The organism is Streptomyces physcomitrii, assembly GCF_012273655.1.
Taxonomy (GTDB): Bacteria; Actinomycetota; Actinomycetes; order Streptomycetales; family Streptomycetaceae; genus Streptomyces; species Streptomyces physcomitrii.
On sequence record NZ_JAAWWP010000023.1, the window covers coordinates 1 to 57,671 of the forward strand.

Sequence of the window (57,671 nt, forward strand, 5' to 3'; positions counted from 1 at the left end):
TCATCGACTGGACCGAGACAGGAGCGTCCCCGCCCACCGCCACGGTACCCACCTGGATCTGGCGGCTCTTACGCCGCTCAGCCAGCCTGGTCGGAACGGACGGAATACCGAGAGAAACCGCGGTCATCAGAGCGAAGTCCTTTCCGGGGCCCCGGAGGCGGTCACCGGGCTGCGGCGCTGACGCCAGTCGAGGATCTCCGCGGTGACGGCGCCGGGCGTCAGTCCGCAGTCCTCAAGAACCTGGGCACGCGAACCGTGGTCCAGGAATGCGCGGGGGATGCCGAAGGTGCGCACCGGGGTGTCGATCCCGGCGTCACCGAGGGCCTGGGCGAAGGCGGAGCCCACCCCGCCGGTGCGCCCGCTGTCCTCCAGGGTCACCACCCGGTCGAAGTAGGCGGCGGCCTCCACCAGCGTGGGGTTGACCGGGGCGACCCAGCGCGGGTCGACCACGGTGGCGCCGATGCCGGACTCGGCCAGCCGCTCGGCGACGTCCAGGGCGAGCCGGGCCATCGGGCCGACCGAGACGATCAGCACATCGCGGCCGGGCGCGTTGTGCAGCACGTCGAAGCCCTCGGTGCTGTCCAGGGCGGGGATGTCCTCGCCGCTGGAGCCCTTGGGGAAGCGCAGCACCGTCGGGCCCTCCTCCCAGGCCACCGCCTCGCGGAGGAGTTCGCGCAGCCGGGTGCCGTCGCGGGGCGCGGCGATCCGGGTGTTGGGCACCGCCTGGAAGAGGGTCAGGTCCCACATGCCGTTGTGGCTCGCCCCGTCGTCGCCGGTGATCCCGGCGCGGTCCATCACCAGGGTGACCGGCGCGGAGTGCAGCGCGATGTCGGTGATCATCTGGTCGATCAGGCGGTTGCCGAAGGTCGCGTAGACGGCGAGCACCGGGTGCAGCCCGCCGAGCGCGAGGCCCGCCGCGGAGGCGGCGGCGTGCTGCTCGGCGATGCCGACGTCGATGGTGCGCTCGGGGAACTCCCGCAGGAAGTCCAGGAGTCCGACCGGCTCCGGCATGGCCGCGGTCAGCGCGACCACGTTCTCGCGCTCGGCGCCGATGCGCACCATCTCCTCGGAGAACACCGAGGTCCAGGAGGGCGCGGCCGGGGCCTTCGCCGCCGCGCCCGGGGCCACCGCCTTGGGCGCCGCGCGGACCACATGGCAGCGGTCGAGGTCGTTGGTCTCGGCGGGCCGCCAGCCGCGGCCCTTCTCGGTGACCACATGGACGAGCACCGGCCCGCCGAGGCCGGTGGCCCGGGTGAGGGCCTCCTCCAGGGCGGCCGTGTCGTGCCCGTCGACCGGGCCGAGGTAGCCGAAGCCGAACTCCTCGAAGACGTTGCCGCCCGCCGGGTGGTGGCCCGCGCCCGCCGCGCGCAGCCTGGTCAGGTGCGCGGCGAGCCCGCCGACGGTCGGCGCGTAGGAGCGCTCGTTGTCGTTGAGCACCACGATCACCGGACGCCGCGGGGCGCCGCCCAGGTTGTTCAGCGCCTCCCAGGCGAGGCCCCCGGTGAGGGCGCCGTCACCGATGACGGCGACCACCGCGCGGTCGCTCTCGCCGGTCAGCTCGCGGGCCCGGGCGAGGCCGTCCGCGTAGCTGAGGGCGGTGGAGGCGTGCGAGTTCTCGATCACGTCGTGCGGGGACTCGGCGCGCGAGGCGTAGCCGGAGATCCCGCCGCGCAGCCGCAGCCCGTCGAAGGCCGCGTGCCGCCCGGTCAGCAGCTTCTGTACGTACGTCTGGTGGCCGATGTCCCAGAGCAGGGTGTCCTTGGGCGAGTCGAAGACCCGGTGCAGGGCGATCGTCAGCTCGACCACGCCGAGGTTCGGGCCGAGGTGCCCGCCGACCCGGGTGACGGTGTCGATCATCACCTCGCGGATCTCGGCCGCCAGTTCGGCGAGCTGGGGCCGGCTGAGCTCCCGCAGGTCGCCGGGTTGTGTGATCTCCTCCAGTAGTGCCATGGCTGAGCTCCCTAACTCCGGGGGGTTTTCGGATGGTTCACTGACGTCCGAGGCCCGGCTCGCCGGCCTCGGCGGACGGCGGCGCGAAACTGATCTGCGAACCGGTCCGCAGCCCCGCCTCGGGACCGGTGAGCGTCCAGGCGGTGTGGATCAGGATGTTGTAGTGGTTGGGGAAGTGGCAGGCGTCGTAGCCGAGGACGATGCCGAGCGGTTCGCCGTCGAGCAGCACCACATCGCCCCGGTCGATGACCCCGGCCTGGGAGATCTCCACGAAGCCGAGGAAGCCGACCCGGTCGATGCGGGCGCCCTCCTCGGTCTCCACGTGGTCGGTGGTGACCAGTTCGTGCAGCTCGCCCCGGCGTACGCAGCGGGAGGCGAAGCCCTCCAGGCGCATGCCGCGGTCCTCGCGCCGGTGCCGGAGGACCTTGACCACCTCGGAGCGTACGGTCCGCTTCTCGCCGTTCTCCGGGTTGGGCGCGAGCAGCGGGGCCGCCGCCGTGCCGTTGACCGTCCTGTTCACGCTGCGTCTCCCTCGCGGTAGGCGGCCTCGACCAGCTCCAGCATCGCGAGCCCGGGGCGGGTGACATCGGCCCCGTCGCGCACCGCGGCGGTGAACTCCGCCAGGACGCCCACGTATTCGTGCTTGAGCGAGCTCTTGAACTCGTGGTGCCCGGCGAGCATGTCGGCCCGCCGCTCGGTGCCGTCCTTGAGGCGGACGGTGACGTCCTTGGCCTCGCCGTGCGGGTAGGACCAGTCCAGCTCCACGGTCGCGGGCACCCCGTCGGCGGAGCGCAGCCGGACCACGGCCTGGCGGTCGACGCCCGCCTCGTCGCGGACCACCTCGGCGGACTCGACGGTGAGTTCGCCGAGGAAGAGCCGGGCCACGTCGAAGGCGTTGGGCCCGTTGTCGGCGACGCAGCCGCCGCCGCAGCGCTCGGGGTCCAGGTACCAGCGGTCCTGGCCGACGTGCTCCTCGATCTTCTCCAGATAGCGCACCGTCAGCTGCTCCACGGCGGCGTCCTCGGCGAGGCCCTCGCGCAGGGCGAGGACGTTGTCGTTGTAGCGGCGGTGGAAGGCGGTGAAGAGCACCGTGCCCCGGGCGCGGGCGAGTTCGGTGAGCGCGCGGCCCTCTTCGAGGCGCAGGGTGAGCGGCTTCTCCACGCAGACGGCGACGCCCGCCTCCAGGGCGTCCCGGCAGACGCCCTCGTGCGCGTCGTTGGGGACGTTGACCACGATCGCGTCGAGCCGGGCCTCGGCGAGCATCCGCCGGTGGTCGTCGTAGCAGGGCAGGCCCGCGGCGCGGTGCGGGGCGAGCGCCTCCTCGCGCAGGTCGCAGACGGCGACCAGCTCGGTGCCGGGCAGCCGGGGGAAGGCGTCGAGGTAGAACCGGGAGATGACCCCGAGTCCCACCACGCCGATCCGCAGGGGTTCCATGTCCGTGTCCTCCAGGGTGGATCAGGTCGTTCGGCGGGCGAGTGCCCGGCCCGAGAGCCGGCGGCCGGGCGCGGCCGGGCTCAGTCGTCCAGGGCGGCCGGGGCGGTGAGTCCGCGTTCGGCGGCCACCTGCCGCAGCTCCTCGTACAGGGCGGCGGAGAGCGGCACTCCGGACTTCTCGTACTCCGTGGCGCGTTCGCCCTCGAACCAGCCGGGGTAGCGCACCGGCCGGTCCTCGCGGACCGCGGGGGAGCCGGTGAGCGCGTCGAAGAGCCCGGCGGCCTGCGCCTCGAACTCGTCCTTGCGGCGCAGCTCCGCCGGGGCGATCACCAGTACGGTGAAGCCGATGTTGTCGTCCTGGCCGCTGGGGCTGCCGCTGCCGGACCAGGCCTCGGGCTCCGGGCCGAGTCCGGCGCCCGGCAGCATCGCGCCGAGGGTCTCCACGAGCAGGCCGAGTCCGTAGCCCTTGAAGGCACCGGTCTCCGGGTCGCCGCCGAGCCACTTCAGATAGCCGTCGCCGCGGTCGAGGGCGTCCGGGTCGGTGACGGGCCGTCCCTCGGCGTCCTCCAGCCAGCCCTCCGGGATGTCCTTGCCGGCCCTGGCGGCGCCGCGGACCCGGCCGGTGGGCACCACGGTGGTGCTCATGTCGAGGACGAACGGCGGCCGGGGCCCGGCCGGGGTGGCGAAGGCCAGCGGGTTGGTGCCGAGCATCGCGGCCCGGCCGCCGGGCGGCCGGATGATGCGCTGCTGACCGCAGTTGGAGACGAGCAGGCAGATCATGCCGCGGTCGGCGGCCCGCTTGGCGTGCGCGCCCGCGCAGCCGAGATGGGTGGCGCCGCGTACGGTCACCAGGCCGACCCCGTACTCCAGGGCGCGCCCGGCGGCCAGGTCCACGGCCTCGCTCGCCGCCCACAGGCCGAGCGCCTTGTGCGAGTCGAGCAGGACGGCGGCGCCCTGGTCGGCGAGGACCTCGGGCTCGGCGGCCGGGTCGCAGCGGCCGTCCGCGAAGAGCTTCAGGTACAGGCGGGTGAGGTTGGTCAGGCCGTGCGAGGTGACCCCGGTCAGGTCGCCGTGGACCAGGGCCCGGGCGGCGGTGGTGGCCCGGTCCTGAGGCAGGCCGTGGTGGCGGAAGACGGCGGCGGTGAAGTCGAGCAGCGCGTCGAGGCCGACACGGACCTCGGCGGCGTGGGCGGGCTCGGTGGTGCCGGCGTCTGGTGCGGTCGTCATCGTTCAGTTCCCCTGGTCCAGCCGGTTGCGTGCGAAGGTGGTGAGCAGGCGGGTGAGTGCGGCGGCGTAGCGGTCGAGTTCCGCCAGGTCGGCGAACTCCCCTTCCGCGTGGGCCTGGTTGGCGCCGAGGTCGCCGGGTCCGAAGACCACGGTCGAGGTGCCGGGGCGCTCGGCCAGCCAGATGGCGTCGCAGGTGAAGGCGGGCTCCTCGGGCGGCCAGGGGTCGAGCCCGGCGCCGTCGAGCAGCAGCTCCTCGGCCCAGGCGTCCTCGCCGCCGAGCGCGGGCAGTCCGCGCTTGAGCCACTCCAGCGTGGTGATCGACGCGGCCTCGCGGGCGGTCAGGGCGAGCAGCGGCTGCCCGGCGAAGCGGGAGTGGAACTCCTCCAGGCCGGTGCGCACCGCCTCGGCGAGGGCGCGCTCCATGGCCTCGCCGCTCGCCGGGGAGCCGTAGGAGAGGTTGAGCAGCAACCGCCCTGTTCCGTAGACCTTGTTGTGCAGGTCGCCGGTGTGCAGTCCGGCGACGCAGACCTGGCCGTCGGTGGCCTGCGGCGGCAGCACGGTGGCGAGGTGCTGGGCCAGGAAGCCGAGGAGCACGGTCGCGTTGTGGCCGGCGCCGGGCGCGTCGTCGATGCCGTCGCGGCCCTCGACGCGCAGCCGCGCGGTCATGGAGGCGGTCGCCCGGGGCAGCACCCGGCAGCCGGTGGGCTCGCAGAAGACGTTGAGGCGGCCGAGGTATCCCTGCTCGGCGAGGACCTTGGTGCCGAAGACGCCCATCGCGCCGCCCTCCTCACCGGAGACGAGCTGGATCAGCACGCCCACCTCGGTGCCGAGTCCGGGCACGCTCTCCAGCGCGGCGCGCAGCCCCGCGAGCAGCGCGACGGCGGGGCCCTTGGCGTCGATGGCGCCGCGGCCGTGGAAGCGGCGGCCGTCGAAGGAGGGCGGGCCGCCGCCCGCGACGGTGTCCAGGTGGACGTTGAACATCACGGTGGCCGCGGGCGGGAGCGCGTCCGGACCGAGGCGCAGCACCATATTGGGCTGTGAGTCGAGGAAGCCGGGCACCGTGCGCACCGCCTCGCGCACCACCAGCGGGACCTGCTCGCCGGTCAGCGCCCCGGGTCCGGCGGCGGCGTGGTGCACGACCCGGAAGCCGAGCCCGGCCGCCGCCTCGGCGTAGACGCGCTGGGCCTCCCAGAGGTCGACCGGCTCCCGGCCGCCGGTCTCCAGGGGCCCGGCGGTGCGCAGGGCGAGCAGCCGCAGCAGGAGTTCCCGGTCCGCCTCGCCGAGCAGGGCGGGCGTGAGGCCGGTGGCGGGCAGGTCGGAGGTGCGGCTCATCCGGGCCTCACCGCCGAGCGCCCCCTGCCCGCCGGTTCATGGGTCCGCCGGGGGCTCATGTCGCGACCCCGGCGGTGTCCGCCGCGCCGAGCGCGCCGACCAGCGCCTCAAGGCGCCGTCCGTACGCCACGAACTGGTCCACATAGTCCCCGGAGGGGTCCGACCAGCCCTCGTGCGGGCGGATGTTGAGGTGCGGCTCGATGGAGACGGTGCCGCGGTAGCCCCGGTCGAACAGGTACCGCAGCGAGTCGGCGACCCGGCAGCGCCCGTCGCCGGGCAGCGAGTAGAACTGCGTCTCGGTGTCGCCGGTGCCGTCCTTGATGTGCACGTGCTCGACGTACGGGGCGATGTACGGGAGCAGTTCGTGCGCCTCGTAGCCGTAGGCGATGCCGTTGCCGACGTCGAAGAGCAGCCGCAGCGCGGGGCCCCCGGCCTCGACAAGGCGCAGCATGCGCGCCGGGTCGCTGGCGGCCCAGCCCGCGCAGTTCTCGTGCACCAGGACCAGGCCCGCCCGCTCGGCGCGGGCCGCGAGCTGCTCCATCCGGCCGAGCACCTCGTACTCCCAATCGGCCTGCGAGAGACCGTCGTTGGGGTACGACATGATCCGTACGAAGCGGGTGCCGAGGGCGGCGCAGCGCTCGGCGAGGCGGTCGAGTTCGGCGAGGTCGTCCTCGAAGGGGCTTCGGACGGTGCGCGCCCAGTTGCCGATCCGGGAGTCGACGCAGGAGACACCGAGCCCGGCCGCGGCCAGGCGGCCCGACACGGCCTTGAAGGCGGCGTCGTCCAGGTCGGCGAGGGCGGTGCCGTCGACGGAGCGCAGCTCCACGCTGTCCCAGCCGAGCCGGGTGACGGCGGCGATCTGGCGGTCGATGCCGGGGGCGGCCTCGTCCCCGATGCCGCTGAGGCGGATGCGGTCAGCCCTCATGGGAGGCTCCGTTCCCGAGTGCGGTGGTGGCGCCGGTCAGCGGTGGTGCGCTGTCCGTCTCCGGCAGCGAAGCGGACGCCGTCAGGCGGGCGTCCTGCAGGAGTTGGACGACGCGGCGGGCGATCGCGTAGTCGTCCGAGGTGCGGTCGGCCCCGGTGGCGTAGTCCCGGTAGGCGCCCTCGATGTACCGGGTCAGCGCGTCGTCGAAGAGCAGCCGGGGCGTGGCGGCGGCCGCCGCGCCGGTGCCCTCCTGCACGGTGAGGCTGGCGTGGTGGTCCACGTCGCTGATCGGGTAGTGGCCCTCGGCCTGGCCCGCGTCGAAGCGCAGCCCGATCCGGCGCTCGCGGATGGGCGAGGTGAGGTCGGAGTGGAACTCGGTGATCACACCGCCCTGGTGACGCAGTGTCAGCCGGGCGGCGCCCATCCGCGGGATGACCTGCTCGCCGATGCGCATGTCGGTCACGCTGGCGGCGACCACCCGGGCGTCCCCGGCGAGGCGCAGGGCGACCCCGATGGAGTGCGGCAGCTCCACGTCGAAGGCGGTGCCGTGGTCGTGCGAGCGCAGGGTGCGCGACCAGCGGGGCTTGGACTGGGTGAAGGACAGCGAGCGCAGCGCGCCGAGGCTCCCGCGGCGTACCTGCGCGGTCAGTTCGTGGGTGAGCGCGCTGGCCAGCCAGGGGGAGACCACCCGCAGCCGCAGCCCGCGCACCCGGGCGAGGGTGTCGATGGCGTCGAGCCCGGTCACGCCGACCGTCATCGGCTTCTCGACGATGATCCGGGTGTAGCCGAGGTCGGCCAGCTCGCGCAGGATGTCGAAGCGGCCGATCGGCGGGGTGCACAGGTGGACGACCGTCTCGGCCGGGTCCGCCAGCGTGGCGGCGTGCTCCAGCGACCGCGCCGCCACCAGGCCCTCGGCGCGGGCGCGCTCCGAGATGTCCTGGACGTCCCAGACCACGGGCTGTCCGGGCGCCCACAGATCGGCGGTGTCCGGCCGGTCGCGCAGCTTGCGCAGGACCTGCCAGTGCAGGCCGAGGCCGGCTCGGCCGCCGCCGACGATGAACGTGTTCAGCATTCCCGTTCCTTAGCTCCTGGGGAGATCTGGCGGCTTCGCCAGCGGACGCGGTAGGGGCTCAGTGGTCGCGGAAGGCCACTTCCTCCGCCATCAGGGCGAGTTCCTGCTTCCACTCCTCGGGCAGCGGGGCGGTGGCGAGCGCGCCCTTGGCCTCGGCGACCAACTCCTCGATGCGGCGCTCGACCTCCTCGCGGACGCCGTTGCCGTTCAGCGCCTCGGCGAGGGCGGCGGCGTCCCACTCGGCGGCGCGCACCAGCTCGCCCACCGAGGCGTCGCGCAGCGCGGCCAGGCTGACCAGGAGGGTCATCTTGTGCTGGCCCGCGTCGGCGCCGACCGGCTTGCCGACGGTGTCCTTGTCGCCGTAGGTGTCGATGAGGTCGTCGCGCAGCTGGAAGGCCTCGCCGAGCGCGGTGCCGTACGCCTCGAAAGCGGCGGCGGCGGAGGCGTCCCCGGCAAGGGCGGCGCCCAGTTCGAGCGGGCGGTGGATGCTGTAGCGGCCGGACTTGGCGTTGGCGATGTAGCGGGCCAGCTTCGGGTCCGGGACCGACTCGGCGGCCACGGTGACGTCCAGGTGCTGGCCGACGATCATCTCGCTGGTCATCCGGCTCCACACCTGCCGGGCCCGGGCGGGCAGCTCCTGGGTGAGCTGCGCCGCGTAGGAGAAGGCGAGGTCCCCGGCGAGGATGGCGATGCCCTCGCCGTAGCGGCGGGGCTCGCCCTGCCAGCCGGAGGCCTGGTGCCGCGCGGTGTGCTGCACGTGCACGGTGGGGATGCCGCGCCGCAGGTCCGAGTCGTCGATGACGTCGTCGTGGATGAGCGCGAAGGCGTGCAGCAGCTCCACGGCGGCGGCGGCGTCCGCCACCCGGCTGTCACCGGGGTCGCCGCCCGCGGAGAGGAAGCCCGCGGCGCAGAAGGCGGGGCGCAGCCGCTTGCCGCCGGCGCGCACCAGCTCCCGGATGGCGTCGACGGGGACGGCGGCACGCGGGTCGACGGCCGACCATTCGGCGTGCTCGGCGCCGAGCAGGTCCACGAGCCGCTGTTCGGCGCGGTCGAGGACCTCGGCGCGGGACTCGGCGGCGAGCCCACCCGGGCGCTCGATGGCCGCTGCGGCGGGTGAGACGGTCATCAGCGTTCTCCTGTGATCGGCGGGACGGCTGGTCCCGCGGGGCGAGGGCGCTCCCCGCGCCGGGGAACGCTGCTTCGGTCCAAGCGGACGGGGGTCGTACGCGGGGTCATGCGGAGGGGCGCGCCTGCCCGAGACCCGAGGGCAGCTGGAAGACGACGTCCTCCTTGGCGGTGGTCGCGAGTTCCAGACCGCCGTAGCCCAACTCCTCCAGGCGGGTGAGGAGTTGCTCGATCAGGATCTCCGGTGCGCTGGCGCCCGCGCTCACGCCGACCGCGTCCACCCCGGTCAGCCAGTCGGTGTCCAGCTCCGTGACGTCTGGCACCAGATGGGCGGCGGTGCCCTCCAGCCGGGCCACCTCCACCATGCGCACCGAGTTGCTGGAGTTGCGCGAGCCGACGATGAGCACCAGGTCGCTGCGCCGGGCGATCTCCTTGACGGCGATCTGCCGGTTGGTGCTCGCGTAGCAGATGTCGCCGTCGGCCGGGCTCTGCAGATCCTCGAAGCGGTCCTTGAGTTCGGCGATCACCCCGGCGGTCTCGTCCTGCGAGAGCGTGGTCTGGGTGAGCACCGCCACCGGGGTGTCCCGCGGCAGGTCGAGCTCCCGGGCGCTCTCCGCGCTCTCCACGATGACCGTACGGTCGGGGGCCTCGCCGTAGGTGCCCTCGACCTCCTCGTGGTCGGCGTGGCCCACCAGGAGCAGGGTGCGGCCGTCGCGGGCGTAGCGCCGGGCCTCCTGGTGCACCTTGGAGACCAGCGGGCAGGTGGCGTCGATGGTGGTGAGTTCGCGCGCCTGCGCATTGCCACGGACCTCGGGGGAGACCCCGTGCGCGGAGAACACGCAGACCGCCCCCGGTGGAATATCCTCCTCCGAATCCACGAAGATCGCGCCCTGCCGCTTCAGCACCGCCACCACGTAGTGGTTGTGCACGATTTCTTTTCGCACGTATACCGGAGCGCCGTGCACTTCCAACGCTTTCTCGACGATTGCTATCGCCCGGCGCACCCCCGCGCAGAAACCGCGTGGTTCGGCGAGGATCACTTTCTTTTCGGTCACGACTGGAAACTCCTGTCGGTCCGTGGGATTGGGGATCACCGTCGGGCACGCGTCCGAGACAAGTCAAGGTTTCCTGATTGGCAATAACCGAGCATCCGGCTAATAGGCAGTGTTCTGCGCGCAGTTGCCCGTTCCTGCCCCGCCGATTGCCAATGGCTTGTCGGGTCATTGCTATCGAACGCCGCCCGAGCCCCCGTCTACCTTCGGTCCGAGCATCAGCGCCGAGAGGACTGGAGTGAGATGGCCAGCAAGGCGACAACCGCTACGGACACCGCCGTGGACGCCGTTCCCTTCTTCACCCAAGCGGAGTCCTTCGAGCGGCAGTGGCCGCGGCTCAGCGCCCATCTGGACGAGATATGCGAGTCGGGCGTCTACAGCAACGGGCCGAAGACCGCCGAACTCGAAGCCGCCCTGGGCCGCTACACCGGAGCCCGGCACGCGATCGCGGTGGGCAACGGCACCGACGCCCTGGTCCTGCTGCTGCGCGCCGCGGGCATCGGGCCGGGCGACGAGGTCATCGTGCCCGCGTTCAGCTTCTTCGCCTCCGCCAGCTCGGTGGCCCTGGTGGGCGCGGTCCCGGTCTTCGCCGACATCGACCCGCTCACCTACGCCCTGGACCCGGCCGGTCTGGAAGCGCTGATCACCCCGCGCACCAAGGCGATCATGCCGGTCCACCTGTTCTGCCAGCCCGCCGACATGGCCGCCGTCGCCGAGGTCGCCGAACGCCACGGGCTGCTCGTCCTGGAGGACAGCGCCGAGGGCATCGGCATGCGCCTCGGCGGCCGGCACACCGGTCTGCTCGGCGCGGGCGGAGTGCTCTCCTTCTTCCCGACCAAGACCCTGGGCGCCCTGGGCGACGCGGGCATGGTCCTCACCGACGACGACCGACTGGCCGACACGGTACGGCGGTTGCGCGACCACGGCCGCCCCGCCACCGCCCGCGCGGCCGCGCCGCCCGGACCCCGCCCCGACCCGGTGGGCCGCGCCGAGCGCGCCCTCCAGGGCGAACTGGTCGGCACCAACAGCAAGATGGACGAGATCCAGGCCGCCACGCTGCTCACCAAGCTGACCACCCTGGACGAGGACATCCGCCGCCGCGCCCTGCTCGCCGACGCCTACAGCCGCCGCCTGCGTGGCATCCCCGGGGTGCGCAGACTCCCGAGCGTCGTCCAGCACGAGGCCGAGGTCGACCCGGTCTTCTACGTCTACCTGATCGAGGCCGACCGCCGGGACGCCCTGGTCGCCCACCTCACCGCGGCGGGCATCGGCACCGAGACGTACTACCCGCTGCCGCTGCACCGGCAGCCCTGCTTCGCCCATCTCGGCCACCAGCAGGGGGACTTCCCCCGTGCCGAGGCGGCCAGCCACCGCACCGTCGCGCTGCCGCTCTACCCCGAACTCACCCTGACGCAGCTGGGCGGGGTGTGCGAAGCCATCCGCTCCTTCTTCACCGGGAGTACGTCATGACGACCGAGACCACCTCGCGCACCCCGGCCCTCGCCGACGTCCCCTACGCCGACGCCCGCCTCGGCGAGCGCGACCGGGAGCTGCTGCGCGCCACGCTCCACGAGGTCGGCACCGACCCCGAGCAGAAGTTCATCCTCGGCCGCCGCACCGCCGCCCTGGAGCAGGCCCTCGCCGAACAGGCGGGCGCCCGGCACGCGGTGGCCTGCGGCAGCGGCACCCTCGCCCTGGCCCTCGCGCTGCGCGCCGTCGGCGTGGTCGCCGGTGACGAGGTGATCGTCCCGGCCTTCGGCGCCGAGCCGCTGGCCGCGACCGTGCTGAGCATCGGCGCCGTACCGGTCTTCGCCGACGTCGACCCGCTGACCATGACCATCGACCCGGTGGACGCGGAGAGCCGGGTCACCGAGGTCACCCGCGCCGTCGTCCCGGCCCACCTCTTCACCACCATGGCCGACATGCCCGCCATCCGGGCCCTCGCCCGGCGGCACGGGCTCGCGGTGGTCGAGGACGCGGCGGTGGCGCAGGGCGCGAAGCTCGCCGGGCAGGCGGCCGGCACCTGGGGCGACGCGGGGCTGTACTCCTTCTTCCCGGTCAAGCCCTTCGGGATGCCCGGCGAGGGCGCCGTCGTCGTCACCGACAAGCCCGAGATCTCGGACGCGGTACGGCAGTTGCGCAACCACGGCCAGGACGGCGTGCACCGCTTCGTCCACCACGAGATCGGGGTCAACAGCCGCTTCGACGAGGTCCTCGCGGGCTACCAGCTGGGCCGCCTCGACCGCGCCGGGGAGATGCTCGCCCGGCGGGCCGAGATCGCCGAGCTCTACAGCACCCGCTTCGCCCCGCTGCGCCAGCGCGGCCTGCTCGCCCCCGCCACCGGCGCGGACGGCCAGTGCCACTACGTCTACGCCGTGCAGACCATCTGCCGGGACGCCCTCGCCGCCCACCTCGCCGCCCAGGGCATCGGCAGCCGCGTCTACTACCCGGTGCCGCTGCCCCGGCTGCCCGCCTTCGCCGCTTACGCGGGGGAGAGCTCCAACGGCCGCCGCCCCGGCGCGGAACTCGCCGCCGCCCGCCACCTGGCGCTGCCGCTGCACCTCGGGCTCACCGACCGGGACGCCGAACGGACCGCCGATGCCGTCAGCGCCTTCTTCAGCTGACCCGGCCGCCCGCAACCCCTCCCGTGAGCTGACCAACTTCCTTCGACAGGAGCACCAGTGAACAGCAAGGTCGTCGTTGTCGGGCAGGGGTACGTGGGTCTGCCGGTCGCCGTCCGGGCGGCCCGGGCCGGCCATACGGTCATCGGGTACGACGTGGACGTCGAACGCATCCGGCGCCTCGGCAAGGGCGAGTCCTACGTCGAGGACATCCAGGACGCGGAACTCGCCGAACTCCTGCAGGTGGGCACCTATCTGCCCACCACCGATCCGTTCGACCTCGACGGCTTCGACATCGCCGTCATCACCGTGCCGACCCCGCTCAGGGAGGGCGCCCCCGACCTGAGCTACATCGAGTCGGCCGCCGAGACCCTGGCCGCCCGGCTGCGCCCCGGCGCCACCGTGGTCCTGGAGTCCACCACTTATCCGGGCACCACCGTCGAACTCCTCGTCCCCCTCCTGGAGAAGGGCTCCGGACTCAGCGCCGGGGAGGACTTCCACGTCGGCTACAGCCCCGAGCGCATCGACCCGGGCAACCCGACCTGGCGCCTGGAGAACACCCCCAAGGTCGTCTCCGGCATCGACCCGGCCTCGCTGGAGGCCGTCCAGGCCTTCTACGCCACCCTCACCGGCACCACCGTCCCGGTGCGCACCACCGAGGTCGCCGAACTCTCCAAGCTGATCGAGAACACCTTCCGGCACGTCAACATCGCCCTGGTCAACGAGATGGCGATGTACGCGCACGAACTCGGCGTGGACGTCTGGGAGGCCCTGGACGCCGCCGCCTCCAAACCCTTCGGCTTCATGCGCTTCACCCCCGGCCCCGGCGTCGGCGGCCACTGCCTGCCGGTCGACCCGGAGTACCTGTCCTGGCGGGTGCGCCGCACCCTCGGCCGCAGCTTCCAGTTCGTGGAGCTGGCCAACCACATCAACGGCCACATGCCCGACCACGTGGTCCAGCGGCTGCTGCTCGCCTTCAACTCCCGCCGCAGGGCGCTGGCCGGCTCGACCGTGCTGCTGCTCGGCCTCGCCTACAAGCCCAACACCGGCGACGTCCGCGAGTCGCCCGCGCTGCGGGTCGCGGAACTGCTCCTGGAGATGGGCGCCAACGTCCGCGCCACCGACCCGTACGTGGTCGAGGCGGTCACCGTGGACAGCAAGCTGGTGCGCTGCGACTTCACCAAGGAGGAGCTGGCCGCCGCCGACGCGGTGGTGCTGCTCACCGACCACGACGACTTCGACTACGAACTCGTCCGCGACCAGGCCCAGTTCGTCCTGGACTGCCGGCACCGCCTGGAGACCGGTGCCACCGTCGAGGTCCTCTGAGACGAGGCAGGGCCCGCCGAGCCCGGCGGACCCGCGCCGTGCCGCGCCCCCCCCCGCGCGGCGCGGCCCCGACGAGACCCGGACAACACACCCCGGCCGTCCGGTGCCCGCCGCGTCCCGCCCCGGACGCGCGCCGGGGCGCCCAGGAAAGACGGAGACTTGAGTGAGTGACGGACACCTGGAGGTCTGCCTCGTCGGCGCCGGCCCGCGAGGCCTGTCGGTCCTGGAGCGGCTGTGCGCCAACGCCCGCCGGCACCTCCCGCCGGGACGCACCCTCAGGGTGCACGTGGTGGACCCCCACCGCCCCGGCGCCGGAGGCGTCTGGCGCACCGACCAGTCGCACCACCTCCTGATGAACACGGTGGCCTCCCAGGTCACCCTGTTCACCGACGAGAGCGTGGAGATCGAGGGCGACATCGCCCCGGGACCGAGCCTGTACGAATGGGCCGCCGCGCTCGTCCAGGACACCGAGCCGCTGCCCGGCGCCGGGCTCGACCCGGCCGGCTACGACGACCAGGTCCGCGCCGAGGCACGCGATCTGACCCCCGACTCGTACCCCACCCGGGCCTTCTACGGCCACTACCTGGAGTGGGTCTTCCGCCAGGTGGTGCGCGAGGCGCCCGGGCGGCTGAGCGTCCTCGTCCATCCGCGGCGGGCGGTCGCCCTGGACGGCCCGCCCGAGGGACCGCAGTCCCTGCGCCTCGACGACGGCTCCCGGCTCACCGGCCTGGACGCGGTGGTCCTCGCCCAGGGCCACCTGCCGGTGCGCGAGAGCGCCACCGGGCGCGCCCTCGCGGACTTCGCCGCCGAGCACGGGCTGCGGTACGTCCCGCCCGCCAACCCGGCCGACCTCGACCTCTCCGCCATCCGGCCCCGGGAGGCGGTCGCCCTGCGCGGACTCGGCCTGAACTTCTTCGACCACCTGACCCTGCTCACCCTCGGCCGGGGCGGCACCTACACCCGCACCGGCGGCACCCTCGTCTACCACCCCTCCGGCCGCGAGCCCCGGCTGTACGCCTCCTCCCGGCGCGGCGTCCCGTACCACTCGCGCGGCCACAACCAGAAGGGCGCGCACGGCCGCCACACGCCCCGGGTGCTCACCCCGGACGTACTGGAGCGGCTGCGCGCCGACGCCGAGCGCCGCGGCGGCCTCGAATTCGGCACCGACCTGTGGCCGCTGATCGCCAAGGAGGTCGAGACCGTCTACTACGCGGCGGTGCTCGCCGGGCGCGCCGGGGCGGCCGAGGCCGAGTCCTTCGCCGACCGCTACGTGCGCACCGCCTGGGGATCGGCCGGGGAACTCGACCTGCTGGACGCCTTCGGCATCGGCCCCGGCGACCGCTGGGACTGGAAGAACCTGTGGGCCCCGCAGGCGGAGCGGGGCTTCCACGGGGTCGGCGACCACCACGGCTGGCTGGTGGAGACGCTCCGCGGCGACCTCGCCGAGTCCGCGCGGGGCAATGTCGAGGGCCCGCTGAAGTCCGCCCTGGACGTGCTGCGGGACCTGCGCAACGAGGTCCGCCTGGTGGTGGACCACTCCGGTCTGCGGGGGCGCTCCTACCGCGACGACCTGGAGCGCTGGTTCACCCCGCTCAACGCCTTCCTGTCCATCGGTCCGCCCCCGGACCGCATCGAGCAGATGATCGCGCTCATCGAGGCGGACGTGGTGCGCGTCCTCGGCCCCGGCATGCGGGTCGGCACCGACCCCGGGCGGCGCGCCTTCACCGTGGAGGCCCCCGCGGTCCCCGGCTCCCTGGCCCATGTCACCACCCTCATCGAGGCCCGGCTGCCCGAACCCGACATCCGCCGCACCACCGACCCCCTGCTCGGCCATCTGCTCACCACCGGACAGGCCCGCCCCTACACCATCCCCGACCCCGAACTCGGCGCCTACGAGACCGGCGGCCTCGCCGTCACCCCCCGCCCCTACCGCCTGGTGGACGCCGAGGGCCGCGCCCACCCGCGCCGCTTCGCCTACGGGATCCCGACCGAGGCCGTGCACTGGGCGACTGCCGCCGGGATCCGCCCCGGCGTCAACTCGGTGACCCTCCAGGACTCGGACGCCATCGCCCTGGCCGTCCTGGAACTGCCCGCCACCCGCGACCGTTCACCGGCCGCCGAGTCCGGCACCTCCCGCACGCCCTGACACCGCGGGCGGGCCGGGCGGCCGGGCCACCACCGCCGGACCCGCCCGCGGCCGCCCGGCCAGGACCGTACGACCAGGACGCCCCGAACCACCAGGAAGCAGCGATGACGCCTCCCCAGCACACCGCCGACTCCGGCCTCTTCGCCCCCGTATGGGCGGGCACCCCGGCCGCCGCCGCCACCTCGGACCGCGCCTGCCTGCAGGCCATGCTCGACAGCGAGGCGGCCCTCGCCCGGGTGCAGGCCCGCCTCGGCACGGTGCCCGCCGCGGCCGCCCGGCACATCACCGAGGCCGCCCGCGCCGAGGACTTCGACCTGGCCGAACTCGCCGTACGGGCACGGGGAGCCGCCAACCCGGTGGTCCCCCTGGTGCGGCAGCTGACCGAACTGGTCGCCGCCCGGGACCCGGAGGCCGCGCACAGCGTCCACCAGGGCTCCACCAGCCAGGACGTCCTCGACACCGGCCTGATGCTGCTCGCCGCCCGCACCCTGGACCTGATCCTCGCCGACCTGGACCGCACCGCCGCCGCGCTCGCCGGGCTCGCCGCCCGCCACCGGGACACCCCGATGGCCGCCCGCACCCTCGGCCAGCACGCGGTGCCCACCACCTTCGGCCTCAAGGCGGCGGGCTGGCTGAGCGGTGTGCTCGACGCCCGCGCGCGCCTCGGCCGACTGCGCGAGCGGGGCCTGCCCGTCCAACTCGGCGGCGCCGCCGGGACCTTGGCGGGCTACCTGGAGTACGCCCTGGTCCACCTCCCGGCCACCGCCGAGGACGGCGGGCAGCGCTACCTCACCGAGCTGCCCGCCGCGCTCGCCGCCGAACTCGGCCTCGCCGAACCGCTGGTGCCCTGGCACACCGTGCGCACCCCGCTCGCCGACCTCGGCGCCGCGCTGGCCCTGCTCACCGGCGCGCTCGGCGGGATCGCGGGCGATGTGCAGCTCCTGTCGCGCACCGAGTCGGGCGAGGTCTTCGAACCGGCCGCCGAGGGCCGCGGGGTCTCCTCCGCCATGCCGCACAAGCGCAACCCCGCGCTCTCCGCCCTGATCCGCTCGGCCGCCTACCAGGTGCCCGCCCTGGTCGGCGCCCTGATGCAGACCGCGGTCGCGGACGACGAGCGTCCCGCCGGGGCCTGGCACGCCGAATGGCAGCCGGTACGCGACGCCCTGCGCCTGGCCGGGGGCGCCGCGCACACCGCCGCCGAACTCGCCGAAGGCCTGGACGTCGACGCCGGGCGGATGCGCGCCAACCTCGGCCTCACCCGGGGCCTGGTGGTCTCCGAACGCCTCGCCGCCCTGCTCTCCGTGGAGCTCGGCCGGGCCGAGGCCAAGTCCCTCGTCGCCCGCGCCTCCGCCACCGCGGCCACCCGCCGCGTCCACCTCGCCGAGGTGCTGGCCGAGGACCCCGCCCTCGCGGGCCGCCACACGGTGGAGGAACTGCGGGGGCTCCTGGACCCGGCCGCGTACACCGGTGCCGCCGGGATGCTGGTGGACCGGGTCCTGGACCGCTGCGCCCGGGAGGTCCCGGCCGGGCAGCGGTGAACGGCCGCCCCACCCGTGCCCGTCCGGGGCGTCTGCCGGACCGGCACCGATTCCGCCTGCCTTGTCGCGGGGAGGGGTGCGCCCGTACATTGAATTTGTGCCGCTACTGAACAAAACCCTTCCCGCTGCCCGCGAGGCCACCGCCCGCGGACTGCTGCGCCCGCGGACCGCGCTCACCGTCTTCTTCGCCCTCGACGGGTTCGTCTTCGCGGGCTGGGTGGTGCGCATCCCCGCCATCAAGGAGCAGACCGGTGCCTCGGTGAGCGCGCTCGGGCTCGCGCTGCTCGGGGTCTCGGCCGGTGCCGTGCTCACCATGACGCTCACCGGACGGCTCTGCGCCCGCTACGGCAGCCACCGGGTGACCGCGGCCTGCGGGGTCCTGCTGCCGCTGAGCGTGGCGCTGCCGCCGCTCACCCACTCCGCGCTCGCGCTCGGCCTGGTGCTGCTGGTCTTCGGCGCCGCGTACGGCGGCATCAACGTGGCGATGAACAGCGCCGCCGTCGACCTGGTGCGGGCGCTCGGCAGGCCCGTCATGCCCAGCTTCCACGCCGCCTTCAGCCTGGGCGGGATGGCCGGCGCGGGCCTCGGCAGCCTGGTCGCCGGCGAGCTGACCCCGACCCGCCACCTGTCCGCCCTGGCCGTCGCGGGACTCCTGATCACCGCCCTCGCCGCCCCGTCGCTGCGGCCCTGCGGGTCACCCGGCCCGCCGCCCGCCGGCGCGCGGTCCCGGTCCGCCACCGCGGGCGAGCGCACCTCCACCGCCCCCGTCCCTCGCGGCGGACTCCCCTCCGACCGCTCCCGGAGCACCCCGAAGGACCGTTCCGTACGCGGCGTCGTCCTCGTCCTCGGACTGGTCGCGCTCTGCACGGCGTACGGCGAGGGGGCGCTCGCCGACTGGAGCGCGCTGCATCTGGAGCAGGATCTGGGCGCCCGTCCCGGGGTGGCCGCCGCGGGCTTCTCCTGCTTCGCGCTGGCGATGACGCTGGGGCGGCTCTCGGGCCGGGCACTCCTGGAGCGCTTCGGGCCCACCCGCACGGTGGTGGGCGGCGGCGCCCTCGCCTCGGCGGGGATGTTCCTCGGCGCCCTGGCCCCGTCCACGGCCGCGGTCTTCGCCGGGTTCGCCGTCACCGGCCTCGGCCTGGCGAGCATCTTCCCGGTGGCCGTCGAACGCGCCGGTGCCCTCGCCGGGCCGGGCGGCGTCGCGACCGCGTCCACGCTCGGCTACGGGGGGATGCTGCTCGGCCCGCCCGCGATCGGTTTCATGGCGGGCTGGTTCTCCCTGCCGGTGGCGCTGACCAGCGTGGGGGCCCTCGCCGCCCTCGCCGCGGTCATCGCCGCGGCGGCGGCCGGGACCGCGCCCGCCGAGACCGGCTGATTTCCGGTCAACTTCGCGGGCGCGGCGCGGCAGGGGCAGTACGGCCGGGCACTTCCGGCGGCGAGTGCCCGGTCCTTCGCACCACGCGTACGGGGGCGGACGGTTGCCCGTCCGCCCCCGCTACCGTGCCGTGCCCTGTGTGCGAACGGTGATCAGCAGCCGCCGCAGTTGTGGTAGGTCACGTCCCAGTGGTTCGACTCGTTGTAGTAGATGTTGCCGGAGCCGGACTGCCACTTGCTGCCACCGATGGAGGTGAAGGTGCCGGTGATGTAGTTCGTCAGGCAGCTGTTCATGGAGAAGTCGAGCTTGTAGCCGTTCCAGTGGCTGTAGGTGCCGCTGGCGTGGCCGACCTCGGTGCCGCCGGTGACGGTGAGGGAGCAGCCGGAGGCGCCCTTCAGGGTGATCGCACCCTGGATGGTCGCGGAGTTGACCTGCTCCAGCGAGGTACAGGTCGGGGTGTTGCGGTCGGAGCAGCCACCGCTGGAGCTGATGCCGATACCGGCGTTGGAGAGCTGGGAGGCGGCCTGCGAGTGGCTGAGCTTGGCGAAGACGCCGACGTCGGCGGACGCCGTGTCGCCGGAGGCGGCCTGGGCGACGGCGCTGGAGGAGAAGAACGCCAGCGCGAGGGCGGAGGTGCCGATCGCCGCGTTCCTGATGACCTTGTTCACTCGAACTCCTCTTCCCTGGGGGCGGATTCGGCGGCTACGCGCGTAGCGCTGCGGGGCGGCAGGTGAGCTTTCGTCCGCAGTGGGTACTCCGGTCCGGATGGGGCTCGGCCGGAGTGTGCGCCATGCCGTATGTCATGGACACAACATTGCACATCGGCGCCTGATGCGTAAGACAAGCTCCGGTGAACAGGGGTCCTGGCGCAAAGAAGGCTCCGGACGCCCCCGTATGAGGGGGTCCGAAATCCCGCGCTCCGGGCGGACGACGGGATTTCGGACGCCTTTCCCGGCGAGGTCTGTCCGAAAGCCACCAGGGGAGCGTATCGACACCCCTAGGGGGCGCACTCGCCCCGCGCAAGCGGTTGTGCCGCTCTGACTCCTTCTCGCCCTGAACAGGCACGCGGAGGAGCAGACTGGGCCCGTGCTGATGAATATCCCGGACAAGGCGAACATCTTCGTCGGGCGCAGGCCCGAACTCGCCCGTGTCGCCACGGCGTTGGCCACTTCGCGGCTGCTCACCCTGACGGGCACGGCCGGGGTGGGCAAGTCCCGGCTGGCGCTGCGCGCGCTGGCCTCCGAGGAGGACCGCGGGGGCCGGGACGTCCACTGGGTGCAGCTGCGGTCCCTGCGGGACGACGCCCTGCTCGCGGACGCCGTCGCGGACGCCCTCGGTCTGGCCGACCACACCGCCCGTACCGCCCTGGAGGCCGTGTGCGGATTCATCGGCGAGCGGCCCCTGATCCTCGTCCTGGACTCCTGCGAGCACCTGGTGCCCGGCTGCCGCGCGCTGCTGGCCCGGCTGCTCGCCGACTGCCCGCGGCTCACCGCCGTCGCCACCAGCCGGGAGGTGCTGCGGCTGCCGGAGGAGGAGGTCCTGCGGGTGGAGCCGCTGGCCCCCGCGCGGGCGGGGCTCGCCCTGTTCACCCACCGGGCCGCCGACGCCGGGGTGCTGGTCCACGACGCCGAGGACCAGAAGCGCGCCCGGCGGCTGTGCGAGCGCCTGGACGGCGTCCCGCTGGCGATCGAGCTGGCGGCCGCGCAGCTGCGCACCGCCTCCCTGGTGGAGCTGGTGGACCGGGTGCGCTCGGGCTTGGACATGGGCCGTCCCGCCGGCGCAGGGGCCGATGCCTCCGGGCCGGAGCCGGGGCCGGACGCGCTGCGGGAGGCGATCGACTGGAGCCATGAGCTGTGCGACAAGGCCGAACGCCTGGCCTGGGCACGGCTGTCGGTGATCCGCGGCTCCTTCGGACCGGAGCTGGCCCACGCCACCGCGGGCGGCGCCCCGCCCCTCGAACAGCCCGCGGAGGTCGACAAGGCCCTCACCGGCCTGGTGCAGCGCTCCGTGCTCACCGAGGAGGACGGCCGGTACCGGATGCTGGACGCCATCCGCGACTACGGACACGAGCGCCTCACCGAATCGGGCGAGGAGCACGCGGCGGCCGACCGGCACGCCCGCTTCCTGAGCCGCCTCGCCGCGCAGGCGCACCGGGAGTGGCTCGGCCCGCACCAGGCCGCCTGGTACGCGCAGGTAGGCAAGGGGTACGCGGAGACCGCGGCCGCCGCGGACCATCTGCTCGCCACCGACCCGGGGGCCGCCCTCCAACTCCTCGCCGACATCGGCTTCTTCTGGATCTGCAACGGCCATCTCCACGAGATCGAGCACTACGTGGACCGCGCCGTCGCCGCCGCACCCGCCTTCGGTCCGGCCCGGGTGCGCGGACTGTGGCTGCTCGCGCTCTGCCATCTGCTGCGCGGCGAGCACGACAAGGGCCTCGCGGTGGCGGGGCGTTGCCGGGCCGCCGCGGTCGAGGAGGGCACCGTCGAACTCCTCCAGCAGGCCGCCTACGCCGAGGGCCTCGGCGAACTCCTCAAGGGCCGCCCGCAGTCGGCGCTGGCCCTCGCCGACGCCGGGCTCCGGGGGAGCGCGGTCCCCGGCGAGGACGCCCGCTTCGACCGCGGCACCGTCCTGTGCCGGCTGATCCGGATCTTCGCGCTGACCGGCTCCGGGGACCTCGCCCGCGCCCGCGGCGAGGCGCAGGACCTGCGGGACCTGTGCCTCGGGCACGGCGAGCACTGGACGCGCTCCTACGCCGACTACCAACTCGCCCTGATCGCCCTCCTCGACGGCCGCGCCCAGGACGCCGTCGAGCACGCCCGCGCCGTACTCGACGCCAAGCGCCGCATCGGCGACAGCTTCGGCATCGCCATGGGCCTCGACCTCGCGGCCGTCGCCTGGGCCCACCAGGGGCAGGCCCGGCACGCCGCCCTCGCCTACGGGGCGGGCCACACGTACTGGCAGCTGGTCGGCCACCCCCAGCGCGGCACCCCCGAGGTGGCCCCGCTGCGGGAGGAGAGCGAGCGGATGGCACGGGCCGCGCTCGGCGACGAGGCCTACGAGGAGGCCTTCCGGCGGGCCGCCGAGGGCGACCCGGCCTCCCTTGCCGAGTGGGCCGCCTACGGACTGCCCGTCCCGCACGTCTGACCGCCTCCCACGGCCGCCCGCCGGGCGTACGGCCGCTGCCAACTGCCCTGATACGGAAGGCGGGTGGACCGCCGGACCGGTGAGCGGGTGCTCCGGGTGGAGCCGAGCGGGGGCGCCCGGTGTCCGTATCGCGTAGTCTCGGCAGATGGCGAAGTACTTCGACGTGCACCCCGAGAACCCTCAGCGGCGCACCATCAGCACCGTGGCCGACAGCATCCGCTCCGGCGCCCTCGTCGCGTATCCGACCGACTCCTGCTTCGCGCTGGGCTGCCAGCTCGGCAGCCGCGACGGCATCGGCAGAATCCGCTCGATCCGCAATCTCGACGACCGCCACCACTTCACCCTGGTGTGCCAGAACTTCGCACAGCTGGGCCAGTTCGTGCAGATCGACAATGACGTCTTCCGCGCCATCAAGGCGGCCACGCCCGGGAGTTACACCTTCATCCTCCCCGCGACCAAGGAGGTGCCGCGCCAGCTCCTGCACCCCAAGAAGAAGACGGTCGGCGTGCGGATCCCCGACCATGTCGTGGCCCAGGCCCTGCTCGCCGAACTCGGCGAGCCGCTGCTCTCCAGCACCCTGCTGCTGCCCGACGAGCAGGAGCCGCTGACCCAGGGCTGGGAGATCAAGGAACGCCTCGACCATGTGGTGGACGCCGTGGTCGACTCCGGTGACTGCGGCACCGTGCCGACCACGGTCATCGACTTCTCCGGCGGCGAGGCGGAGATCGTGCGCCGGGGCTCCGGCGACCCCTCGCGGTTCGAGTAGTCCGCGGTCCGCACGGCCGGGCGCGGGCGCAAGGCCCGCGCCCCGCACCTCAGGGCGCCAGCCACCCCCGTACCGTACGGGCGGTCCGTGCGGCCTCCTCCTCGATCAGCGAGAAGTGGTCCCCGCCGGTCTCCAGGCGGGTGTGCGGCAGCGGCCAGCCCACCGCCGTCGGACCGTGCGCCTCGGCCGCCGCCACCAGGAGGACCGGCACGGGCGAGGGCTCCGGCCGGTGCGCGGAGAGCAGCCGCAGATAGCCGCCCATGGCCGTGAGCCGGGTGTCGTCGAGCCCGTCCGTACGGGCCGCGAGGGTCGCGAACAGCTCCTCGTAGTCGGCCGGTACCAGGCTCGCCATCGGGCGGCTGTCGAGCAGGACGACGGCCCGGGCGCCCCCGCGTTCGGCCACCGCCTGGGCCAGCTGGCCGCCGGAGGAGTAGCCGACCAGGACGAACTCCTCGTCCTCGCCGACGACTTGGGCGAGGGCCGCGAGCAGTGCCCGCTCCAGTGCGGCGTGGTCCCGGGGCAGCGGCTCGCCCGCCAGGAAGCCCGGCAGCCGCAGCGCGGTGACCGGGTGCTCCCCGCGCAGCGCGGCGGCGAACCGGGCGAACTGATGCGGCCCCGAGGCCGCCAGGACGCTCGGCAGACACACCAGGCGCGGCCCCTTCCCGCCCGTGGCCAGCTCCACCGGCTCGGGCACCGCCCCCGGATCCTCCGGCCCCGCGAACAGCGGCCGGAAGCGGGCGGCCTGACCGAGCAGCTCCAGGAACTCGGCGGACCTGCGCTGCGCGACCGCCTCCCGGAACATCACCTCGAACGAGCCCTGGGCGGACGGCTGTTGAGCCGCGCCCGGCGCGCCGCCGGAGCCGGAGAGCCCACCGGCCCGGTCCAGTTCGGCGTGCAGCCGCGCGGTGAGTCCGGCCAGGTCCGGGTTGTCGGTGAAGACCGAAGCCGGGAGCCGGACACCCGTCGCCGTGCCGAGGCGGTTGCGCAGCTCCACACTGGTCAGCGAGTCGAAGCCGAGTTCGAGCAGCCCGCGCTCCGGCAGCGCGCCCGGATCCGGATGCCCGAGTACGCCCGCCACCTCGCTCCGCACCAAGTTGCCCAGCAGCGCGGGCAGTTCAGCCGCAGCCGCACCGGCGAGGCGCTCCCGCCACCCCGACTCGGCCCGGGCGGCGCTCTCGCGCGGCGGCCGGGCCTCGGGCAGCTCCGCGAGCAGCCGGGTGGGCCGGGCCGCGGTGTAGGCGGGGGCGAAGCGCGCCCAGTCGACGTCCGCGACCAGGACGCCGCGCTCCCCGGTGGCGAGCACGGTGCCCAGCGCGCCGAGCACCCGCTCCGAGGCGAGCAGGGTGAGCCCCTGCCTGCCGAGCCGCTCACCCCGGCTCAGGTCCGCGGGCCCGCCGTCCCCGGCGCCGGTCCCCGGCACGTCCTGCTCCACCCAGGGGCCGAAGGCGAGCGCCGCCGCCGCGCTCCCGGCGCCGCGCCAGGCCGCCGCGGACGCCTCCAGGCGGGCACCGGCGGCGGCCCCCGCGCCCTGCCCGAGCCCGCCGAACACGGCGCCGAGCGAGGAGAACACCACGAAGGCGTCCAGACCGAGGTCCCGGGTCGCCTCGTGCAGGAGTTCCGCCTCCCGGGCGCGGTCCAGGCTCGACGCCAGGCGCCGCGGGGTCAGTTCGGCCAGCGGCGCCTCGTCCACCGGGGCCCCGGTGTGCAGGACGGCACGCAGCGGGCGCCCGGCGGGCAGCGAGCGCAGCACGGACTCCAGCGCCCCGGCCGCGGTGAGATCCGCGGCGAGCACGGTCACCGAAGGAACCTCCGCTGCCGCCGCCCCGGTCTCGTCCTCCGCGCGGGTCACCAGGAGTACGTGACCGGCGCCCTGCCCGGTCAGCCACCGCGCGAGCGCCAGACCGACGGCGGTGTCGGCACCGGTGACGAGCACGGTGCCTTCCGGGTCCGGGAAGGTGGTGCCCTCCGGGGTCGGGAGGGCGGCGTCCTCCGCGGTCGGGAGCGCGGTGGCGTCCGGGCTTGGCGAGGCGGCGGAGTCCGGCTCCGGGTGCTGGGGCGCCGTACCCTCCTCGCCCGTACTCCCCGGCGCGTTCTTCCCCGCGCCCCCCGCCCCGCTCTTCTCCGTGCTCCCGGCCGGCCGCTCGGCCGTCCCCGCGGGCGCCCGGACGAGCCTGCGGACGAAGGCCCCGGCCGACCGGACGGCGACCTCGTCCTCCTCGGCGGTCAGCGCCTCGGCGAGCCGGTCCCAACCGCCTTCGGCGGGCAGATCGACCAGGCCGCCCCAACTCCCCGGCTGCTCCTGCGCGGCGGCCCGGCCGAGCCCCCAGACCGCGGCCTGGGCGGGCGAGGGCGCGGGATCCGCCCCGTCCACCGCGACCGCGCCCCGGGTCACCGTCCACAGCGGCGCCGCGAGCCCGGACTCCCCGAGGGCCTGCGCCAGGGCGAGGGTCCCGGCGAGCCCCCGGGTGACCACCGGCGCCCCGGGCTGGGGCTCCTCGTCACCGGCGAGGAGCGAGACCACCCCGCGCGGCTGTCCCCCGCCGGCCCGCGCGGCGAGCACGGCCGCGAACTCCTCGCGCCCGGCCGCCCGCTCCAGCTCGGCGCGGGCGCCCGCCGCCTCCAGCGCGCGCAGCGCCCCGGCCGCCTCCTCGGCACAGGCCTCCCCGGGCGGGGCGGCGACCAGCCAGGTCCCGTCCAGCCGGGGGCTTCGGCCGCCGCCCGCCGGACGCCACAGGGCCCGGTAGCGCAGCGCGTCGAGGGCGGACTCCCGCTGCCTGCGCGAGCGCCAGGCCGCCAGCGCCGGAAGCGTCGCGGCCAGTTCGGCGCCGGGCACCCCGAGGGTCCCGGCGAGCGCCGCCGTGTCCTGCCGCTCCACGGCGGACCAGAACTCCGCCTCTGCGGAGTCACTTTGACGCTCCGTCACTTCGGCGGCCGGGGTCAGCCAGTAGCGCGTGCGACGGAACGGGTAGGTGGGCAGCTCGCAGCGCCGCGCCCCCGTACCGGCGAAGAGGGCGGCCCAGTCGACGGCGACGCCCTCGGCGTGGGCCTGGCCCAGGGAGGTGAGGAAGCGGTCGGCGCCGCCGTCGTCGCGGCGCAGGGTGCCCAGCACCGCGGACTCGGCGCCCGCCCCGGCCGCGTCCAGGATCTCCTGCACCGCGCCGGTGAGCACCGGGTGCGCGCCGACCTCGACGAAAGCCCGGTGGCCTCCTTCGACGAGGGAGCGCACCGCGGGCAGGAAGCGGACGGTGCCGCGGGCGTTGCGGTACCAGTAGTCGGCGTCGAGCCCCTCGCCCCCGTACGCCTCGCCGGTGACCGTGGAGACGAAGCGCACCGTGCCGGGGCCCGGCCGCACCTCCCGCCAGCCCGCGAGGAGTTGCTCCCGTACCGGCTCGACCATCGGGGAGTGCGAGGCGAAGTCCACATTGATCTGGCGGGCGTCGACGCCCTGTGCGGTGAGTTCGGCCACCAGCTCGACGACGGCCTGCTCCGTGCCCGAAACCACCACCGCCGAGGCGCTGTTGACGGCAGCGATTGTCAACGCGCCTTCCCAGCGCTCCAGTTGCTCCCTCGCCTCCGCCTCCGGCAGCGGCACCACGGCCATGCCCCCCTGGCCCGCCAGGCTTCCGAGCACCGTGCCCCGGTGGGCGATCAGGGCCGCCCCGTCCTCCAGGGTGAGCGCGCCCGCGACCACGGCGGCGGCGATCTCGCCCTGGGAGTGCCCGACCACCGCCGAGGGGCGCACCCCGCAGGACTCCCACAGCCGGGCCAGCGCCACCGCCAGGGCCCACTGCACCGGCTGGACGACATCGGTGCGCTCCAGCGGGGGCGCGCCCGGCTCCGCCCGCAGCACCTCGCTCAGCGTCCAGTCCACATGCGGGGCGAGCGCCTTCTCGCACTCCGCGACCGCCGAGGCGAACACCGGTGAGGCGTCCAGGAGTTCACCGCCCATGCCGGCCCAGTGCGCGCCGCCGCCGGAGAAGAGGAACACCGGGCCGCGCCCCGTGCCGCCCTCGTCCGCCGCCGCCGAGGTGCCGCGTACCGCACCGGCCGGGAGCAGGCCCTCGGACAGGGCCGTCAGCGCCGTACCGAAGCCGTCGGCGTCCGCGGCGACCACCACCGCCCGGTGCGGGAAGGCGCGGCGGGTGGTCGCCAGCGAGAGGCCGACGTCCAGCGGTCGCGGGGCGGACCCCGAGCCCAGGCGTGCGCTCAGCCGGGCCGCCTGGGCGCGCAGATCCTCCTCGGTGCGGCCGGACAGCGGCCAGGGCACGGGCGCCCCCGCGCCGAAGAGCAGCGGTGCCGGTTCCGCGCGCCCCACCCCGTGGACCCGCGCGTCCTCCTCGGCGGGCGCCTGCTCCACGATCACATGGGCGTTGGTGCCGCTGACCCCGAAGGCCGACACCCCGGCCCGCCGCGGGTGCCCGGCCCCCGGCCACTCCTGATGCTCCGTCACCAGCCGTACCGAGCCCGCCGTCCAGTCCACATGCGGGGTCGGCTCGTCCACGTGCAGGGTGCGCGGCAGCTGCCCCGCGCCGAGCGAGAGCACCATCTTGATGAGCCCGGCGACCCCGGCCGCCGCACCCGTGTGCCCGACGTTCGACTTCATGGAACCGAGCAGCAGCGGCCGGTCCCCGGGCCGGTCCTGCCCGTACGTGGCGAGCAGCGCCTGCGCCTCGATGGGGTCGCCCAGCGTGGTGCCGGTGCCGTGCGCCTCGACCACGTCGACCTCGGCCGCCGTCAGCCGGGCGTCGGCGAGCGCGCCGCGGATCACCCGCTGCTGGGCCGGACCGCTGGGCGCGGTCAGGCCGTTGCTGGCACCGTCCTGGTTGACCGCGCTGCCGCGCAGCACGGCGAGCACCGGGTGCCCGTTGCGGCGCGCGTCGGAGAGCCGCTCCAGGACCAGGACGCCCGCGCCCTCGCCCCAGCCCGTGCCGTCGGCCGCCGCCGCGAAGGCCTTGATCCGCCCGTCCGGGGCCAGCCCCCGCTGGCGGCTGAACTCCACGAAACCCGCCGGGGTGGACAGCACCGACACCCCGCCCGCGAGCGCGAGATCGCACTCGCCGGAACGCAGCGAACCCAGCGCGAGATGGGTCGCGACCAGTGAGGAGGAGCAGGCGGTGTCCACCGTGACGGCGGGCCCCTCGAAGCCGAAGGTGTACGCGAGCCTGCCGGAGAGCACACTGGCCGCGTTGCCGGTGAGGAGGTAGCCGTCCACCGGATCCGAGGTGGTGGCGGAGAGCATCCCGTAGTCCTGCGCGCTGGATCCGGTGAAGACGCCGGTCCTGCTGCCCGCCAGGCCCGCCGCGTCCAGCCCGGCGCGCTCCACGGCCTCCCAGGCGGCTTCGAGCAGGAGCCGCTGCTGCGGGTCCATCGCCAGCGCCTCGCGCGGCGAGATCCCGAAGAACTCCGCGTCGAAATCGGCCACTTCGTGCAGAAAGCCGCCGTGCCGCACATAGCTGGTGCCCGGCCGGTCCGGGTCCGGGTCGTAGAGGCCCTCCAGGTCCCAGCCCCGGTCGGTGGGGAATCCGCCGACGGCGTCCCGTCCCTCGGCGAGCAGCTCCCACAGCTCCTCCGGGCTGCCCGCCCCGCCCGGGAACCGGCAGGCCATGCCGACCACGGCGACCGGCTCGTGCCGCCGCTCCTCGTTCTCGTGCAGCCGGTGCAGCGCCTCGTGCAGATCCACCGTCACACGCTTCAGGTATTCGCGGAGCCTTGCCTCGTTCGCCATCGCTGTCCTTGCAGTTCTCGCCGGAGTGGTCACAGTGCCCGTCCTCGCCGGTTCAGGCCGTGGAGTGCTGGTCGTCGCGCCCGGGGCCCGCGCCGCCGCGCTGCCCGAAGCTGCCGAGCCGGTCCTCGATGAAGTCGAACAACTCCTCGTCGCTGAAGGCCGCCACCGCATCGGCGACCTCCGCCGTACCGGTGGTGTACGCGGGATCGCGCGCGTCGGTCAGCGCGCCCGCCGCTTCCGCCTCCGCGGGCCCGTCCGCCCCGGTGCCGCCCAGCAGCGTGAGGATCAGCCGGGTGACCGCGAGCGGCGTCGGATGGTCGAAGACCAGGGTGGCGGGCAGCCGCGTCCCGGTGGCCTCCGCCAGCTGGTTCCGCAGCGAGACCGAGGCCAGCGAGTCGAAGCCCAGCTCCTTGAACGGCCGCCCCGCGGGGACCTCCTGCGCCCCCTGATGACCGAGCACGGCGGCGGCCACCTGCCGTACCAGCAGCAGGAGTTCGGCCTCCCGCTCCTCGGGCGGCAGCCCCGCCAGCCGGTCCGCGAGCGCGGAACCCCCGGCACCGCCACTCTCACCGCCGCTCTCCGCCAGCGCCTCGACGGCCTCCGGCAGCGCGGACAGCAGCGGCCCCGGCCGGGAGGCGGTGAACACCGACGCGAACCGGGCCCAGTCCACCTCGGCCACCACCACCGCGGTCTCCCGCCGCGCGAGGGCCCCGTGCAGGGCGTCGAGCACGGCCCCGGTGGGCAGTTCGGCGAGCCCGCGCCGCTTCAGCTGCGCGCGCCGCTCCTCCTGCGACGGTGCGTCCGGCGCGGCGAGCGGGGCCTCCTCCCAGGGGCCCCAGGCCACCGAGGTGGCGGGCAGCCCGGCGGCCCGGCGCGCCTCCGCGAGCGCGTCCAGCCAGGCGACCCCGGCCGCGTGCGCACCCTGGCCCGCGCTGCCCCACACCCCGGCGACCGAGGAGAAGAGCACCAACTCCGGTGCCTCGGCGCCCGGTTCGGTGCCGGTGGCGGTCAACTCGTGCAGCAGCGCGGCCCCCGTGCAGCGGACCCCGAGCCCTTCGGCGAGTTCCGCGGGGGAGAGGTCGGCCAGCGCGGACCAGGAGTCCGTACCCGCCGTGTGGAACACCGCGGTCAGCGGCTGCTCCGACGGCACCGAGTCCAGCAGCCCGCGCACCGACTCGCGCTCGGTCAACACGCAGTCGGCGAGGGTCACTCGGCCCGCACCGGCCTCGGTCAGCTCGGCCACGAGATCCACGGCCGCCCCTTCCTCGACCGGGCCGGTGAGCAGCAGATGGGCCGCACCGCTGCGGGCCAGCCAGCGGGCGAGGAGCACCCCCATGCCGCTCGTGCCACCGGTGACGAGCGTGGTGCCCCGGGGGCGCCAGGCGGCGGCTCCCGGAACGGGCGGCTGCGGTGCCCGCGTCAGGCGGCGCGCATACGTGGTCGTCCCCCGCAGGGCGAGCTGGTCCTCGTGCTGCGGATCGGTGCCCGTGGCGAGGATTCCGGCGAGCCGTGCGTACCGCCCGGGCACCGCGGCCGCGGGCAGGTCGACGAGGCCGCCCCACTGCCCCGGATGCTCAAGGGCGGCCACCCGGCCGAGCCCCCAGACCGCCGCCTGCGCGGGATCGGGCGCCGGATCACCGGGATCCGCCCGCACCGCCCCGCTGGTCAGATGCCAGAGCGGCAGCTCCCGGCCGGTGGCGGCGAGCGCCTGGGTCACGGCCAGCGCCCCGGCGGGCGTGGCACCGAGGCTGAGCACCCCCGCCACTTCCGGGTACGTGTCCAGCGCCTCCGCGAGCCTCGCCGGGTCCGGCAGGTGGTGCACACCCGTGGCCCCCGCGGCGACCAGTGCCTCGGCCAGCTCGGCGGCGGGCGGCACCGCACTGCTGAGCAACCAGCTCCCGGTCAACGGCTCGGGCGCCGGGGACTCGTACTGCGCCGTCCAACTCACCCGGTAGCACAGCCCGTTGAGCGCCGACGCGGTACGGGACCGCTCACGCCAGGCCCGCAGCGCGGAGACCACCGGCGCCACCGAGTCCGCCGGGAGGCTGAGCGCGGTCGACAACTCCTCGGGGTCGGTGCTCTCCACCGTGTTCCAGAAGGTGTCCTCGGGGGCGGCGCCGCCGGACTCCGTCGCGGATGAGGCGGGGGCGGTCAGCCAGTAGCGCTTGTGTTGGAAGGGGTAGGTGGGGAGGTCGGGGTGGTGGGTGACGGGCGTGCTGTGGGTGGTGTTGGTGGGGGTGAGGCCGTGGGTGTGTGCGTGGGCGAGGGCGTGGTGTTGGCGGGTGGGGGTGTCGTCGCCTCGGAGGAGGGTGGGGTGGGTGGTGACGGAGGTGGGGTCGGCCTCGGGGTCCGTGTTGTCCGGTGTGTCGGTGGTTTCTTGGATGGCGGTGGTGAGGCCGGGGTGGGGGCTGGTTTCGATGTAGTGGGTGTGTCCGTGGGCGAGGAGCTTTTGGACGGTGGGGTTGAAGTGGACGGTGGTGCGGAGGTTGGTGAACCAGTAGTCGGTGGTGAGGGTGGTGGTGTCTACGGGTTCGGTGGTGACGGTGGAGTAGAAGGGGATGTCGGACTGGTGGGGCGTCAGTTCGCCTATCTGCGCTGCCAGTTGGTCCTTGAGTGGTTCTACGAGGGGTGTGTGGGAGGCGTAGTCGACGGGGATGCGGCGGTGTCGAATCCCGTCCGTCTCGCAGTGCTGCTGGAGCGCGTCCAGGGCTTCGGTCGTTCCGGCGACGACGGTGGAGGTGGGGCTGTTGAGGGCGGCGAGGTGGAGGTCGTCTCCGTACGACGAGATCAGCTCGCCCGCCTGTTCCGCGCTGAGGGCGAGGGACATCATGCCGCCCGTACCCGCCAGCGTCGTAAGCGCCTTCGAGCGCAGGGCGACGACCCGTGCGGCATCCTCAAGGCTGAGCGCTCCGGCGATGTGCGCGGCGGCGATTTCGCCTTGTGAGTGGCCGATGACGGCGTCGGGGTGGATGCCGTGGTCTTGCCACCAGCGGGCCAGGGAGACCATGACGGCCCAGGTGGCGGGCTGCACGACATCGACGCGGGCGAGCGCTTCGGCGTCGTCGAGTACGTCGAGCAGGTTCCAGTCGGTGAAGGGCGCCAGCGCCTGGGCGCACTGCTCCATGGACTTCGCGAACACGGGGGAGGTCTTGAGCAGGCCTGTGCCCATCCCCACCCACTGCGAGCCCTGACCGGGGAAGACGAACACGGTCTTGCCGCCGTGCGCGGTGCCGGTGATGACGTTGCTGTGCGGCTCCCCCTTGGCGAGGGCGGTCAGGGCGGTCAGCAACTCCTCGCGGGTGGTGCCGAGTACGGCCGCGCGGTGCGGAAAGCGCGGACGGCGCAGGAGAGTTGACGCCACCGAGGCCGGGTCCGGCTCGGGGTGGAGGGTCAGGTGGCTGTGCAGGCGGCGGGCGTGGGCGCGCAGGGCCTCGTCCGTGTGTCCGCTGAGCAGCCAGGTGACGTCGGTGGCGCGGGCCTCGGATTCGGGATCCTGCCGGCCCGGCGCTTCGGTCAACTGCTCTGCGTGCGGGGCCTGTTCGAGGATGACGTGGGCGTTGGTGCCGCTGATGCCGAAGGAGGAGACGGCGGCGCGGCGGGGCCGGTCGAGGGCGGGCCATTCCCTTTGCTCGGTGAGGAGTTGGACGCCGCCGGTCGACCAGTCGACGTGGGGGGTGGGTTCGTCGACGTGGAGGGTAGCGGGCAACTGTCCGTGCTGGATGGCCTGGACCATCTTGATGATCCCGGCGACACCGGCGGCGGACTGGGTGTGCCCGATGTTGGATTTGATGGATCCCAGCCAGAGCGGCCGGTCCTCGGGGCGGTCCTGCCCGTACGTAGCCAGCAGGGCCTGTGCCTCGATGGGGTCGCCGAGTGCGGTGCCGGTGCCGTGTGCCTCGACCGCGTCCACGTCCGATCCCGTGAGGCCTGCGGTCTGGAGGGCGGTGGTGATGACGCGTTGCTGGGAGGGGCCGTTGGGGGCGGTGAGGCCGTTGCTGGCACCGTCCTGGTTGACGGCGGTGCTGCGCACGACGGCGAGGATGGGGTGCCCGTTGCGCCGGGCGTCGGAGAGCCGTTCCACCAGCAGCAGACCGACGCCCTCGCCCCACCCCGTGCCGTCCGCCGCGGCCGCGAAGGATTTGCAGCGGCCGTCCTGCGCCAGACCGCGCTGACGGCTGAACTCGACGAAGGTTCCCGGGCTCGCCATCACGGCCACCCCGCCCGCGAGGGCGAGGTCGCACTCACCGTTGCGGAGGGACTGCGCGGCCAGATGCAGCGCGACGAGTGACGAGGAACAGGCGGTGTCCACCGTGACCGCCGGGCCTTCGAGACCGAAGACGTACGACAGCCGGCCCGAGGCCACGCTGCCGGTGTTGCCGGTGCCGAAGTAGCCCTCCAGGTCAGCGGGCAGTTCCGGCAGGCGCGAGGCGTACTCGTGGTACATCAGTCCGGCGAAGACTCCGGTCCTGCTGCCGCGCAGCGAGAGCGGATCGATGCCGGTGCGTTCGAAGGCCTCCCAGGCGGTCTCCAGGAGGAGGCGCTGCTGCGGGTCCATCGCCAGCGCCTCGCGGGGCGAGATCCCGAAGAGCGCGGCGTCGAAACCGGCCGCCTCGTGCAGGAAGCCGCCGTGCCGCGCGTAACTGGTGCCGAGGTGCTCCGGGTCCGGGTGGTAGAGGCCTTCGAGGTCCCAGCCGCGGTCGGTGGGGAAGGCGCTGATGGCGTCCTGCCCGCCCGCGACCAGGTCCCAGAGCTCCTCCGGCGAGCTGACTCCGCCGGGGTAGCGGCAGGCCATGCCGACCAGGACGACGGGCTCCTCCGCCGTACGCACCGCGGTGGCGGCCGGTCGGCGGGTCGCGGCGCCCGCGAGTTCGCCGGCCAGCTCGGTGCCGAGGTAGGCGGTCAGCGCGGCCGGGTCGGGGTAGTCGAAGACCAGGGTGGCGGGCAGCCGCAGTCCGGTCACCTCGCCCAGCCGGTTGCGCAGCTGGACGGCGGTGAGCGAGTCGAAGCCCAGGTCCTTGAAGCCGCGGGTCGGTTCCAGGTCGGGGGTACGGGAGTGCCCGAGCGCGGCACCGACCTCCTGGGCGAGGAGCTGGTGCAGGGCCTTGGTCCGCTCGGCGGGCCCGAGCGCGGCGAGGCGCTCGCGCAGCTCCGGCGACCCGGTGCCGCCCCCGGTTGCCGGAGCCGGGCGCCGGGGCGTGACCGGTACGAGCGCCCGCAGTGCCGCGGGCAGCCGCCCCGCCTCGCCCTGCCTGCGCAGCGCCCGGAACTCCCAGCGCACGGCGACGACCGCGGCCTCGGCGGGCCGGGCGTCGGCGGCGTCGAAGAGGGCGAGTCCCTCCTCCACGGAGAGCGCGGCGACTCCGGAACCCGCCATCCGGGAGAGGTCGGCAGCGGCCAAGTGCGCGGTCATACCGCCCTGTTGGGACCAGGGGCCCCAGGCGAGCGACTGCCCGGCGAGACCGTTCTCCCGCCGGTGCCGGGCGAGCGCGTCCAGGAGGGCGTTGCCCGCCGCGTAGTTGGCCTGGCCGGGGCTGCCGAGCGCGGCGGCGAGCGAGGAGAAGAGGACGAAGCGGGCCAGCGGGAGGTGCCGGGTCGCCTGGTGCAGATGCAGGGCCGCGTCGACCTTGGGGGCGAGGACGCGGTGCAGCCGCTCCGGGGTGAGCGAGGCCGCCAGACCGTCGTCGAGGATCCCGGCGGTGTGGACCACCGCGGTCAGCGGGTGCTCCCCGGAGAGGGAGTCCACGAGTTCCGTGACGGCGGCCCGGTCGGCGAGGTCGCAGGCGGTGAAGGTCACCTGGGCGCCGAGAGCGGTGAGTTCGGCCCGCAGCTCCTCGGCCCCCGGCGCCGAGGCTCCGCGACGGCTCGCGAGGCACAGACGGCGTACGCCGTGCTTGCCGACCAGATGCACGGCGAGCTCGGCGGCGAGGGAACCGCCACCGGTCAGCAGGACGGTGCCCTCTGGGTCCCAGGCGGCTTCGGGTGCCTCGGCGGCTTCCTCCGGGGCCTCCGGTGTGAGTCGGCCGATCCGGGGGACGGTCAGCTCCCCTGCGCGCAGGGCGAGTTGGGGCTCCTCGGCCGCAAGCGCGGTGGCGACGGCGCGCGGCAAAGCCTCCCGGGAGGCCGCGTCCTCGTCCGTGTCGAGCAGGAGGAAGCGGCCGGGGTTCTCCGACTCCGCCGCGCGGACCAGCGCGTGGACGGGCTCACGCAGCAGCTCGGGTGCCGCCGCCTCGGTCACCACGGCCAGCCGTGCCTCGCGCAGAGAGTCTTCCGCCAGCCAGACCTGAAGCTGCGTCAGCACCTTTTCGGCGGCGTCGTGCACCTCGGTCGCGGTGACCTCCCGCGCCGTCCTCTCACCCAACTGGGGGCGCCAGAAGACGACTTCGAGGGCCGACGCTTGTTCCTCGGACAGCGCCCCGGCCAGTTGCGCCGGAGCACGGTGCACCTCGGCACCGGAACCGGTCCACTCCGTCTCGCCCAGCACCGCCCAACTCCCGCTCGCAGGGCGGTAGTCGGCGTCCACCCCGTACGCGAGGGGCGCCCAGGTGAGGGTGTGCAGGGGCGGGCTGAGGGTGGTGGCGGTGGTGGTCAGGGGGCGGAGGGTGAGGCCCCGGGCACTGGCGAGGGGAGTGCCGTCGGGGTAAGTGGTGCTGAGGGTCAGGGTGTTGGGCTGGTCGGTGGGCGTGAGGCGGGTGTGGAGAGTGGTGGTCTCCGCAGTCACGCGGTGGAGGTGGATGTCGGTCCAGGCGAAGGGGAGGTGGGGCGTGGGCGTTGCCCGGCCAAGGGGACTCTCTTGGTCGGCGTCCGGGGTGGTGAAAGTGCCGAGGGTGATGCCGTGGAGGGCGGCGTCCAGGAGTGCGGGGTGGAGGGTGTAGCGGTCGGTCTCGGCTTCGGTGGCGGTGTCCTGGGGGAGGGTGACGGTGGTGTAGATCTCCTCGCCGTGGCGCCAGGCGGCTTGCACACCCCGGAACACCGGCCCGTAGGTGATGCCCGCGGCCTCGAACTCCTCGTACAGCGTCTCGATCGGCAGCGGTACGGCACCCTCCGGCGGCCAAGACGCGGGCGGCGCGGGTGTCTTCGGCGGGAGTCCTGGGCTGAGGAGGCCCGCGGTGTGCCGGGTCCAGCCGGTGTCGGCGGCAGTGTCCTCGGGCCGGGAGTGGATGGCGAGGCTGCGGCGGCCCTGCTCGTCCGGGTGGCCGAGTGCGAGTTGCAGATGCACGGCGCCCGACTCCGGCAGCACCAGCGGGGTTTCGTGGGTCAGCTCCGCGACGGTGGACAGCCCGGTGCGCTGGGCCGCGTGCAGCGCCAGTTCGACGAAGGCGGTGCCCGGGAGGATGGCGGCGCCCGCGACCACGTGGTCGGCGAGCCAGGGATGGGTGGCCAGGCTCAGCCGTCCGGTGAGCAACAGCCCCTCGGAGTCCGCGAGTTCGAGTACCGCGCCGAGCAGCGGGTGCTGCGCCGCCCCGAGCCCCGCCCGGTTCAGGTCGCCGCCGGTCGCGGCGGGCAGCCGCCAGAAGCGCTCCCGCTGGAAGGGGTAGGTGGGCAGCGCGCCGCCGAAGGCCTCGGCGCCCCCGAAGAGGGTCTGCCAGCGCGGAGTGGCCCGCCCATGGGTGAACAGCTTCGCCACCGCGGTGACGAGGGTGCGTACCTCGGACTGCTTGCGGCGCAGCAGGGGGAGGGCGAGCGCGGCGCGGGCGGAGGGCTCCTCCCCGAGGGTCCCCGTGGCGAGCTGGGTGAGGGCGTGGCCGGGGCCGAGTTCGAGGTAGGTGGTGGTGTCGTGGGCGTGGAGGGTGCGAAGTCCGTGGTGGAAGCGGACCGTGCTGCGGACATGGCGGGCCCAGTAGTCGGGGTCGGAGAGTTCGGCCGCGGTGGCCAACTCGCCGGTGACGTTGGAGATCAGGGGTGTCACCGGCGGGTGGAAAGTGAGGGTGCGCAGGGTGGTGCGGAAGGTGTCGAGCATGCCGTCCATGTGGGGGGAGTGGAAGGCGTGGCTGACGTGGAGGTGGGTGGTCTTGCGGCCCTGGGAGGCCCAGTGTGCGGCGAGGGTGTGGACGGCGTCGTGGTCGCCTGAAATCACTGTCTCGGTAGGGCCGTTGACGGCGGCGATGGTCACCGTTCCGTCGGCCGGAAGGCTCGCGGTCGTCTCGTCTTCGGTGGTCTGGAGGGCGGTCATGGCTCCGCCGGTGGGCTGGGCCTGCATGAGGGTGGCCCGGGTGGTGACCAGGACGGCCGCGTCGGGCAGGTCGAGAACTCCGGCGAGATGGGCGGCGGTGATCTCGCCGAGCGAGTGGCCGATCAGGAGGTCAGGACTGATCCCCCAGTGGGCCAGGAGGCGGTGGAGGGCGACCTCAAGAGCGAAGAGTGCGGGCTGGGTGTAGGCGGTCTGCTGGAGCAGGGTGGCGTGTTCGGTGTCGGGCTGGGCGAACATCACCTTCTTGAGCGCCACCGCGGGAATCCCCGGCAGCGCGGATCCCGGGCCCAGGCGCCGGGCGAGCTGGGCGTCCAGCGCCTCGGTCACCTCGTCGAGGGCGCGGGCGAACTCCGGGTACGCGGCGTGGAGTTCGCGCCCCATGCCCGCGTACTGACTGCCCTGACCCGAGAACAGGAAGGCGGTACGGCCCGGTGCCGAGGCGGCCACCGCGGAGCGCCCCGTCTCGTCCTCCGCGAGGGCGGCCAGCTCGCTGAGCGCCTCCGCGCGGTCGTGTACGAGCAGCAGTGCGCGGTGGTCGAGAGCGGCGCGGGTGGTGGCCAGGGCCAGGCCGAGGCCGGGCAGGTCGAGACCGGGGCGTTCCGCGAGGAAGGTGCCGAGCTGCTCGGCTCGGGCGCGCAATGCCGCAGGCGTGCGCGCGGACAACGGGATGGGCACGAGCGGCAGTTGACTCCCGGCGGGGGCCGGTCCCGCCGGGGGAGCGGACTGCGCCTCGCCGGCCGGGGCGGCCTGCTGGGTGGCCGGTGCGGTCTTCGCTCCCGCGGCTTGCGTGGCCGCGGCGGGCTCGGGTGCCTGTTCGATGACGGCGTGGGCGTTGGTGCCGCTGACGCCGAAGGAGGAGACCGCGGCCCGTCGCGGCCGGTCCCCGCCGGGCCAGTCGCGGTGCTCGGTCAGCAGCGAGACGGCGCCCGACTCCCAGTCGATCTCCGGGTTGGGCCGGTCCACGTGCAGGGTGCGCGGCAGCTGCCCGTGCCGTATCGCCTGGACCATCTTGATGATCCCGGCCATGCCCGCCGCGGCCTGGGTGTGCCCGATGTTCGACTTCACCGAGCCCAGCCAGAGCGGGCGGCCCTCCTCGCGCCCCTGGCCGTAGGTGGCGAGCAGGGCCTCCGCCTCGATCGGGTCGCCGAGCCTGGTACCGGTGCCGTGCGCCTCGACCGCGTCGACCTCGGCCGCGCCCAGACCGGCGTCGGCGAGGGCGTCGCGGATGACACGCTGCTGGGCGGGGCCGTTGGGGGCGGTGAGGCCGTTGCTGGCGCCGTCCTGGTTGACGGCGGTGCCGCGGACCACGGCGAGTACCCGGTGCCCCTTGCGGCGGGCGTCGGAGAGCCGCTCCACGAGGAGGACGCCGATGCCCTCGGACATGCTGGTGCCGTCGGCCGCGGCGGCGAAGGCCTTGACCCGTCCGTCCGCGGCGAGCCCGCGCTGGCGGCTGAACTCGATGAAGGTGTCCGGGGTGGTCATCACCATCACCCCGCCCGCCAGCGCCATGTCCGACTCGCCGGACCGCAGCGAACGCACCGCCAGATGCAGTGCCACCAGCGCCGAGGAGCAGGCGGTGTCGACGGTGACCGAGGGGCCTTCCAGTCCGAAGACATAGGAGAGGCGGCCGGACATCACGCTCGCCGCGACCCCGGTCAGCTTGTGCCCCTCGACCTCGGGCGCGGGCTCGTAGGTCGAGGGCCCGTAGTCCTGCCGCATGCCGCCGACGAAGACGCCGGTCCGGCTGCCGCGCGCGGAGGCCGGGTCGATGCCGCCGCGTTCCCAGGTCTCCCAGACCGTCTCCAGGAGGAGGCGCTGCTGCGGGTCCATCGCCAGGGCCTCGCGGGGCGAGATGCCGAAGAGCGCGGGGTCGAAGGCGTCGGCGTCGTGCAGGAAGCCGCTCTCCTCCACGTAGCAGCTGCCGGAGGCCTCCGGGTCCGGGTCGTAGAGGCGCTCCAGGTCCCAGTCGCGGTTGACCGGGAAGCCGGACATCGCGTCCCGGCCCTCGCGCACCAGCTCCCACAGCTCCTCCGGCGAGGTCACCCCGCCGGGGAACCGGCAGGCCATGCCGACGATCGCGATCGGCTCCCGGGCCGCCGCGGAGAGCTGCCGGTTCTGCTGCTTCAGCCGGTCGTTCTCGCGCAGCGAGGAGCGCAGGGCCTCGACGAGCTTCGCGGCCGATGTGTCCGTGGTGTTCATCTCGTTCGCTACCCGCCAGGTCAGGAGTCGGAGTCGTTGAGCGCCAGGTCGATGAGGTCGGCGGCGTCCAGGGAGTCGAAGTCGAGCGCGCCCGCCTCGTCGTGCTGGTCGTGCTCTTCGTGCTTGTCGGCGGGCGGCCGAGGAGCCCCGGCGGCCTCGCCCGCCGCCTCGTCCCGCGCGAGCGAGAGGAGCGTGTCGAGGAGCCCCGCGGCCCGCAGCCGCTCCAGCGGCAGCCCGGCGAGCGCCTCCCGTACGGCCGCTTCCTGCGGATCGGCGGCCTCCGAAGCGGACGCCGGTGAGGGCGAGCCGGAGTTCCGGGCGGCCTCGATCGCGGGGCCGAGGCGGTCGGCCAGCCAGTCCGCGAGGGCCCGCGGGGTGGGATGGTCGAAGACCAGTCCCGCGGGCAGCCGCAGCCCGGTGTCCCGGGCCAGCCGGTTGCGCAGCTCCACCGCGGTCAGCGAGTCGAAGCCGAGCGAGGTGAACGGCTCGCCCGGCGCGAGCGCCGCCACATCGCCGTGCCCGAGCACCGAAGCCGCCTCGGTACGCACCAGGGTGAGCACCGCCTGCTCCTGCTCCAGCGGACTCAGCCCGGCGAGCCGCTCCGCGAAGCCCTGCTCCGAGTCGGCCCGGCCCGGCGCCGCCGGACGCGCCACGGCGCCGCCGCGGACCAGGAGCCGCAGCACCGGCGGGATGTCCGCCCGGCCGCGCAGCGCGGCCGTGTCCAGCTTCGTCGGCAGCAGGACCGCCTGGTCCATGCCGCCCACCGCGTCGAAGAGCCGCATCCCCTCCTCGGCGGAGAGCGGCAGCGAACCGGCCCGGCTCAGCCGCGAGTGGTCGGTGCCGCCGAGCTTGCCCGTCATCCCGCTCGCCTCTTCCCACAGCCCCCAGCCCAGCGAGGCGGCCGGCAGCCCCCGGGCGCGGCGGTACTGCGCGAGCGCGTCCAGGAAGGCGTTGGCGGCGGCGTAGTTGGCCTGGCCCGGGCTGCCGAGCGCCCCCGAGGCCGAGGAGAACAGGGTGAACATCGCCAGGTCGGCCCCGGCCGTCAGCTCGTGCAGGGCCCAGGCGGCGTCCACCTTCGGCGTGAAGACGGTACGCAGCCGCTCCGCCGTCAGCGAGGGCAGCACGCCGTCGTCGAGGACGCCCGCCGAGTGGACCACCCCGGTGAGCGGATGGGCCGCCGGCACCGAGGCGAGAAGCGTGCCGAGCGCCTCCCGGTCGGCCACATCGCAGGCGGCCACCGTCACCCGCGCGCCCAACTCCTCCAGATCCGCGACGAGTTCGGCCATGCCCGGAGCCTCGGCGCCGCGCCGTCCCACCAGGAGCAGCTGCCGCGCCCCGTGCTCGGCGACCAGATGACGTGCCGTCAGACCGCCGATGAGCCCGGTGGCCCCGGTGATCAGCACGGTGCCCTCCGGGTCGAGCGGTCTCGGGAGGGTGAGCGCGATCTTGCCGAGGTGCTTGGCCTGGCTCAGGTGCCGCAGCGCGGTGGGCGCCGAGCGCACATCCCAGTGCGTCAGCGGCGGCATCGCGAACACGCCCCGCTCGAAGAGCGCGACGACCTCCGCGAGCATCTCGGCCATCCGGTCCGGGCCTGCCTCGACCATGTCGAAGGCCGTGTAGTGCACACCGTGCTCCTCCCGCACGGCCTCCGGATCCCGCCGGTCGGTCTTGCCCATCTCCAGGAACCGGCCCCCGGGCCGCTGCAACCGCAGCGAGGCGTCGACATACTCCTGCGCCAGCGAGTTGAGCACCACGTCGATGCTCTTCTCCCCACCGCTCCCGTCCCCGCCCGCGTCCCGGCCGACCGCGGTGGCGATGGCCTGCTCGAAGTCGAGGGAGCGGGTGGTGGAGATACGGCTCTCCGGCACGCCCATGGCGCGCAGCGCGGGCCACTTCGCCGGGCTGGCCGTCGCGTAGATCTCCGCGCCCAGATGCCGCGCCAGCTGGATGGCGGCGTTGCCTACCCCGCCGGTCGCGGAGTGGATCAGCACCGACTCGCCCGGCTTGAGGCCGCCGAGGTCCACCAGCCCGTAGTACGCGGTCAGATAGACCACCGGCACCGTCGCCGCCTCGGAGAAGGTCCACCCCGCCGGCATCTTCGCGAGGAGCCGCCGGTCGGTCACCGCCCGCGGTCCCGCCGCACCCGAGACCATGCCGAACACCCGGTCCCCGGGCGCCAGTCCGGTCACATCGGGCGCCGTCTCCAGGACCACACCCGCCGCCTCGGCGCCGATCCGGACACCGCCCGGATACATCCCGAGGGCGCCCAGCGCGTCCCGGAAGTTCAGCCCCGCCGCGCGTACCGCGATCCGGACCTCACCCGCGCGCAGCGGCGCGGCGGCCTCCGGCGCGGGCAGCAGGGCCAGATGGTCGAGGGAGCCCTCCTCGGTGACGTCGAGGCGCCAGGGCCCCTCCGCCGGCACGGCCAGCTCCGGCGCCTGCGCCCGCACCAGCCGCGCGACCCGCAACTCGCCCTCTCGTACGAGGAGTTCGGGCTCCCCGGAGGCCGCTGCCGAGGGCAGCGCGGCCAAGGACCGCGGGCTGCCGTCGGTGTCGACCAGGACCAGCCGCCCCGGGTTCTCCTTCTCGGCGGACCGGACGAGCCCCCAGACCGCCGCCGTCAGCAGATCCGGCTCCTCGGTGCCGACCGCCACCGCGCCCCGGGTCAGCACCAGCAGGCGGCTGTGCTCCGGCGGGTCGCTGTCCAGCCAGGCCTGGAGCGCGCCGAGGACATCGGCGGTCACGGTGTGCACGGCGCCGGGCAGCTGTGCGCCCCGTACGGGATCCGCGCCGTCCGGGACCGCCACCGGGAGGACGAGTACCTCGGGTGCCTCGCTCAACTCCGCGAGCCCGGCGATGCGTTGGGCCTTCGGCAGCACCGAGGATTCCAGCGCACCGCCCCACACCGCCCAGCCGGTCCCTTCCTGCGCCGCCGCCTGTGCCGCCTCGGGCTGGGCGAGCGGCGTCCAGGTGAGGGCGTGCAGGGGCGGGGTGGGCGTGAGGGTGCTGGGGGTGAGCGGGCGGAGGGTGAGGGTGTGCGCGGTGGCCAGGGGCGTGCCGTCGGGGTGGGTGGTGGTGACGGCGAGGGTGTTGGGCTGGTCGGTCGGGGTCAGGCGGGTGTGCAGGGTGGTGGCCTGGGTGGTGTGGAGGTGGATGTCGGTCCAGGCGAAGGGGAGGTGGGGGGTGGGCGTCGCCTGGTCGGCGGGAGTCTCCCGGTCGGCGTCCGGGGTGGTGAAGGTGCCGAGGGTGATGCCGTGGAGGGCGGCGTCCAGGAGTGCCGGGTGGAGGGCGTAGGGGGCGTTCTCGGCTTCGGTGGCGGTGTCCTGGGGGAGGGTGACGGTGGTGTAGATCTCCTCGCCGCGGCGCCAGGCGGCCCGCACACCCCGGAACACCGGCCCGTACCGGAGCCCGGCCGCCTCCAGCCGCTCGTACAGGTCCTCGACGTCGAGCGCCGTGGCACCCTCCGGCGGCCAGACGGCCATGGCGGGCACGGGCGCGGGTGCGGTCCCGGCCGGGGCGATGCTGCCGTGGGCGTGCCGGGTCCACGGGGTGTCCGGCGGTGAATCGGCGGGCCGGGCATGGACGTTGAGGGTACGTGCCCCCTGCTCGTCCGGACCCGCGACCGTGAGCTGCACCTGCACGGCCCCCTCGGCGGGGAGCACCAGCGGCGCCTCATGCGTGAGCTCCGCGAGGACCGTACTGCCGACCTGCTGCGCCGCGTGCAGCGCGAGGTCCACGAAGGCGGTGCCGGGCAGGATCACGGTGCCGGAGACGGTGTGGTCCGCGAGCCACGGCTGCGTGTCCAGACCGATCCGCCCGGTCAGCACCAGCCCCTCGCCCTCGGCCAGCTCCAGAGCGGCCCCGAGCAGCGGATGCCCGCTCTCCGCGAGCCCCAGCGCGTCCGGCTTCCCACCCGACGCGGCCGTGGCGGAGCGCAGCCAGAGCCGCTGACGCTGGAAGGGGTACGTGGGCAGTGCGTACGGGTGCGCCGCCGGGGCGGAGTGCCCCCAGTTGGGGTTCAGCCCGTGGGCGTAGACATGGGCCAGGGCCTGGTGGAGGCGGGTGGGGGTGTCGTCCCCCCGGAGGAGGGTGGCGTGGGTGGAGAGGGGCTGGGCGTCCTCGGTGGGGGTGCCGTCCGCGGGGTTGTCCGACGGTCCGGACAGCGAGGAGTCCGCGGTCTCTTCGATGGCGGTGGTGAGGCCGGGGTGGGGGCTGGTCTCGATGTAGTGGGTGTGTCCGTGGGCGAGGAGCTTTTGGACGGTGGGGTTGAAGTGGACGGTGGTGCGGAGGTTGGTGAACCAGTAGTCGGTGGTGAGGGTGGTGGTGTCTACGGGTTCGGTGGTGACGGTGGAGTAGAAGGGGATGTCTGACTGGCGGGGCGTCAGTTCGCCTATCTGTGCCGCGAGTTGAGTGCGCAGTGGTTCTACGAGTGGTGTGTGGGAGGCGTAGTCGACGGGGATGCGGCGGTGTCGAATCCCGTCCGCCTCGCAGTGCTGTTGGAGTGCGTCCAGGGCTTCGGTCGTTCCGGCGACGACGGTGGAGGTGGGGCTGTTGAGGGCGGCGAGGTGGAGGTCGTCTCCGTACGGCGCGATCAGCTCGCCCGCTTGTTCGGTGCTGAGGGCGAGGGACATCATGCCGCCCGTACCGGCGAGGGTGGTGAGGGCCTTCGAGCGCAGGGCGACGACCCGTGCGGCATCCTCAAGGCTGAGTGCTCCGGCGATGTGTGCGGCGGCGATTTCGCCTTGTGAGTGGCCGATGACGGCGTCGGGGTGGATGCCGTGGTCCTGCCACCAGCGGGCCAGGGAGACCATGACCGCCCAGGTGGCGGGCTGGACGACATCGACACGGGCGAGCGCCTCGGCATCGTCGAGTACGTCGAGCAGGTTCCAGTCGGTGAACGGCGCCAGCGCTGCTGCGCATTCCTGCATGGACTTGGCGAACACCGGTGAGGTGGCGAGGAGTTGGACGCCCATCCCCACCCACTGCGAGCCCTGACCGGGGAACACGAACACCGTCTTGCCGGAGTGCGAGGTGCCCTGGGTCAGAGCAGGGTGGGGCTGGTCATGCGTCAAGGCCTGGAGAGCGTCCAGGAGTTCGCTGCGCTCGGTGACGACCAGGCCCGCGCGGTGCGGGAGCCGGGCGCGGGTGGCGAAGGCGGTCGCCAACTCCTGGGGACCGAGGTGCGGGTCCGCCGCGAGGTGCTCGTGCAGCCGCTCGGCGTAGGCACGCAGGGCCGCGTCCCCGCGCGCCGAGAGGGCCAGAGTGACGACCTCGCCCGTCCCCTCGGCTTCGGCTGTCTCGGCATGCGCGGGCTCCGACTGCTCCAGGATGACGTGGGCGTTGGTGCCGCTGATGCCGAAGGAGGAGACGGCGGCCCGGCGGGGGCGGTCGAGGGCGGGCCATTCCCTCTGCTCGGTGAGGAGTTGGACGCCGCCGCTGCTCCAGTCGACATGCGGTGTCGGCTTGTCGACATGGAGTGTTGCGGGGAGCTGTCCGTGCCGCAGCGCCTGGACCATCTTGATGATGCCGGCGACACCGGCGGCGGCCTGGGTGTGCCCGATGTTGGACTTCACCGAACCGAGCCAGAGCGGCCGATCCGCGGGGCGCCCCTGCCCGTACGTAGCCAGCAGCGCCTGGGCCTCGATGGGGTCGCCGAGCGCGGTGCCGGTGCCGTGCGCCTCGACCACGTCCACGTCCGCGGTGGTGAGGCCTGCGGCGTCGAGGGCGGTGGTGATGACGCGCTTCTGGGAGGGGCCGTTGGGTGCGGTGAGGCCGTTGCTGGCGCCGTCCTGGTTGACGGCGGTGCTGCGGACGACGGCGAGGATGGGGTGGCCGTTGCGCCGGGCGTCGGAGAGGCGTTCCACGAGCAGTAGGCCGACGCCCTCGCCCCACCCGGTGCCGTCGGCCGCGGCGGCGAAGGGCTTGCAGCGGCCGTCCTGGGCCAGTCCGCGCTGGCGGCTGAACTCGACGAAGGTGTCGGGGGTGGCCATCACCGTGGCGCCGCCCGCGAGGGCGAGGTCGCACTCACCGTTGCGGAGGGACTGCACGGCCAGGTGGAGCGCGACGAGTGACGAGGAGCAGGCGGTGTCCACGGTCACCGCAGGGCCTTCGAGACCGAAGGTGTAGGCCAGCCGCCCCGTCGCGATGCTGCCCGCGCTGCCGCTCCCGACGTAGCCCTCCAGGTCGGCGGGCAGTTCCGGCAGCCGGGAGGCGTAGTCGTGGTACATGAGCCCGGCGAAGACCCCGGTTCGGCTGCCGCGCAGGGAGGTGGGGTCGATGCCGGTGCGTTCGAAGGTCTCCCAGGCGGTCTCCAGGAGGAGGCGCTGCTGCGGATCCATCGCCAGGGCCTCGCGCGGCGAGATCCCGAAGAAGGCCGGGTCGAAACCGGCGGCCTCGTAGAGGAAGCCGCCACTGGTGGAGTAGGTCGTCCCGGTGTGCTCGGGGTCGGCGTCGTAGAGGGAGGCGAGGTTCCAGCCGCGGTCGGCCGGGAAGTCCCCGATGGCGTCGCCGCACCGCGCGACCAGGTCCCACAGCTGCTCCGGTGTGCTGACCCCGCCCGGGAAGCGGCAGGCCATGCCGACGATCGCGAGCGGTTCGCGGCCCTGCTCCTCGACCTCGCGCAGGCGTCGCCTGGCGTCCTGGGCGTCGGCGATGGCCTTCTTGAGGTAGTCGCGGAGCTTGTCCTCGTTGGCTGTAGTCATGTCAGGAGTTCCTCAAGTCTTCCACCATGGTGAACAGGTCTTCGTCCGTCGCCTCGTCGAGTCCGGGGCGACCGGCCGCCGCTTCGGGCTCCGGCACCGCCTCGTCCGGTGTCCCGCCCGCCGCGTCCGCCTCGTTCCAGCGCGACAGCAGGGTCCGCAGCCGCGCCCCGATCCGGGAGCGGTCGGCGCCGCCCTGTGCCGCGGCCGCCAAACTCGCCTCCAGGCGGTCGAGTTCGCCGAGCAGCGCCTCCTCCTGGCCCGCGGCGGCGCCGCCCAGTCGCTCCGCCAGTTCGGCGGCGACGGCGGCCGGGGTCGGGAAGTCGAAGATCAGCGTGGCCGGGAGCGGCACACCCGCCTCCTCCTGGATCCGGTTGCGGAGCTCCATGGCGGTCAGCGAGTCGAAACCGAGGTCCTGGAAGGCGCCTTCGGCCTCGATCCCCACCGGGTTCGGGTGGCCCAGCACGGCGGCCACCCGGCTGCGGACGAAGTCCAGGAGCTCGGCCCGCCGCCGCGCCTCCGGCAGCGTGGCCAGCCGCTCCGCGAGCCCCTGTGCCGGGGCTTCTGACGCGGCCTCCGCGGGGGAGACCGTCCGTACCTGCGGGGCCGGGGCCAGCTGGCGCAGCAGCGGGGGCAGGGTGCCCGCGGCGGCCTTGGCCCGCAGTACGGGCAGGTCGAGGCGGACCGGGGAGAGCGCGGACCCGCCGGTCAGCAGCGCGGCGTCGAGCAGGGCCAGGGCCTCCTTCGCCGAGAGCGCCGCGACGCCGGTACGGGAGATCCGGGCGCGGTCGGCGGTGCTGAGGCCCGCGGTGATGCCGGAGGCGGGTTCCCACAGGCCCCAGCCGAGGGAGAGCGCGGGCAGGCCCGCTGCCCGGCGGTGTCCGGCGAGGGCGTCGAGGAAGGCGTTGGCCGCCGCGTAACCGGACTGCCCGGGCGAGCCCGCCGTACCGGCGAAGGAGGAGAACAACACAAAGGCGGCCAGCGGCAGTTCACGGGTCAGCTCGTGCAGTGCCCAGGCGCCGGAGGCCTTCGGTGCCATCACCCGGCGTACCGCCTCCGGGGTGAGCGAGCCGATCAGGGCGTCGTCCACCACCCCCGCCGTGTGGACGACCGCGGTCAGCGGATGCTCCGGCGGGACGGTCGCCAACAGGGCGCCGAGTTCGGCCCGTTGGCTCACATCGCAGCTGGCGATGGTGACCTGGGCGCCCAACTCGACCAGCTCGGAGGTGAGTTCGTCGACACCGGGGGCGGACGGTCCCTGCCGGCCCGCGAGCAGGAGGTGCTGTACCCCGTGTGCGGTCACCAGGTGCCGGGCGACCAGCGCGCCGAGGGTGCCGGTGCCGCCGGTGATCAGGACGGTTCCGCCGCCCAGTTCGGGGGCGGGCGCCGCGGTCTCCTTCGCGCCGGTGGGGCGGTTCGGCGCGGGGGCGAGCCGGGGCACGCTCAACCGGCCCCGGCGCACGGCGAGTTGGGGCTCCCCGCAGGCGACGGCCGCGGGCAGCGCGCGCAGCGACTCCTCCTGCCCGTCGACGTCGACGAGCAGGAAGCGGCCGGGGTGCTCGGCCTGCGCCGAGCGCAGCAGCCCCCACACCGGGGCCAGCGCCGGATTCGGCGTCTCCCCGGGCAGGGCGATCGCACCCCGGGTGAGGACGGTCAGACGGCGGTCTCCGAAGCCGTCCTCGCGCAACCAGCGCTGCACCGTCTCCAGGGTGCGCAGCAGGACATCCGTCCCGTCGGCAGCCGTATCGGCCGCCTCCGGGTCGTCCTGTACCCAGACCACCACCTGGGCGGTATCGGTGCCGTTCGCCCCGGTCTCAGCGGCCTCGGCGGTCCCGGCGGCGGCCTCCACCTCCGGGATCCGCCGCACCTGGGCGCCCGCCGCCTCAAGCGCGCGGATCAGGCTGTCCTCGGCGGCGACCGAACCGTCGCCCGCGTCGAGCACCGCCCACGGGCCCGGCGCCGTCTCGGCGCTCCGGCCCGGCAGCGGGAACCACTCGGTGTGGTAGAGCGCGTCCGCGGCTCCGGAACGGTCCCCGAGCGCGCGCAGCCCCTCCGGATCCACCGGACGCAGCGCGAGCCGCTCCATGGACAGCACCGGGGCGCCCGCCGGATCGGTGATCTCCACCCGGACGGCGTTCTCGCCCGCGGCCGGGGCGATCCGCACCCGCAGCGCGGTGGCCCTGGAGGCGTGCAGGCGGGCGCCGTTCCAGCTGAACGGCAGGAAGGCCGTCTCGCCGTCCTGCCCCGTGGCCAGGAACTCGCCGTGCCGGATGGCCTGCAGCGCCGCGTCGAGCAGCGCCGGATGCACGGCGAAGCCCTCGCCGCCGCCGAGGGCCGAGTCCGGCAGCACCACCTCCGCGTACACCTCCCCGCCCTGGCACCAGGCGGCGCGCAGCCCCTGGAAGGACGGGCCGTAGCTCAGCCCGGTGGCCTCGTCCGGCTGCCCGGCGAGCGCCTCGGCCGGTACGGGCCGCGCCCCCTCCGGCGGCCATACGGAGCCCCCGGCCCCCGGCGCCTGCTCCGCCGTACCGGCCTCTTCCGGCTGCGGCGCGCTGAGGACGGCCTCCGCGTGCCGGGTCCAGGGCGCCTCCGTGTGCTCGCCCTCCGGCCGGGAGTGGACGGTGAGGTGCCGCTGCCCGCGCTCGTCGGGCTTGCCGACGGTCACCTGTATCCGCACCGCGCCCGCGTACGGCAGGACCAGCGGGGCCCGCAGCGCCAGTTCGGCCACGGTCACCGCCTCGGTACGCGCGGCGGCGTGCAGGGCGAGTTCGAGCAGGGCCGTGCCCGGCAGCAGCACGGTGCCGCCCACGCTGTGGTCGGCGAGCCAGGGGTGCGTCCGCAGGGACAGCCTGCCGGTGAACAACAGGCCCTCACCGCCCGCGAGTTCGGCCACGGCACCGAGGAAGGGGTGCGCGGCGGGGACGAGCCCGAGCCCACTCGGGTCGGCGGCGGCCGGGGGCGGGGCGTCGAGCCACAGCCGCTGGCGCTGGAACGGATACGTGGGCAACTCGACCCACTCGTCCGGCCCTTCGCCCGAAGCCGGAAGCAGCGTCTCCCACGCCGGGCTGATCCCCCGGGTGTGCAGCGTGGCCAGCGCCGTCAGCAGCGACCGGACCTCCGGCTGTTTGCGGCGGAGGAGGGGGAGGGCGGTGGTCTGGCGGGTTTCGGAGTCGGGGGTGGAGTGGTGTGCGTGGGTGGCTAGTTGGGTGAGGGCGTGGCCGGGGCCGAGTTCGAGGTAGGTGGTGGTGTGGTGGGTGTGGAGGGTGCGAAGACCGTGGTGGAAGCGGACCGTGCTGCGGACATGGCGGGCCCAGTAGTCCGGGTCGGAGAGTTCTGCCGTGGTGGCCAACTCGCCGGTGACGTTGGAGATCAGGGATGTCACCGGCGGGTGGAAAGTGAGGGTGCGCAGGGTGGTGCGGAAGGTGTCGAGCATGCCGTCCATGTGGGGGGAGTGGAAGGCGTGGCTGACGTGGAGGTGGGTGGTCTTGCGGCCTTGGGAGGCCCAGTGTGCGGCGAGGGTGTGGACTGCGTCGTGGTCGCCTGAAATCACTGTCTCGGTAGGCCCGTTGACGGCGGCGATGGTCACCGTCCCGTCGGCCGGAAGGCTCGCGGTCGTCTCGTCTTCGGTGGTCTGGAGGGCGGTCATGGCTCCGCCGGTGGGCTGGCCCTGCATGAGGGTGGCCCGGGTGGTCACCAGGACGGCCGCATCGTGCAGGTCGAGAACTCCGGCGAGATGGGCGGCGGTGATCTCCCCCAGTGAATGCCCGAGCAGGAGATCTGGACTGATCCCCCAGTGGGCCAGGAGGTGGTGGAGGGCGACTTCCAGGGCGAAGAGTGCGGGTTGGGTGTAGGCGGTCTGCTGGAGCAGGGCGGCGTGTTCGGTGTCGGGCTGGGCGAACATCACCTCCCGTAGGGGGACGACGGGCAGCGTGGTGTGTGCGGTCAGGCGGGAGGCCAACTCCGGGTCCAGGGCGGCTACGACCTCGTCGAGGGCCGCGGCGAACAGCGGGAAAGCCTCGTACAACTCCCGTCCCATACCGGCGTGTTGGCTGCCCTGACCGGAGAACAGGAACGCCACCTTGCCCGGTACCTGGGCGGCCGTTCCGGTGACCAGATGGGGATGCGGGGTGCCCTGGGCCAGGGCGGTGAGGGCTTCCGGGTCGCCGTGCAGGACGACGGCGCGGTGGTCCATGGCCGCGCGGCGGGTGGCCAGGGCCCGGGCCACCGTGGCGGGCTCCGGGCGCGGAGCGGTGTCCAGGAAGCGGGTGAGCTGCCCGGCCTGCGCCGCCAGGGCACCCGGGGTGCGGGCGGAGAGCGGCCAGAGGACGGCCTCGGCGCGGGGCGAGGCGGGCGGCTCGGGCGTCCTCGCGGGCGACACGGGCTCCGGGGCCTCCTCCAGGACCACATGCGCGTTGGTGCCGCTGGCGCCGAAGGAGGAGACGGCCGCGCGGCGCGGCACATCGGTACGCGGCCAGTCGCGCGGCTGCGTCAACAGGCGTACCGCGCCTGCCTCCCAGTCCACCGCCGGGTTGGGCGCGTCGACATGGAGGGTCGCGGGGAGCTGTCCGTGCCGCAGGGCCTGGATCATCTTGATGATTCCGGCGACTCCGGCGGCGGCCTGGGTGTGCCCGATGTTCGACTTGACCGAGCCCAGCCACAGCGGCTGGTCCTCGGGACGGTCCTGCCCGTAGGTGGCGAGCAGGGCGCTCGCCTCGATCGGGTCGCCGAGCGTGGTGCCGGTGCCGTGCGCCTCGACCGCGTCCACGTCCGCCGTGGTCAGACCGGCGTCCGCCAGGGCGGCCCGGATGACCCGCTGCTGGGCGGGGCCGCTCGGGGCGGTGAGGCCGTTGCTGGCGCCGTCCTGGTTGATGGCGGTGCCGCGGACGACGGCGAGGATCCGGTGCCCGTTGCGGCGCGCGTCGGAGAGCCGCTCCACCAGGAGCATGCCCGCGCCCTCGCCCCAGCCGGTGCCGTCCGCGGCGGCGGCGAAGGACTTGCAGCGGCCGTCGGCGGAGAGCCCGCGCTGGCGGCTGAACTCCACGAAGGCGCCGAGCGCCGACATCACCGTCACCCCGCCCGCGAGCGCGAGATCGCACTCCCCGGAGCGCAGGGCGCGGCCCGCCAGGTGCAGGGCCACCAGGGAGGAGGAGCAGGCGGTGTCCACGGTCACCGCAGGGCCTTCGAAGCCGAAGGTGTAGGCGAGCCGCCCGGTGGCGATGCTGCCCGCGCTGCCGTTGCCGAGGTAGGGCTCCAGGTCGGCCGGGGGAGTGGGCACCCGGGCCGCGTAGTCGTGGTACATCACGCCGCCGAAGACCCCGGTCCTGCTGCCGCGCAGCGAGGTGGGGTCGATACCCGCCCGCTCGACGGCCTCCCAGGCGGTTTCCAGCAGGAGGCGCTGCTGCGGGTCCATCGCCAGGGCCTCGCGCGGCGAAAGACCGAAGAACGCGGGGTCGAAGTCGGCCGCGTCGTACAGGAATCCGCCGGACCACACCGAGGACTTGCCGGCCCGGTCCGGGTCCGGGTCGTAGAGCTCGGCCGGGTCCCAGCCCCGGTCGACCGGGAACTCGGCGATCGCGTCCTCGCCGCCCGCCACCAGTTCCCAGAAGCGTTCCGGAGTGCTGGCCCCGCCCGGGTAGCGGCAGGCCATGCCGACGATCGCGAGGGGCTCCTCGGCACCGCCGGACTCGGCCGGGCGTACGGGTGCCGCCGCACGGGAGACACCCGGGCCGCCCGAGGCTCCGGAGTCCGCGGTGAGGCCGAACTCGCCCAGCAGGAAGGCGGAGAGGGCCTGGCAGTCGGGGTGGTCGAAGACCAGGGTCGCCGGGAGCCGCAGGCCGGTCGCGGCGGCGAGGGTGTTGCGCAGTTCCACGGCCATCAGCGAGTCGAAGCCGAGTTCCTTGAAGGCCTGGGTGGGCGCCACCGTGTCCGCGGAACCGTGGCCGAGCGCCGCGGCGGCCTGCCCCCGCACCAGATCGAGGGCGGCCCGCGCGCGCTCCGCCCCGGCCAGCGCGGCGAGCCGCTCGCGCAGGCCCGCCTCGCCCGCCGTGGCACGGGCAGCTGCCCGCCGCCCCGGGGTACGGACAAGTCCGCGCAGTACGGGCGCGGTTGGGGCCTCGGTGGCGGTGCGCAGCGCGGCGAGGTCCAGCCGGACGGGCAGCAGCACCGGCTCGGCTCCGGTGTCCGCGCAGACGGTGTCGAAGAGGGCCAGCGCCTCCTCGTCGGCCAGCGGTGCGACCCCGCCCCGGGCGATCCGCGCCAGATCCGCCTGGCCGAGCGCGCCGGTCAGCCCGCTGCGCCGCTCCCACAGGCCCCAGCCCATCGAGAGCGCGGGCAGCCCCTCGGCCCTGCGGTGCCGGGCGAGGGCGTCCAGGAAGGCATTGGCCGCCGCATAGCCCGACTGGCCCGCCCCGCCGAGGACCGCGGCGGCCGAGGAGAACAACACAAAGGCGTCGAGGGGGAGTTCACGGGTCAGCTCGTGCAGATGGAGCGCGGCCGTGGTCTTCGGCGCGAGAACACGGTCGAGTTGCCCGGCGGTCAGCGAGGTGATCATCGCGTCGTCCACGACGCCCGCCGTGTGCACCACCGCGGTCAGCGGATGCGCGGCACCGATGCCCGCGAGCAGTGCCGCGGTCGCCTCACGGTCCGTCAGATCACAGGCGGCGATCCGCACCGAGGCGCCGAGCGCGGTCAGTTGCTCGCGCAGCGCCTCCGCTCCCTCGGCGTCCGGACCGCTGCGGCTGGCGAGCAGCAGATGGCGTACGCCGTGCTCGCGGACCAGATGCGCGGCGAGCAGTCCCGCCAGGGTGCCGGTGCCGCCGGTGAGCAGGACCGTGCCCTCCGGGTCCCAGCGGACGGGTCGGGTCGCCGAGGCTTCCGGTTCCGTCGTCTCCGGGCGGTGCCGCACCAGGCGCGGGACATGGAACTCGCCGCCCCGGACGGCTAGTTGAGGCTCACCGATGGCCAGGGCGGCGCCGACGACCTGCTGACCGCGGACGGCCGCACCCTCACGCTTGCCCCCTTCTCCATCCCCGTCCTCATCCTCATCCACATCGACGAGCACGAAACGCCCCGGTTGCTCGGTCTGCGCCGAACGCAGCAGCCCCCACACCGGAGCCGCCTCCAGGCAGGGCACCTCCGCCGCCGTCACCGCGACGGCCTTCCTGGTCAGCACCACCAGCCGCGCGTTCACCGCCGTCGCCCGCTCGTCGGCCAGCCAGGCCCGGACGGTACGCAGGGCGCGGTGAAGCGTCGCGGTGGGGGCGGCGGCGCCCGGTTCGATCCCGGTGGTGGTACCGGACTCCGGGCGGAGATCCAGCAGCACCGTTCGCGGGAACTCGGGGAGAGACCGCAGGACTTCAAGACCCTGGAGGCCCCCGAGCGCGTCGAGCCCCGCGGCTGCGCCGGAGCTCTCGGGGTTCTCGGGGGTCTCGGCCTCTGCGTGGTCGGGGAGATCGCGGTCGCCTGGGAGATCGTGGTGGTCCGGGTAGCGGATCACGGGCGGCGCGGAGACGGACGGGTCCGGTGCCGGTACGGGAGTCCAGTCGAGGCGGTAGAGCGCGTCCGCCGGGCTGCCGGTGCTCCCCAACTGGCCTGCGGTGACAGGCCGGGCCACCACCGAGTCCACGGAGGCGACCGGTCGCCCGGTGGTGTCCGCGAGGGTGACCGTCAGTGCGTCCGTACCGGTCGGCGCGAGCCGTACGCGCAGGGCCGAGGCCCCGACCGCGTCCAGCCGGACCCCGCTCCACGCGAACGGCAGCCGGGCCCCGTCCAGCCCCGGACCGTCACCGAAGAAGCGCCCGAGGCCGACACCATGCAGGGCCGTGTCGAAGAGCGCCGGGTGGATCCCGAACTGCTCCGCCCCGGCAGCCGCCTCCTCGGGCAGTGCCACCTCGGCGAAGACCTCGGCCCCGCGCCGCCACGCCGCCCGTACGCCGGTGAACGCCGGCCCGTACTGCAGCCCGGCGGCCGCCAACTCCCCGTACAGCCCGCTCACTTCCACGGGCTCGGCCCCGGTCGGCGGCCAGACGCTCAGATCGGTATCCGAACCCGGCTCGACGGCCGCCGGTGCGGCGGAGCCGGAGACCAGGCTGCCGGTGACGTGCTGGGTCCAGGGCGTCCAGGGCAGCCCGGCCGTGTCCTCGGGGCGGGAGAGGATGCGTACCGCCCTGCGGCCCGTGTCCTCGGGCTCGTCCACCAGTACCTGTACCTCCACGGTGCCGGTCGCGGGCAACCGCAGCGGAGCCTCCAGGGTCAGCTCCTCGATCCCCTCGCAGCCGACGCGCGCCCCTACGGCAAGTGCCAGCTCCACAAAGCCCGTTCCGGGAAGCAGCACGGTGCCGAGCGCCGCGTGATCGGCGAGCCACGGATGCGTCCGGAGCGACAGCCGTCCGGTGACCGCCAGCCTGTCGCCGTCCGCGAGCACCGTCGTCACGTCGATGAAGGGGTGCTCGTCGCCACCGGTCGCCCCGGTGAGCGGCGCCAGCCAGTAGCGCTTGTGTTGGAAGGGGTAGGTGGGGAGGTCGGGGTGGTGGGTGGTGGGCTGGTTGGTGGGTTGGGTGGGGGTGAGGCCGTGGGTGTGTGCGTGGGCGAGGGCGTGGTGTTGGCGGGTGGGGGTGTCGTCGCCTCGGAGGAGGGTGGGGTGGGTGGTGGCTTGGGTGTGGGTGTCCGCGGTCTCTTCGATGGCGGTGGTGAGGCCGGGGTGGGGGCTGGTTTCGATGTAGTGGGTGTGTCCGTCGTTGAGGAGGCGCTGGACGGTGGGGTTGAAGTGGACGGTGGTGCGGAGGTTGGTGAACCAGTAGTCGGTGGTGAGGGTGGTGGTGTCTACGGGTTCGGTGGTGACGGTGGAGTAGAAGGGGATGTCGGACTGGCGGGGCGTCAGCTCGCCTATCTGTGCCGCCAGTTGGTCCTTGAGTGGTTCTACGAGGGGTGTGTGGGAGGCGTAGTCGACGGGGATCCTGCGGTGTCGAATCCCTTCCGCCTCGCAGTGCTGCTGGAGCGCGTCCAGGGCTTCGGTCGTTCCGGCGACGACGGTGGAGGTGGGGCTGTTGAGGGCGGCGAGGTGGAGGTCGTCTCCGTACGACGAGATCAGCTCGCCCGCCTGTTCCGCGCTGAGGGCGAGGGACATCATGCCGCCCGTACCCGCCAGCGTCGTAAGCGCCTTCGAGCGCAGGGCGACGACCCGTGCGGCATCCTCAAGGCTGAGCGCTCCGGCGATGTGCGCGGCGGCGATCTCTCCCTGCGAGTGGCCGATGACGGCGTCGGGGTGGATGCCGTGGTCCTGCCACCAGCGGGCCAGGGAGACCATGACGGCCCAGGTGGCGGGCTGTACGACATCGACGCGGGCGAGCGCGTCGGCGTCGTCGAGTACGTCGAGCAGGTTCCAGTCGGTGAACGGCGCCAGCGCCTGGGCGCACTCCTGCATGGACTTGGCGAACACCGGGGAGGTGGCGAGGAGTTGGACCCCCATTCCCACCCACTGCGAGCCCTGACCGGGGAAGACGAACACGGTCTTGCCCTCGCGAGCTGTGCCGGTGACGACGTTGCTGTGCGGGGAGCCCTCGGCGAGGGCTGCCAGACCGGCGAGGAGCTCGTCGCGGCCGGTGCCGATCACGGCCGCACGGTGGGCGAAGCGGGGGCGGACGGCCATGGTGTCCGCGATCTGGGCGGCTGCCAGCTCGGGGTGGTCCGTGAGATGGGTGTGCAGGCGGGCGGCGTAGGCGCGCAGGGCGCTGTCCTGCTTGGCGGACAGGGAGACGGTGTACGGGGCGTCGCCTGCCGGGGTCGCCTGGGCGGCCTCGGCGGCGGGCACCGGCTGGTCCTCGGGGGCCTCGGAGGCGGGCGCCGGCTCCTCCTCGGGGGCCTCCTCCAGGAGGACGTGCACATTGGTGCCGCTGATGCCGAAGCCGGAGACGGCCGCCCGGCGGAGGCGTTCGCCCTTCGGCCAGGGGCGGGAGGCGGTGAGCAGCCGGACCGCGCCGGATTCCCAGTCCACATGCGGTGAGGCCGTCTCGGCGTGCAGCGTCTTCGGCAGGGTGCCGTGCCGCAGGGCCTGCACCATCTTGATGAGCGCGGCGGCCCCGGCGGCGGCCTGGGTGTGCCCGATGTTCGACTTGACCGAGCCCAGCCACAGGGGCTGGTCCTCGGGACGGCCCTGCCCGTAGGTGGCGAGGAGTGCCTGCGCCTCGATGGGATCCCCGAGCTTCGTCCCCGTACCGTGCGCCTCCACCGCGTCCACGTCCTTCGCGGTGAGTCCCGAGGCGGCGAGGGCGGCGCGGATCACGCGCTGCTGGGCGGGGCCGTTGGGGGCGGCGAGTCCGTTGCTCGCGCCGTCCTGGTTGGCGGCGGAGCCGCGGACGACGGCGAGTACGCGGTGGCCGTTGCGGCGTGCCTCGGACAGCCGCTCCAGGACGAGGACGCCCACGCCCTCCGCGAGCCCCATGCCGTCCGCCTCGGCCGCGAAGGCCTTGCACCGGCCGTCGGCGGCGAGCGCGCCCTGCTTGGTGAACTCCGCGATGGTGCCCGGCGAGGACATCACCGCGACACCGCCCGCGAGCGCGAGGTCCGACTCCCCGGACCGCAGCGACTGCACCGCGAGGTGTACCGCCATCAGGGAGGTGGAGCAGGCGGTGTCGACCGTGACCGCCGGACCCGACAGGCCCAGGCTGTACGCGACCCGGCCGGAGGCCACGCTCGCCACCGCGCCGGTGACCAGGTGGCCCCGTACCGACTCCGGCGCCTGGATCATCGGCGCGCCGTACTCGTGGTAGTTCCGCCCGACGAAGACCCCGGCCTTGACGCCCTCCAGCGCGGAGGGGTCCAGGCCCGCGTGCTCCAGGGCGGACCAGGCGGTCTCCAGGAGGAGGCGCTGCTGCGGGTCCATCGCCAGGGCCTCACGGGGTGCGATCCCGAAGAACTCCGCGTCGAAACCGGCCACATCGTCGAGGAAGGCGCCCTCGGTGACCGGCGCGCCCGCCTCCGGGCCGGTGCCGGGGGCGAGGAGCCGGTCCAGGTCCCAGCCCCGGTCGGCGGGGAGCGGCCCGACCGCGTCGCGCTCCTCGGCGAGCAGCTGCCACAGTTCCTCGGGCGAGTCCGCGCCGCCCGCGAAGCGGCAGCCCATGCCGACGATCGCGATGGGCTCACGCGCCTGGCTCTCGACCTCCTGAAGACGCCGGTTGGCCTTGCGCAGGTCCACGGTGACGCGCTTGAGGTAGTCCCGCAGCTTGGCTACGTCCTCGGACATTGCGTTCCTTTCCAGTCCGGCGTCCCTGCGGTCCAGGGGTTCCGGCGAGCGAGTCGGTCGGGCGGGCCGGCGAGGGGCGGCCGCGGTCGGGAGCGGGTGTCAACTCCCGCCGAGTTCCTTGTCGATGAGGTCGAACATGTCCTCGTCGTCCACCAGGTCGAGGTCGTCGAGATCGTCGCCCCCGTCCTGAACTGCCGTACGGGGCCCGTCCAGTTCGGCGAGGAGTACGCGCAGCCGGTCGGCGACCGTGGAGCGCTCCGCCTGCTCGACTCCGCCGGAGGCCAACACCGTTTCCAGCCGGTCGAGTTCGCTGTGCACCGAGCCCAACACGGGCGCGGTGCCGCCGGGTTCACCGCCCTGGCCCTCGCCGGTACCGCCGTCCGCGGACAGCGCGGCGGCCAACTCACCGAGCAGGAAGCGCGCGACGGCCCCCGGGCTCGGGTGGTCGTACACCAGCGTGGCGGGCAGCTTCAGGCCGGTGGCACCGGCGAGCCGGTTGCGTACCTCCACCGCGAGCAGCGAGTCCACGCCCAGCTGCTTGAACGGGGTCTTCGCCGGGACCTCGGCCCGCTCGGGCTCGTGGCCGA

At 74.3% G+C, this 57,671-nt stretch carries 23 protein-coding genes and 1 pseudogene (1 of these 24 running past the window's edge); 8 read left to right on the forward strand and 16 right to left on the reverse strand.

The window, feature by feature from the left end:
* The 10 genes and pseudogenes from HFV08_RS27175 to HFV08_RS27220 all read right to left on the reverse strand — a co-directional run.
* Window positions 1–127, reverse strand: a pseudogene (locus tag HFV08_RS27175) (flavodoxin-dependent (E)-4-hydroxy-3-methylbut-2-enyl-diphosphate synthase); the annotation flags it as partial.
* On the reverse strand, window positions 127–1,950 hold the full coding sequence (locus HFV08_RS27180) for a 1-deoxy-D-xylulose-5-phosphate synthase (RefSeq protein WP_168543106.1): 1,824 nt from the start codon (window positions 1,948–1,950) through the stop codon (window positions 127–129). The gene HFV08_RS27180 and the pseudogene HFV08_RS27175, both read right to left, overlap by 1 nt.
* Window positions 1,951–1,987: 37 nt before the next feature.
* Window positions 1,988–2,470 (reverse strand): DUF6917 domain-containing protein, encoded by a 483-nt coding sequence (locus HFV08_RS27185; protein ID WP_237282655.1) that lies wholly within the window; start codon window positions 2,468–2,470, stop codon window positions 1,988–1,990.
* A complete protein-coding gene (locus HFV08_RS27190; RefSeq protein WP_168543107.1) occupies window positions 2,467–3,384 on the reverse strand; it encodes a Gfo/Idh/MocA family protein in 918 nt (305 codons plus the stop codon). The genes HFV08_RS27185 and HFV08_RS27190 overlap by 4 nt, the downstream gene beginning before the upstream one ends.
* Before the next feature lie 80 nt (window positions 3,385–3,464).
* Window positions 3,465–4,610 (reverse strand): Ldh family oxidoreductase, encoded by a 1,146-nt coding sequence (locus tag HFV08_RS27195; RefSeq protein WP_168543108.1) that lies wholly within the window; start codon window positions 4,608–4,610, stop codon window positions 3,465–3,467.
* A 3-nt stretch (window positions 4,611–4,613) separates the two neighbouring features.
* A complete protein-coding gene (locus tag HFV08_RS27200; protein ID WP_168543109.1) occupies window positions 4,614–5,942 on the reverse strand; it encodes a M20/M25/M40 family metallo-hydrolase in 1,329 nt (442 codons plus the stop codon).
* Window positions 5,943–5,997: 55 nt separating this feature from the next.
* Window positions 5,998–6,867, reverse strand: a complete 870-nt coding sequence (locus HFV08_RS27205) for a sugar phosphate isomerase/epimerase family protein (protein WP_168543110.1) — start codon at window positions 6,865–6,867, stop codon at window positions 5,998–6,000.
* The gene (locus tag HFV08_RS27210) at window positions 6,857–7,939 is read right to left on the reverse strand and encodes a Gfo/Idh/MocA family oxidoreductase (RefSeq protein WP_168543111.1); all 1,083 of its coding nucleotides are present in this window, start codon (window positions 7,937–7,939) and stop codon (window positions 6,857–6,859) included. Before HFV08_RS27210 ends, HFV08_RS27205 begins: the two co-directional genes overlap by 11 nt.
* A gap of 58 nt (window positions 7,940–7,997) precedes the next feature.
* Window positions 7,998–9,065: a polyprenyl synthetase family protein gene (locus tag HFV08_RS27215; protein ID WP_168543112.1), complete on the reverse strand. Its 1,068-nt coding sequence runs from the start codon at window positions 9,063–9,065 to the stop codon at window positions 7,998–8,000.
* A gap of 106 nt (window positions 9,066–9,171) precedes the next feature.
* A complete protein-coding gene (locus HFV08_RS27220) occupies window positions 9,172–10,158 on the reverse strand; it encodes a 4-hydroxy-3-methylbut-2-enyl diphosphate reductase (protein ID WP_312885846.1) in 987 nt (328 codons plus the stop codon).
* Between the two features lie 201 nt (window positions 10,159–10,359).
* Between HFV08_RS27220 and HFV08_RS27225 the strand changes: the two genes are divergently transcribed.
* The 6 genes from HFV08_RS27225 (at window position 10,360) to HFV08_RS27250 (ending at window position 19,122) form a co-directional block, all read left to right on the forward strand.
* On the forward strand, window positions 10,360–11,586 hold the full coding sequence (locus HFV08_RS27225) for a DegT/DnrJ/EryC1/StrS family aminotransferase (RefSeq protein ID WP_168543113.1): 1,227 nt from the start codon (window positions 10,360–10,362) through the stop codon (window positions 11,584–11,586).
* Window positions 11,583–12,740 (forward strand): DegT/DnrJ/EryC1/StrS family aminotransferase, encoded by a 1,158-nt coding sequence (locus tag HFV08_RS27230; protein ID WP_168543114.1) that lies wholly within the window; start codon window positions 11,583–11,585, stop codon window positions 12,738–12,740. Before HFV08_RS27225 ends, HFV08_RS27230 begins: the two co-directional genes overlap by 4 nt.
* Window positions 12,741–12,797: 57 nt before the next feature.
* Complete coding sequence (locus HFV08_RS27235; protein ID WP_168543115.1) at window positions 12,798–14,063, forward strand: nucleotide sugar dehydrogenase; 1,266 nt, start codon at window positions 12,798–12,800, stop codon at window positions 14,061–14,063.
* A gap of 163 nt (window positions 14,064–14,226) precedes the next feature.
* Window positions 14,227–16,209, forward strand: coding sequence for an FAD/NAD(P)-binding protein (locus HFV08_RS27240; protein ID WP_168543116.1), 1,983 nt, complete (start codon window positions 14,227–14,229; stop codon window positions 16,207–16,209).
* 104 nt (window positions 16,210–16,313) lie between these two features.
* The gene (locus HFV08_RS27245) at window positions 16,314–17,747 is read left to right on the forward strand and encodes a nitrosuccinate lyase (protein ID WP_168543117.1); all 1,434 of its coding nucleotides are present in this window, start codon (window positions 16,314–16,316) and stop codon (window positions 17,745–17,747) included.
* A gap of 97 nt (window positions 17,748–17,844) precedes the next feature.
* Window positions 17,845–19,122 (forward strand): MFS transporter, encoded by a 1,278-nt coding sequence (locus HFV08_RS27250; RefSeq protein ID WP_168543118.1) that lies wholly within the window; start codon window positions 17,845–17,847, stop codon window positions 19,120–19,122.
* Window positions 19,123–19,274: 152 nt separating this feature from the next.
* Here the strand turns inward: HFV08_RS27250 and HFV08_RS27255 are convergent, their stop codons facing one another.
* Window positions 19,275–19,790, reverse strand: coding sequence for a hypothetical protein (locus tag HFV08_RS27255; protein ID WP_376770735.1), 516 nt, complete (start codon window positions 19,788–19,790; stop codon window positions 19,275–19,277).
* Window positions 19,791–20,208: 418 nt separating this feature from the next.
* Between HFV08_RS27255 and HFV08_RS27260 the strand changes: the two genes are divergently transcribed.
* Both HFV08_RS27260 and HFV08_RS27265 read left to right on the forward strand, forming a co-directional pair.
* Entirely contained in the window at window positions 20,209–22,269 is a 2,061-nt protein-coding gene (locus HFV08_RS27260; RefSeq protein WP_168543119.1) for an ATP-binding protein, read from the forward strand.
* Between the two features lie 145 nt (window positions 22,270–22,414).
* Window positions 22,415–23,035: an L-threonylcarbamoyladenylate synthase gene (locus HFV08_RS27265; protein ID WP_168543120.1), complete on the forward strand. Its 621-nt coding sequence runs from the start codon at window positions 22,415–22,417 to the stop codon at window positions 23,033–23,035.
* 49 nt (window positions 23,036–23,084) lie between these two features.
* On the opposite strand, the gene HFV08_RS27270 is transcribed toward HFV08_RS27265, so the two are convergent.
* From HFV08_RS27270 to HFV08_RS27290, 5 genes are all read right to left on the reverse strand, one after another.
* Window positions 23,085–28,760, reverse strand: a complete 5,676-nt coding sequence (locus HFV08_RS27270) for a type I polyketide synthase (RefSeq protein WP_168543121.1) — start codon at window positions 28,758–28,760, stop codon at window positions 23,085–23,087.
* 52 nt (window positions 28,761–28,812) lie between these two features.
* The gene (locus tag HFV08_RS27275; protein WP_376770737.1) at window positions 28,813–39,171 is read right to left on the reverse strand and encodes a type I polyketide synthase; all 10,359 of its coding nucleotides are present in this window, start codon (window positions 39,169–39,171) and stop codon (window positions 28,813–28,815) included.
* Complete coding sequence (locus HFV08_RS27280) at window positions 39,168–45,800, reverse strand: type I polyketide synthase (RefSeq protein WP_376770738.1); 6,633 nt, start codon at window positions 45,798–45,800, stop codon at window positions 39,168–39,170. The genes HFV08_RS27275 and HFV08_RS27280 overlap by 4 nt, the downstream gene beginning before the upstream one ends.
* A gap of 49 nt (window positions 45,801–45,849) precedes the next feature.
* Window positions 45,850–57,084 carry a type I polyketide synthase gene (locus tag HFV08_RS27285; RefSeq protein ID WP_168543124.1) on the reverse strand — a complete coding sequence of 3,745 codons (11,235 nt, stop codon included), beginning with the start codon at window positions 57,082–57,084 and terminating at the stop codon, window positions 45,850–45,852.
* Between the two features lie 99 nt (window positions 57,085–57,183).
* Window positions 57,184–57,671: the 3' portion of a type I polyketide synthase gene (locus HFV08_RS27290; protein WP_168543125.1), read on the reverse strand. It continues 13,171 nt past the right edge of the window; 488 of the gene's 13,659 nt are visible here — the last part of the coding sequence; its start codon lies off the right edge, out of view; its stop codon occupies window positions 57,184–57,186.

What these genes read in the sequence shown, in the direction of transcription:
- HFV08_RS27230 (WP_168543114.1), top strand. Translation starts at nt 11,583, where the DNA reads ATGACGACCGAGACCACCTCGCGCACCCCGGCCCTCGCCGACGTCCCC.
- HFV08_RS27210 (WP_168543111.1), bottom strand. Translation starts at nt 7,939, where the DNA reads ATGCTGAACACGTTCATCGTCGGCGGCGGCCGAGCCGGCCTCGGCCTG.
- HFV08_RS27225 (WP_168543113.1), top strand. Translation starts at nt 10,360, where the DNA reads ATGGCCAGCAAGGCGACAACCGCTACGGACACCGCCGTGGACGCCGTT.
- HFV08_RS27285 (WP_168543124.1), bottom strand. Translation starts at nt 57,084, where the DNA reads ATGTCCGAGGACGTAGCCAAGCTGCGGGACTACCTCAAGCGCGTCACC.
- HFV08_RS27265 (WP_168543120.1), top strand. Translation starts at nt 22,415, where the DNA reads ATGGCGAAGTACTTCGACGTGCACCCCGAGAACCCTCAGCGGCGCACC.
- HFV08_RS27195 (WP_168543108.1), bottom strand. Translation starts at nt 4,610, where the DNA reads ATGACGACCGCACCAGACGCCGGCACCACCGAGCCCGCCCACGCCGCC.
- HFV08_RS27205 (WP_168543110.1), bottom strand. Translation starts at nt 6,867, where the DNA reads ATGAGGGCTGACCGCATCCGCCTCAGCGGCATCGGGGACGAGGCCGCC.
- HFV08_RS27190 (WP_168543107.1), bottom strand. Translation starts at nt 3,384, where the DNA reads ATGGAACCCCTGCGGATCGGCGTGGTGGGACTCGGGGTCATCTCCCGG.
- HFV08_RS27200 (WP_168543109.1), bottom strand. Translation starts at nt 5,942, where the DNA reads ATGAGCCGCACCTCCGACCTGCCCGCCACCGGCCTCACGCCCGCCCTG.
- HFV08_RS27180 (WP_168543106.1), bottom strand. Translation starts at nt 1,950, where the DNA reads ATGGCACTACTGGAGGAGATCACACAACCCGGCGACCTGCGGGAGCTC.
- HFV08_RS27245 (WP_168543117.1), top strand. Translation starts at nt 16,314, where the DNA reads ATGACGCCTCCCCAGCACACCGCCGACTCCGGCCTCTTCGCCCCCGTA.
- HFV08_RS27270 (WP_168543121.1), bottom strand. Translation starts at nt 28,760, where the DNA reads ATGGCGAACGAGGCAAGGCTCCGCGAATACCTGAAGCGTGTGACGGTG.
- HFV08_RS27215 (WP_168543112.1), bottom strand. Translation starts at nt 9,065, where the DNA reads ATGACCGTCTCACCCGCCGCAGCGGCCATCGAGCGCCCGGGTGGGCTC.